Annotated in this window: 63 protein-coding genes (1 of these 63 only partly in view); 53 read left to right on the top strand and 10 right to left on the bottom strand. The window is 70.3% G+C overall.

What is annotated here, in order from left to right:
- The 32 genes from rpsC to AOJ26_RS04020 form a co-directional block, all read left to right on the top strand.
- Positions 1–516: the 3' portion of a 30S ribosomal protein S3 gene (rpsC, locus tag AOJ26_RS04175; protein ID WP_014674374.1), read on the top strand. Its footprint begins 306 nt before the window's first position; only the last 516 of its 822 coding nucleotides appear in the window; its start codon lies off the left edge, out of view; its stop codon occupies positions 514–516.
- 5 nt (positions 517–521) lie between these two features.
- On the top strand, positions 522–941 hold the full coding sequence (gene rplP, locus AOJ26_RS04170; protein WP_004927269.1) for a 50S ribosomal protein L16: 420 nt from the start codon (positions 522–524) through the stop codon (positions 939–941).
- Positions 941–1,165 carry a 50S ribosomal protein L29 gene (gene rpmC, locus AOJ26_RS04165; protein ID WP_010036720.1) on the top strand — a complete coding sequence of 75 codons (225 nt, stop codon included), beginning with the start codon at positions 941–943 and terminating at the stop codon, positions 1,163–1,165. The genes rplP and rpmC overlap by 1 nt, the downstream gene beginning before the upstream one ends.
- Entirely contained in the window at positions 1,165–1,452 is a 288-nt protein-coding gene (gene rpsQ, locus AOJ26_RS04160) for a 30S ribosomal protein S17 (RefSeq protein WP_007384073.1), read from the top strand. The genes rpmC and rpsQ overlap by 1 nt, the downstream gene beginning before the upstream one ends.
- Before the next feature lie 98 nt (positions 1,453–1,550).
- Positions 1,551–1,919, top strand: a complete 369-nt coding sequence (rplN, locus tag AOJ26_RS04155) for a 50S ribosomal protein L14 (RefSeq protein ID WP_003998823.1) — start codon at positions 1,551–1,553, stop codon at positions 1,917–1,919.
- A gap of 2 nt (positions 1,920–1,921) precedes the next feature.
- A complete protein-coding gene (gene rplX / locus AOJ26_RS04150; RefSeq protein WP_003992365.1) occupies positions 1,922–2,245 on the top strand; it encodes a 50S ribosomal protein L24 in 324 nt (107 codons plus the stop codon).
- Positions 2,245–2,802, top strand: coding sequence for a 50S ribosomal protein L5 (gene rplE / locus AOJ26_RS04145; RefSeq protein ID WP_020135807.1), 558 nt, complete (start codon positions 2,245–2,247; stop codon positions 2,800–2,802). The genes rplX and rplE overlap by 1 nt, the downstream gene beginning before the upstream one ends.
- 5 nt (positions 2,803–2,807) lie before the next feature.
- Positions 2,808–2,993, top strand: coding sequence for a type Z 30S ribosomal protein S14 (locus AOJ26_RS04140; protein WP_003948630.1), 186 nt, complete (start codon positions 2,808–2,810; stop codon positions 2,991–2,993).
- A 213-nt stretch (positions 2,994–3,206) separates the two neighbouring features.
- Positions 3,207–3,605, top strand: coding sequence for a 30S ribosomal protein S8 (rpsH, locus tag AOJ26_RS04135; RefSeq protein WP_007384075.1), 399 nt, complete (start codon positions 3,207–3,209; stop codon positions 3,603–3,605).
- Positions 3,606–3,629: 24 nt separating this feature from the next.
- Positions 3,630–4,169, top strand: a complete 540-nt coding sequence (rplF, locus tag AOJ26_RS04130; protein ID WP_053846786.1) for a 50S ribosomal protein L6 — start codon at positions 3,630–3,632, stop codon at positions 4,167–4,169.
- A 3-nt stretch (positions 4,170–4,172) separates the two neighbouring features.
- Complete coding sequence (gene rplR, locus AOJ26_RS04125) at positions 4,173–4,556, top strand: 50S ribosomal protein L18 (protein ID WP_030317315.1); 384 nt, start codon at positions 4,173–4,175, stop codon at positions 4,554–4,556.
- A 36-nt stretch (positions 4,557–4,592) separates the two neighbouring features.
- A complete protein-coding gene (gene rpsE / locus AOJ26_RS04120) occupies positions 4,593–5,201 on the top strand; it encodes a 30S ribosomal protein S5 (protein ID WP_030671799.1) in 609 nt (202 codons plus the stop codon).
- Positions 5,201–5,383 carry a 50S ribosomal protein L30 gene (gene rpmD / locus AOJ26_RS04115; protein WP_053846785.1) on the top strand — a complete coding sequence of 61 codons (183 nt, stop codon included), beginning with the start codon at positions 5,201–5,203 and terminating at the stop codon, positions 5,381–5,383. The genes rpsE and rpmD overlap by 1 nt, the downstream gene beginning before the upstream one ends.
- Positions 5,384–5,385: 2 nt before the next feature.
- Positions 5,386–5,841, top strand: coding sequence for a 50S ribosomal protein L15 (gene rplO / locus AOJ26_RS04110; RefSeq protein WP_053846784.1), 456 nt, complete (start codon positions 5,386–5,388; stop codon positions 5,839–5,841).
- 176 nt (positions 5,842–6,017) lie between these two features.
- A complete protein-coding gene (gene secY / locus AOJ26_RS04105; RefSeq protein WP_053846783.1) occupies positions 6,018–7,331 on the top strand; it encodes a preprotein translocase subunit SecY in 1,314 nt (437 codons plus the stop codon).
- Positions 7,331–7,993, top strand: coding sequence for an adenylate kinase (locus AOJ26_RS04100; RefSeq protein WP_053846782.1), 663 nt, complete (start codon positions 7,331–7,333; stop codon positions 7,991–7,993). The genes secY and AOJ26_RS04100 overlap by 1 nt, the downstream gene beginning before the upstream one ends.
- A 115-nt stretch (positions 7,994–8,108) precedes the next feature.
- Positions 8,109–8,945 carry a type I methionyl aminopeptidase gene (gene map, locus AOJ26_RS04095; RefSeq protein WP_053846781.1) on the top strand — a complete coding sequence of 279 codons (837 nt, stop codon included), beginning with the start codon at positions 8,109–8,111 and terminating at the stop codon, positions 8,943–8,945.
- 162 nt (positions 8,946–9,107) lie between these two features.
- Complete coding sequence (gene infA / locus AOJ26_RS04090; RefSeq protein ID WP_003948620.1) at positions 9,108–9,329, top strand: translation initiation factor IF-1; 222 nt, start codon at positions 9,108–9,110, stop codon at positions 9,327–9,329.
- A 58-nt stretch (positions 9,330–9,387) separates the two neighbouring features.
- Complete coding sequence (gene rpmJ / locus AOJ26_RS04085) at positions 9,388–9,501, top strand: 50S ribosomal protein L36 (protein WP_003998809.1); 114 nt, start codon at positions 9,388–9,390, stop codon at positions 9,499–9,501.
- 186 nt (positions 9,502–9,687) lie between these two features.
- Entirely contained in the window at positions 9,688–10,068 is a 381-nt protein-coding gene (gene rpsM / locus AOJ26_RS04080) for a 30S ribosomal protein S13 (RefSeq protein ID WP_053846780.1), read from the top strand.
- Positions 10,069–10,138: 70 nt separating this feature from the next.
- The gene (gene rpsK / locus AOJ26_RS04075; protein ID WP_003956432.1) at positions 10,139–10,543 is read left to right on the top strand and encodes a 30S ribosomal protein S11; all 405 of its coding nucleotides are present in this window, start codon (positions 10,139–10,141) and stop codon (positions 10,541–10,543) included.
- 152 nt (positions 10,544–10,695) lie between these two features.
- The gene (locus AOJ26_RS04070; RefSeq protein WP_003966937.1) at positions 10,696–11,718 is read left to right on the top strand and encodes a DNA-directed RNA polymerase subunit alpha; all 1,023 of its coding nucleotides are present in this window, start codon (positions 10,696–10,698) and stop codon (positions 11,716–11,718) included.
- Between the two features lie 186 nt (positions 11,719–11,904).
- Positions 11,905–12,426, top strand: coding sequence for a 50S ribosomal protein L17 (rplQ, locus tag AOJ26_RS04065; protein ID WP_053846779.1), 522 nt, complete (start codon positions 11,905–11,907; stop codon positions 12,424–12,426).
- Between the two features lie 152 nt (positions 12,427–12,578).
- Positions 12,579–14,000, top strand: a complete 1,422-nt coding sequence (locus tag AOJ26_RS04060) for a hypothetical protein (protein WP_053846778.1) — start codon at positions 12,579–12,581, stop codon at positions 13,998–14,000.
- Positions 14,001–14,084: 84 nt separating this feature from the next.
- Positions 14,085–14,942 carry a tRNA pseudouridine(38-40) synthase TruA gene (truA, locus tag AOJ26_RS04055; RefSeq protein WP_053846777.1) on the top strand — a complete coding sequence of 286 codons (858 nt, stop codon included), beginning with the start codon at positions 14,085–14,087 and terminating at the stop codon, positions 14,940–14,942.
- 274 nt (positions 14,943–15,216) lie between these two features.
- The gene (locus tag AOJ26_RS04050) at positions 15,217–16,824 is read left to right on the top strand and encodes a glycosyltransferase family 2 protein (protein WP_234358437.1); all 1,608 of its coding nucleotides are present in this window, start codon (positions 15,217–15,219) and stop codon (positions 16,822–16,824) included.
- Positions 16,821–17,828: a glycoside hydrolase family 26 protein gene (locus AOJ26_RS04045; RefSeq protein ID WP_053846776.1), complete on the top strand. Its 1,008-nt coding sequence runs from the start codon at positions 16,821–16,823 to the stop codon at positions 17,826–17,828. The genes AOJ26_RS04050 and AOJ26_RS04045 overlap by 4 nt, the downstream gene beginning before the upstream one ends.
- Positions 17,825–19,492 carry a glycosyltransferase family 39 protein gene (locus AOJ26_RS04040; RefSeq protein WP_053846775.1) on the top strand — a complete coding sequence of 556 codons (1,668 nt, stop codon included), beginning with the start codon at positions 17,825–17,827 and terminating at the stop codon, positions 19,490–19,492. Before AOJ26_RS04045 ends, AOJ26_RS04040 begins: the two co-directional genes overlap by 4 nt.
- Complete coding sequence (locus AOJ26_RS04035) at positions 19,489–21,030, top strand: glycosyltransferase family 39 protein (RefSeq protein WP_053846774.1); 1,542 nt, start codon at positions 19,489–19,491, stop codon at positions 21,028–21,030. Before AOJ26_RS04040 ends, AOJ26_RS04035 begins: the two co-directional genes overlap by 4 nt.
- Positions 21,031–21,062: 32 nt before the next feature.
- A complete protein-coding gene (locus AOJ26_RS04030; RefSeq protein WP_053846773.1) occupies positions 21,063–22,403 on the top strand; it encodes a UDP-glucose dehydrogenase family protein in 1,341 nt (446 codons plus the stop codon).
- On the top strand, positions 22,400–23,161 hold the full coding sequence (locus AOJ26_RS04025) for a polyprenol monophosphomannose synthase (protein WP_053846772.1): 762 nt from the start codon (positions 22,400–22,402) through the stop codon (positions 23,159–23,161). Before AOJ26_RS04030 ends, AOJ26_RS04025 begins: the two co-directional genes overlap by 4 nt.
- Before the next feature lie 8 nt (positions 23,162–23,169).
- Positions 23,170–23,697: a GtrA family protein gene (locus AOJ26_RS04020; RefSeq protein WP_078959735.1), complete on the top strand. Its 528-nt coding sequence runs from the start codon at positions 23,170–23,172 to the stop codon at positions 23,695–23,697.
- 75 nt (positions 23,698–23,772) lie between these two features.
- Here AOJ26_RS04020 and AOJ26_RS04015 read toward each other — a convergent pair whose 3' ends face one another.
- Positions 23,773–24,660: a hypothetical protein gene (locus AOJ26_RS04015; RefSeq protein ID WP_053846771.1), complete on the bottom strand. Its 888-nt coding sequence runs from the start codon at positions 24,658–24,660 to the stop codon at positions 23,773–23,775.
- 513 nt (positions 24,661–25,173) lie between these two features.
- Between AOJ26_RS04015 and rplM the strand changes: the two genes are divergently transcribed.
- The 3 genes from rplM to glmM all read left to right on the top strand — a co-directional run bounded on the left by rplM (position 25,174) and on the right by glmM (position 27,693).
- Entirely contained in the window at positions 25,174–25,617 is a 444-nt protein-coding gene (rplM, locus tag AOJ26_RS04010) for a 50S ribosomal protein L13 (RefSeq protein ID WP_053846770.1), read from the top strand.
- A 41-nt stretch (positions 25,618–25,658) separates the two neighbouring features.
- Positions 25,659–26,180, top strand: a complete 522-nt coding sequence (rpsI, locus tag AOJ26_RS04005; protein ID WP_053846769.1) for a 30S ribosomal protein S9 — start codon at positions 25,659–25,661, stop codon at positions 26,178–26,180.
- A gap of 154 nt (positions 26,181–26,334) precedes the next feature.
- On the top strand, positions 26,335–27,693 hold the full coding sequence (gene glmM, locus AOJ26_RS04000) for a phosphoglucosamine mutase (RefSeq protein ID WP_053846768.1): 1,359 nt from the start codon (positions 26,335–26,337) through the stop codon (positions 27,691–27,693).
- A 105-nt stretch (positions 27,694–27,798) separates the two neighbouring features.
- Here glmM and AOJ26_RS03995 read toward each other — a convergent pair whose 3' ends face one another.
- The 3 genes from AOJ26_RS03995 to AOJ26_RS03985 form a co-directional block, all read right to left on the bottom strand.
- Positions 27,799–28,719 carry a DUF389 domain-containing protein gene (locus tag AOJ26_RS03995; RefSeq protein WP_053846767.1) on the bottom strand — a complete coding sequence of 307 codons (921 nt, stop codon included), beginning with the start codon at positions 28,717–28,719 and terminating at the stop codon, positions 27,799–27,801.
- A 26-nt stretch (positions 28,720–28,745) separates the two neighbouring features.
- Positions 28,746–29,714, bottom strand: coding sequence for a type I pantothenate kinase (gene coaA, locus AOJ26_RS03990; RefSeq protein ID WP_179200376.1), 969 nt, complete (start codon positions 29,712–29,714; stop codon positions 28,746–28,748).
- An 80-nt stretch (positions 29,715–29,794) separates the two neighbouring features.
- Positions 29,795–30,742 carry a CbrC family protein gene (locus AOJ26_RS03985; protein WP_234358436.1) on the bottom strand — a complete coding sequence of 316 codons (948 nt, stop codon included), beginning with the start codon at positions 30,740–30,742 and terminating at the stop codon, positions 29,795–29,797.
- 128 nt (positions 30,743–30,870) lie between these two features.
- Between AOJ26_RS03985 and glmS the strand changes: the two genes are divergently transcribed.
- On the top strand, positions 30,871–32,718 hold the full coding sequence (gene glmS, locus AOJ26_RS03980) for a glutamine--fructose-6-phosphate transaminase (isomerizing) (protein ID WP_078959734.1): 1,848 nt from the start codon (positions 30,871–30,873) through the stop codon (positions 32,716–32,718).
- On the opposite strand, the gene AOJ26_RS03975 is transcribed toward glmS, so the two are convergent.
- A complete protein-coding gene (locus AOJ26_RS03975; protein ID WP_234358435.1) occupies positions 32,679–32,894 on the bottom strand; it encodes a DUF397 domain-containing protein in 216 nt (71 codons plus the stop codon). The two genes, glmS and AOJ26_RS03975, sit on opposite strands and share 40 nt — an antisense overlap.
- A gap of 8 nt (positions 32,895–32,902) precedes the next feature.
- Positions 32,903–33,706 carry a helix-turn-helix domain-containing protein gene (locus AOJ26_RS03970; RefSeq protein WP_053846763.1) on the bottom strand — a complete coding sequence of 268 codons (804 nt, stop codon included), beginning with the start codon at positions 33,704–33,706 and terminating at the stop codon, positions 32,903–32,905.
- A 237-nt stretch (positions 33,707–33,943) separates the two neighbouring features.
- Between AOJ26_RS03970 and AOJ26_RS03965 the strand changes: the two genes are divergently transcribed.
- Both AOJ26_RS03965 and AOJ26_RS03960 read left to right on the top strand, forming a co-directional pair.
- A complete protein-coding gene (locus AOJ26_RS03965; RefSeq protein WP_053846762.1) occupies positions 33,944–34,351 on the top strand; it encodes an ATP-binding protein in 408 nt (135 codons plus the stop codon).
- Positions 34,352–34,380: 29 nt separating this feature from the next.
- Positions 34,381–34,752: a holo-ACP synthase gene (locus AOJ26_RS03960; protein WP_053846761.1), complete on the top strand. Its 372-nt coding sequence runs from the start codon at positions 34,381–34,383 to the stop codon at positions 34,750–34,752.
- A gap of 21 nt (positions 34,753–34,773) precedes the next feature.
- Here AOJ26_RS03960 and AOJ26_RS03955 read toward each other — a convergent pair whose 3' ends face one another.
- Positions 34,774–35,058: a hypothetical protein gene (locus tag AOJ26_RS03955; protein WP_053846760.1), complete on the bottom strand. Its 285-nt coding sequence runs from the start codon at positions 35,056–35,058 to the stop codon at positions 34,774–34,776.
- A 382-nt stretch (positions 35,059–35,440) separates the two neighbouring features.
- On the opposite strand from AOJ26_RS03955, the gene AOJ26_RS03950 reads away from it, so the two are divergent.
- The 6 genes from AOJ26_RS03950 to AOJ26_RS43750 all read left to right on the top strand — a co-directional run bounded on the left by AOJ26_RS03950 (position 35,441) and on the right by AOJ26_RS43750 (position 41,057).
- A complete protein-coding gene (locus tag AOJ26_RS03950; RefSeq protein WP_053846759.1) occupies positions 35,441–36,937 on the top strand; it encodes a bifunctional ADP-dependent NAD(P)H-hydrate dehydratase/NAD(P)H-hydrate epimerase in 1,497 nt (498 codons plus the stop codon).
- Positions 36,938–37,041: 104 nt separating this feature from the next.
- Entirely contained in the window at positions 37,042–37,671 is a 630-nt protein-coding gene (locus AOJ26_RS03945; RefSeq protein WP_053846758.1) for a M23 family metallopeptidase, read from the top strand.
- Between the two features lie 83 nt (positions 37,672–37,754).
- A complete protein-coding gene (alr, locus tag AOJ26_RS03940) occupies positions 37,755–38,924 on the top strand; it encodes an alanine racemase (RefSeq protein ID WP_053846757.1) in 1,170 nt (389 codons plus the stop codon).
- Between the two features lie 72 nt (positions 38,925–38,996).
- Positions 38,997–40,250: an alpha/beta fold hydrolase gene (locus AOJ26_RS03935; protein WP_053846756.1), complete on the top strand. Its 1,254-nt coding sequence runs from the start codon at positions 38,997–38,999 to the stop codon at positions 40,248–40,250.
- On the top strand, positions 40,222–40,728 hold the full coding sequence (gene tsaE / locus AOJ26_RS03930; RefSeq protein ID WP_053846755.1) for a tRNA (adenosine(37)-N6)-threonylcarbamoyltransferase complex ATPase subunit type 1 TsaE: 507 nt from the start codon (positions 40,222–40,224) through the stop codon (positions 40,726–40,728). Before AOJ26_RS03935 ends, tsaE begins: the two co-directional genes overlap by 29 nt.
- Before the next feature lie 155 nt (positions 40,729–40,883).
- A complete protein-coding gene (locus AOJ26_RS43750) occupies positions 40,884–41,057 on the top strand; it encodes a hypothetical protein (protein ID WP_179200377.1) in 174 nt (57 codons plus the stop codon).
- Positions 41,058–41,064: 7 nt separating this feature from the next.
- Here the strand turns inward: AOJ26_RS43750 and AOJ26_RS03925 are convergent, their stop codons facing one another.
- On the bottom strand, positions 41,065–41,613 hold the full coding sequence (locus tag AOJ26_RS03925) for a hypothetical protein (protein WP_053846754.1): 549 nt from the start codon (positions 41,611–41,613) through the stop codon (positions 41,065–41,067).
- Positions 41,614–41,804: 191 nt separating this feature from the next.
- On the opposite strand from AOJ26_RS03925, the gene tsaB reads away from it, so the two are divergent.
- From tsaB to AOJ26_RS03905, 4 genes are read left to right on the top strand one after another with little or no spacing between them, the layout of a single operon-like run.
- A complete protein-coding gene (gene tsaB, locus AOJ26_RS03920; RefSeq protein WP_053846753.1) occupies positions 41,805–42,458 on the top strand; it encodes a tRNA (adenosine(37)-N6)-threonylcarbamoyltransferase complex dimerization subunit type 1 TsaB in 654 nt (217 codons plus the stop codon).
- Positions 42,459–42,487: 29 nt separating this feature from the next.
- The gene (gene rimI, locus AOJ26_RS03915) at positions 42,488–42,985 is read left to right on the top strand and encodes a ribosomal protein S18-alanine N-acetyltransferase (RefSeq protein ID WP_053846810.1); all 498 of its coding nucleotides are present in this window, start codon (positions 42,488–42,490) and stop codon (positions 42,983–42,985) included.
- Positions 42,978–44,063, top strand: coding sequence for a tRNA (adenosine(37)-N6)-threonylcarbamoyltransferase complex transferase subunit TsaD (tsaD, locus tag AOJ26_RS03910; RefSeq protein ID WP_053846752.1), 1,086 nt, complete (start codon positions 42,978–42,980; stop codon positions 44,061–44,063). The genes rimI and tsaD overlap by 8 nt, the downstream gene beginning before the upstream one ends.
- Positions 44,060–44,317, top strand: coding sequence for a hypothetical protein (locus tag AOJ26_RS03905; protein ID WP_053846751.1), 258 nt, complete (start codon positions 44,060–44,062; stop codon positions 44,315–44,317). Before tsaD ends, AOJ26_RS03905 begins: the two co-directional genes overlap by 4 nt.
- Positions 44,318–44,545: 228 nt before the next feature.
- Here AOJ26_RS03905 and AOJ26_RS03900 read toward each other — a convergent pair whose 3' ends face one another.
- The gene (locus AOJ26_RS03900; protein ID WP_053846750.1) at positions 44,546–46,849 is read right to left on the bottom strand and encodes a glycoside hydrolase family 3 N-terminal domain-containing protein; all 2,304 of its coding nucleotides are present in this window, start codon (positions 46,847–46,849) and stop codon (positions 44,546–44,548) included.
- Positions 46,850–46,980: 131 nt separating this feature from the next.
- Here AOJ26_RS03900 and AOJ26_RS03895 point away from each other — a divergent pair, with 131 nt between their 5' ends.
- The 5 genes from AOJ26_RS03895 (at position 46,981) to AOJ26_RS03875 (ending at position 52,607) form a co-directional block, all read left to right on the top strand.
- A complete protein-coding gene (locus AOJ26_RS03895) occupies positions 46,981–48,048 on the top strand; it encodes a LacI family DNA-binding transcriptional regulator (protein ID WP_053846749.1) in 1,068 nt (355 codons plus the stop codon).
- 135 nt (positions 48,049–48,183) lie between these two features.
- Entirely contained in the window at positions 48,184–49,218 is a 1,035-nt protein-coding gene (locus AOJ26_RS03890) for an LCP family protein (RefSeq protein ID WP_373413207.1), read from the top strand.
- A gap of 153 nt (positions 49,219–49,371) precedes the next feature.
- A complete protein-coding gene (locus AOJ26_RS03885; RefSeq protein ID WP_053846747.1) occupies positions 49,372–50,784 on the top strand; it encodes an FG-GAP and VCBS repeat-containing protein in 1,413 nt (470 codons plus the stop codon).
- Between the two features lie 137 nt (positions 50,785–50,921).
- Positions 50,922–51,278 carry a YciI family protein gene (locus AOJ26_RS03880; protein ID WP_053846746.1) on the top strand — a complete coding sequence of 119 codons (357 nt, stop codon included), beginning with the start codon at positions 50,922–50,924 and terminating at the stop codon, positions 51,276–51,278.
- 60 nt (positions 51,279–51,338) lie between these two features.
- A complete protein-coding gene (locus AOJ26_RS03875; protein WP_053846745.1) occupies positions 51,339–52,607 on the top strand; it encodes an RNA polymerase sigma factor in 1,269 nt (422 codons plus the stop codon).
- 33 nt (positions 52,608–52,640) lie between these two features.
- Here AOJ26_RS03875 and AOJ26_RS03870 read toward each other — a convergent pair whose 3' ends face one another.
- A complete protein-coding gene (locus AOJ26_RS03870; RefSeq protein WP_053846744.1) occupies positions 52,641–53,834 on the bottom strand; it encodes a THUMP-like domain-containing protein in 1,194 nt (397 codons plus the stop codon).
- Positions 53,835–54,072 lie beyond the last annotated feature (238 nt).

Raw genomic sequence — 54,072 nt, 5'->3', positions numbered from 1 at the left:
CTCGAGGTCAAGAACCCCGAGACCGACGCTCAGCTGGTTGCCCAGGCCGTCGCCGAGCAGCTCTCCTCCCGCGTCTCCTTCCGTCGGGCCATGCGCAAGAGCATGCAGTCCGCCATGAAGGCCGGCGCCAAGGGCATCAAGATCCAGTGCGGTGGCCGCCTCGGTGGCGCCGAGATGTCCCGCTCGGAGTTCTACCGCGAGGGCCGCGTGCCCCTGCACACGCTCCGCGCGAACGTGGACTACGGCTTCTTCGAGGCCAAGACGACCTTCGGCCGCATCGGCGTGAAGGTCTGGATCTACAAGGGCGACGTCAAGAACATCGCCGAGGTCCGCGCCGAGAACGCCGCTGCCCGTGCGGGTAACCGCCCGGCCCGCGGTGGTGCCGACCGCCCGGCCCGTGGTGGCCGCGGTGGCGAGCGGCGCGGTCGCAAGCCGCAGCAGGCTGCCGGTGCCGAGGCCCCCAAGGCCGAGGCCCCCGCCGCCGCTCCGGCTGAGAGCACCGGAACGGAGGCCTGACCGACATGCTGATCCCCCGTAGGGTCAAGCACCGCAAGCAGCACCACCCGAAGCGCCGTGGTCAGGCCAAGGGCGGTACGACGGTCGCGTTCGGCGAGTACGGCATCCAGGCCCTCACGCCGGCGTACGTGACCAACCGCCAGATCGAGGCGGCCCGTATCGCGATGACCCGCCACATCAAGCGTGGCGGCAAGGTCTGGATCAACATCTACCCGGACCGTCCCCTCACCAAGAAGCCTGCCGAGACCCGCATGGGTTCCGGTAAGGGTTCTCCGGAGTGGTGGATCGCGAACGTGCACCCGGGCCGGGTCATGTTCGAGCTGTCGTACCCCAACGAGAAGATCGCCCGTGAGGCGCTGACTCGCGCAGCCCACAAGCTGCCGATGAAGTGCCGGATCGTCAAGCGCGAGGCAGGTGAAGCGTGATGTCGGCCGGTACCAAGGCGTCCGAGCTGCGCGAACTGGGCAACGAGGAGCTGCTGAACAAGCTCCGCGAGGCCAAGGAAGAGCTGTTCAACCTCCGCTTCCAGGCGGCGACCGGTCAGCTCGAGAACCACGGTCGGCTCAAGGCCGTCCGTAAGGACATCGCGCGGATCTACACCCTGATGCGTGAGCGCGAGCTGGGCATCGAGACGGTGGAGAGCGCCTGATGAGTGAGAGCAACGTGACTGAGCAGACTGCAGAGGCCCGCGGCTTCCGCAAGACCCGTGAGGGTCTCGTCGTCAGCGACAAGATGGACAAGACCGTCGTCGTCGCCGTCGAGGACCGCGTCAAGCACGCGCTGTACGGCAAGGTCATCCGCCGTACCAACAAGCTCAAGGCGCACGACGAGCAGAACGCTGCCGGCGTCGGCGACCGGGTCCTCCTCGCGGAGACCCGCCCGCTGTCGGCGACCAAGCGCTGGCGCGTCGTCGAGATCCTCGAGAAGGCCAAGTAATTCCTGCGGCCAACCCCGCAGGTCAGTTCCGCCAGGCTCGGCAGGGGTCCTCGTCCTGAGGCCCCTGCCGGGAACCGGCAGACAAACAGGAGATAGACGTGATCCAGCAGGAGTCGCGACTGCGTGTCGCCGACAACACTGGTGCGAAGGAGATCCTTTGCATCCGTGTGCTCGGTGGCTCCGGTCGCCGCTACGCGGGCATCGGTGACGTCATCGTCGCCACCGTCAAGGACGCGATCCCCGGTGGCAACGTGAAGAAGGGTGACGTCGTCAAGGCGGTCATCGTTCGCACCGTCAAGGAGCGCCGCCGTCCGGACGGCTCGTACATCCGCTTCGACGAGAACGCCGCCGTCATTCTGAAGAACGACGGCGACCCTCGCGGCACCCGTATCTTCGGCCCCGTCGGCCGTGAGCTGCGCGAGAAGAAGTTCATGAAGATCATCTCGCTCGCGCCGGAGGTGCTGTAAGCATGAAGATCAAGAAGGGCGACCTGGTCCAGGTCATCACCGGTAAGGACAAGGGCAAGCAGGGCAAGGTCATCGCGGCCTTCCCCCGCGAGGACCGCGTCCTGGTCGAGGGTGTCAACCGGGTCAAGAAGCACACCAAGGCCGGCCCGACCGCTCGCGGTTCGCAGGCCGGTGGCATCGTCACGACCGAGGCGCCGATCCACGTCTCCAACGTCCAGCTGGTCGTTGAGAAGGACGGCAACAAGGTCGTCACGCGTGTCGGTTACCGCTTCGACGACGAGGGCAACAAGATCCGCGTTGCCAAGCGGACGGGTGAGGACATCTGATGGCTACCACCACCACTCCGCGTCTCAAGACGAAGTACCGCGAGGAGATCGCGGGCAAGCTGCGTGACGAGTTCAAGTACGAGAACGTCATGCAGATCCCCGGCCTCGTCAAGATCGTGGTCAACATGGGTGTGGGCGACGCCGCCCGCGACTCCAAGCTGATCGAGGGCGCCATCCGCGACCTCACCACGATCACCGGTCAGAAGCCGGCCGTCACCAAGGCCCGCAAGTCCATCGCGCAGTTCAAGCTGCGTGAGGGCCAGCCGATCGGTGCCCACGTCACGCTTCGTGGCGACCGCATGTGGGAGTTCCTGGACCGCACCCTGTCGCTCGCGCTGCCGCGCATCCGCGACTTCCGCGGCCTGTCCCCCAAGCAGTTCGACGGCCGTGGCAACTACACCTTCGGTCTCACGGAGCAGGTCATGTTCCACGAGATCGACCAGGACAAGATCGACCGTACCCGGGGCATGGACATCACCGTGGTGACCACGGCGACCAACGACGCTGAGGGCCGCGCGCTCCTTCGTCACCTCGGCTTCCCGTTCAAGGAGGCGTGAGCGAGATGGCGAAGAAGGCTCTGATTGCCAAGGCTGCTCGCAAGCCCAAGTTCGGTGTGCGTGGCTACACCCGCTGCCAGCGCTGCGGCCGTCCGCACTCCGTGTACCGCAAGTTCGGCCTGTGCCGCGTGTGCCTTCGTGAGATGGCTCACCGTGGCGAGCTGCCGGGCGTGACCAAGAGCTCCTGGTAATCCCACCTTTTAGGGATTCTGGAAGCTCTCGGTAAGCAATGGGCGTGTCAGGCGCCCTCCCTTCCATGGCTTAGGCTTGGAGGGTTGGGCGCCTGACGGTCGCCCGTACGACTTACTACGCCGTAGGTCCACCGCACCGCACCCGCCTCGTCTCGGATCGAGGAGAGGGATGGGCACCTGGAAACCCCGGCGAGAGAGGCCGAAGGCCAATTCATGACCATGACTGATCCGATCGCAGACATGCTTACGCGTCTGCGGAACGCGAACTCGGCGTACCACGACTCCGTGACGATGCCGGCGTCCAAGATCAAGTCTCACATCGCGGAGATCCTCCAGCAGGAGGGCTTCATCACGGGCTGGAAGGTCGAGGACGCCGAGGTCGGCAAGAACCTCGTCCTCGAGCTGAAGTTCGGCCCGAACCGTGAGCGCTCCATCGCGGGCATCAAGCGGATCTCCAAGCCCGGTCTCCGGGTGTATGCGAAGTCCACCAACCTGCCCAAGGTCCTCGGTGGCCTCGGCGTGGCGATCATCTCCACGTCGCACGGTCTCCTGACCGACAAGCAGGCCGGCAAGAAGGGCGTGGGTGGGGAAGTCCTCGCCTACGTCTGGTAGCGGAAGGGAACGGAGGAAACAGCTATGTCGCGTATTGGCAAGCTCCCCATCACGGTTCCCGCCGGCGTGGACGTCACCATCGACGGCCGTACGGTCTCGGTCAAGGGCCCCAAGGGCGAACTGACCCACACCGTCGCTGCGCCGATCGACATCGCCAAGGGTGAGGACGGCGTTCTCAACGTCACCCGCCCCAACGACGAGCGTCAGAACAAGGCCCTGCACGGCCTGTCCCGCACGCTGGTGGCGAACATGATCACCGGCGTGACCCAGGGTTACGTGAAGAAGCTCGAGATCAGCGGTGTCGGTTACCGCGTGACGGCCAAGGGTTCGAACCTCGAGTTCGCTCTCGGCTACAGCCACCCGATCACCGTCGAGGCCCCCGAGGGCATCACCTTCAAGGTGGAGGCCCCCACCCGGTTCTCGGTCGAGGGCATCGACAAGCAGAAGGTCGGCGAGGTTGCGGCCAACATCCGCAAGCTGCGCAAGCCCGACCCGTACAAGGCCAAGGGCGTCAAGTACGAGGGCGAAGTCATCCGCCGCAAGGTCGGAAAGGCGGGTAAGTAAGCCATGGCATACGGACAGAAGATCCTGAAGGGCGACGCCTACAAGCGCGCCGCGATCAAGCGCCGTCACATCCGGATCCGCAAGCGGATCTCCGGTACGGCGGAGCGTCCCCGTCTGGTCGTTACCCGCTCGAACCGCCACATCGTGGCCCAGGTGATCGACGACATCAAGGGGCACACCCTGGCGTCGGCGTCCACCCTGGACACCACGGTCCGCGGTGGCGAGGGCGACAAGTCCGCGCAGGCCAAGCAGGTCGGCGCCCTGGTCGCCGAGCGCGCGAAGGCCGCCGGTGTCGAGGCTGTCGTATTCGACCGTGGTGGCAACCAGTACGCCGGGCGCATCGCCGCCCTGGCGGACGCCGCCCGCGAAGCCGGGCTCAAGTTCTGAGCCGCTCGTAGCTAGCGGAAAGAGAGAGGTAATCCAATGGCTGGACCCCAGCGCCGCGGTGGCGGTGCCGGTGGCGGCGAGCGGCGGGACCGTAAGGGTCGTGACGGTGGCGCAGCCGCCGCCGAGAAGACTGCTTACGTTGAGCGTGTCGTCGCGATCAACCGTGTCGCCAAGGTTGTGAAGGGTGGTCGTCGCTTCAGCTTCACCGCGCTGGTCGTGGTGGGCGACGGTGACGGCACCGTGGGTGTCGGTTACGGCAAGGCCAAGGAGGTGCCGGCCGCCATCGCCAAGGGTGTTGAGGAGGCCAAGAAGCACTTCTTCAAGGTCCCCCGTATCCAGGGCACCATCCCCCACCCGATCACGGGTGAGAAGGCTGCCGGCGTCGTTCTCCTCAAGCCGGCTTCGCCGGGTACCGGTGTTATCGCCGGTGGTCCCGTGCGTGCCGTCCTGGAGTGCGCCGGTATCCACGACGTGCTGTCGAAGTCGCTCGGCTCGTCGAACGCGATCAACATCGTGCACGCGACCGTGGAGGCCCTGAAGGGCCTGCAGCGTCCCGAGGAGATCGCGGCCCGCCGCGGTCTGCCCCTCGAGGACGTCGCTCCCGCGGCTCTGCTTCGTGCGCGTGCCGGGGCTGGTGCTGCGTAATGGCTCAGCTCAGGATCACGCAGACGAAGTCGTACATCGGCAGCAAGCAGAACCACCGTGACACCCTGCGTTCCCTTGGTCTCAAGGGCATCAACACGCAGGTCGTCAAGGAGGACCGCCCCGAGTTCCGCGGCATGGTGCACACCGTCCGCCACCTCGTGACGGTCGAGGAGGTCGACTGATCATGGCGGAGAACAACCCGCTCAAGATCCACAACCTCCGTCCCGCCCCGGGCGCCAAGACCGCCAAGACCCGTGTGGGTCGTGGTGAGGCGTCGAAGGGTAAGACGGCCGGTCGTGGTACCAAGGGTACGAAGGCCCGTTACCAGGTTCCGGAGCGCTTCGAGGGTGGCCAGATGCCCCTCCACATGCGTCTTCCGAAGCTGAAGGGCTTCAAGAACCCGTTCAAGACCGAGTACCAGGTCGTGAACCTCGACAAGCTGGCCTCCCTCTACCCCGAGGGTGGCGAGGTCACCGTCGAGGGTCTGGTGGCCAAGGGTGCCGTTCGCAAGAACAGCCTCGTCAAGGTCCTCGGCCAGGGCGAGATCTCGGTGGCGCTGCAGGTGACGGTCGACGCCGTCTCCGGCTCCGCCAAGGAGAAGATCACCGCCGCCGGCGGCACGGTCACCGAGCTCGTCTGAGCCCGATGACCTGAAGCAGTACCCACCGGGGATACCTCACAACGAGGTATCCCCGGTTGGTCGTTCCACGGCAGGCGGCCCCCCGGGTAAGGTGGCCTGCACTGCTTTCCCACATATTCGTCGAACCTCAAGACCGTCACCCTTGACGCAGTAGCGCGGGGGTCGCAGGAGGCACCGTGCTCACCGCGTTCGCCCGGGCGTTCAAGACGCCCGACCTGCGCAAGAAGCTGCTCTTCACGCTCGGCATCATCGTGGTGTACCGCGTGGGTACCCACATCCCGATCCCCGGCGTCGACTACAAGTCGGTCCAGGAGTGCGTGGACCAGGCGTCCGGCAACCAGGGACTCTTCGGTCTGGTCAACATGTTCAGCGGCGGCGCGCTGCTCCAGATCACGGTCTTCGCGCTCGGCATCATGCCGTACATCACCGCGAGCATCATTCTGCAGCTGCTCACCGTGGTCATCCCGCGCCTGGAAGCCCTCAAGAAGGAGGGCCAGGCCGGTACGGCGAAGATCACGCAGTACACCCGTTACCTCACGGTGGCCCTCGCCATCCTGCAGGGCACCGGCCTGGTGGCCACCGCCCGCAGCGGCGCCCTCTTCTCCGGGTGCACGGTCGCGTCGAGCATCGTCCCGGACCGCGCGATCTTCACCACGATCGTCATGGTCATCACGATGACCGCCGGTACGGCCGTCGTCATGTGGCTCGGTGAGCTCATCACCGACCGCGGCATCGGCAACGGCATGTCGATCCTGATGTTCATCTCGATCGCCGCCACCTTCCCGTCCGCGCTGTGGGCCATCAAGAAGCAGGGCACCCTGGCGGACGGCTGGATCGAGTTCGGCACGGTCATCGCGGTCGGCCTGGTCATGGTCGGTCTGGTGGTCTTCGTCGAGCAGGCCCAGCGCCGTATCCCGGTGCAGTACGCGAAGCGCATGATCGGCCGCCGTTCCTACGGCGGTACGTCGACGTACATCCCGCTGAAGGTCAACCAGGCGGGTGTGATCCCGGTCATCTTCGCGTCGTCGCTGCTCTACATCCCGGCGCTGATCGCGCAGTTCTCCAGCGGGACCTCGGGGTGGAAGACCTGGATCGAGGCCAACCTCGTCAAGGGCGACCACCCGATCTACATCACGCTGTACTTCTTGCTCATCGTTTTCTTCGCGTTCTTCTACGTGGCGATCTCCTTCAACCCCGAGGAAGTCGCCGACAACATGAAGAAGTATGGTGGCTTCATCCCGGGCATCCGGGCTGGCCGACCGACCGCTGAGTACCTCTCCTACGTACTCAACCGGATCACCTGGCCGGGTTCGCTGTACTTGGGTCTGATCGCTCTTGTGCCAACGATGGCGTTGGTCGGCTTCGGGGCAAGCCAGAACTTCCCGTTCGGCGGGACCAGCATCCTGATCATCGTGGGTGTGGGTCTCGAGACGGTGAAGCAGATCGAGAGCCAGCTCCAGCAGCGCAATTACGAAGGGTTCCTCCGCTGATGCGTATCGTCCTCGTCGGGCCGCCGGGTGCCGGCAAGGGAACGCAGGCCGCGTTCCTCGCCAAGAACCTGTCGATCCCGCACATCTCCACGGGCGACCTGTTCCGCGCCAACATCAGCCAGCAGACGGACCTCGGCAAACTCGCGAAGTCCTACATGGACGCGGGCAACCTGGTTCCGGACGAGGTCACCATCGGGATGGCCAAGGACCGCATGGAGCAGCCCGACGCCGAGAAGGGCTTCCTGCTCGACGGCTTCCCGCGCAACGTCTCGCAGGCCGAGTCGCTCGACGAGATGCTCCGTACCGAGGGCATGAAGCTGGACGCGGTGCTGGACCTGGAGGTCCCCGAGGAGGAGGTCGTCAAGCGCATCGCCGGCCGCCGCATCTGCCGCAACGACTCGGCGCACGTCTTCCACGTCTCGTACAAGGCGCCGAAGCAGGACGGCGTCTGTGACGTCTGCGGCGGCGAGCTGTACCAGCGGGACGACGACTCCGAGGAGACGGTCCGCAAGCGCCTCGAGGTCTACCACACCCAGACCGAGCCGATCATCGACTACTACAAGGCCCAGGGCCTGGTGGTCACGATCTCGGCGCTCGGCAAGGTGGAGGACGTCACCGGCCGTGCCATGGAGGCCCTCCAGCACGAGGACGACGCCGCGTAGCGGTTTTTCCGAGTACGACCAGCCGCGGTTCCCTTCCGAGGGGGCCGCGGCTGCTGTGTGGGTGCACGTATCGTTGAAGGCACCCGTCCCTCTCCCTTCGAAAGGCTCCCGCCGCATGGTGCAGATCAAGACCCCCGAGCAGATCGCCAAGATGCGTGAGGCGGGGCTGGTCGTCGCCGCCATCCACGCGGCGACCCGAGAGGCCGCGGTGCCCGGGGCCACGACCAGGGATCTCGACCAGGTCGCGCGCAAGGTCCTCGCGGAGCACGACGCGAAGCCGAACTTCCTGGGCTACGGCGGCTTCCCGGCGACGATCTGCACCTCGGTGAACGAGGTCGTCGTCCACGGCATCCCGTCCGACGAGGTCGTCCTCAAGGATGGCGACATCATCTCCATCGACTGCGGCGCGATCATCGACGGCTGGCACGGGGACGCGGCCTACACGGCGTTCGTGGGCTCGGGCCACGCCCCCGAACTGATCGAGCTCTCCCGGGTCACGGAGGAGTCGATGTGGGCCGGCATCGCGGCGATGAAGCAGGGCAACCGGCTCGTCGACGTCTCCCGGGCCATCGAGACGTACATCCGCCGCCAGCCGAAGCCCGGCGGCGGCCGCTACGGCATCATCGAGGACTACGGCGGCCACGGCATCGGCACCGAGATGCACATGGACCCGCACCTGCTGAACTACGTCGACCGGCGGCGCGGGAAGGGGCCGAAGCTGGTCCCCGGGTTCTGCCTGGCGATCGAGCCGATGGTGTCCCTGGGCACGCCCAGGACGGAGGTCCTGTCGGACGACTGGACGGTCATCACGACGGACGGCACCTGGTCGTCCCACTGGGAGCACTCGGTGGCGCTGACGGAGGAGGGGCCGCTCGTGCTCACCGCTCCCGACGGCGGCAAGGCGAAGCTCGCGGAGCACGGCGTGGTCGCGGCACCGGATCCGCTGGCCTAGGCGCTTAAGGATCTCTGTGTCGGGGCATCCTTCCTCGATTCGTCTTTCTGGGTGCGCTGACGTAGACTGACTCGTCGGCTCTCGTGCACCCGCATGTCCGCATGCGCCCTTGAAGGGAAACGCAGGAGAGTCGATCAAGGTAGTCGATTCGAAGGGCGAAGCGTGGCCAAGAAGCAAGGTGCCATCGAGATCGAGGGCACTGTCGTCGAGTCTCTTCCGAACGCCATGTTCAAGGTCGAGCTCCAGAACGGCCACCAGGTCCTGGCACACATCAGCGGCAAGATGCGTATGCACTACATCCGCATCCTCCCTGACGACCGGGTCGTGGTGGAGCTGTCTCCGTACGACCTGACGCGTGGCCGGATCGTCTACCGGTACAAGTAGATCTTGCCCGCGCCCCGGCCCCGCCGGGGTGATGGCACTGACCCGGAGAACCTCACTAATGAAGGTCAAGCCGAGCGTCAAGAAGATCTGCGACAAGTGCAGGGTGATCCGCCGTCACGGTCGGGTCATGGTCATTTGCGAGAACCCGCGCCACAAGCAGCGCCAGGGCTGACGCACGACCGAACCCTCTGCTCTCGCAGGGATTCGCGCGACGCAAGCTGAATTTGTTCATACGCAGAGCCCAGACGTCCTTCGTCTGACACCCCCGGTTCGGAGGCCGGGGACCCAGTTCGTACCTGGTACGGCGGCTGGGAACCGGTTCTGCGGAAGACCTCCGAAGATCACCAGGAGCCATTGAATGGCACGCGTTTCCGGTGTTGACATCCCGCGCGACAAGCGCGTGGAGGTCGCCCTGACCTACGTGTTCGGCATCGGCCGGACCCTTTCGCAGCAGACGCTGGCCGAGACCGGCGTCAACCCGAACACCCGCGTTCGCGACCTCTCCGAGGAGGAGCTCGTCGCGATTCGTGAGTACGTCGACAACAACCTCAAGACCGAGGGTGACCTCCGTCGCGAGATCCAGGCCGACATCCGCCGCAAGGTCGAGATCGGCTGCTACCAGGGTCTGCGTCACCGCCGTGGACTGCCCGTCCGTGGTCAGCGCACCAGCACGAACGCTCGTACCCGCAAGGGCCCGCGTCGCGCCATCGCCGGCAAGAAGAAGCCGGGCAAGAAGTAGTCCTCAGCGGACCACGCTTCATCAGCGGTCTTCGCTGTAGGACCGACCACCTCCCCGTAGGAGTTTGTAGATGCCCCCCAAGGGTCGTCAGGGCGCTGCCAAGAAGGTGCGCCGCAAGGAAAAGAAGAACGTCGCTCACGGGCACGCCCACATCAAGAGCACGTTCAACAACACGATCGTCTCGATCACGGACCCCTCGGGCAACGTGATCTCCTGGGCCTCCGCCGGCCACGTCGGCTTCAAGGGCTCGCGCAAGTCCACCCCCTTCGCCGCGCAGATGGCCGCCGAGTCGGCCGCCCGCCGCGCGCAGGAGCACGGCATGCGCAAGGTGGACGTGTTCGTCAAGGGTCCCGGCTCCGGCCGTGAGACCGCGATCCGCTCCCTCCAGGCCACCGGCCTCGAGGTCGGCTCGATCCAGGACGTCACGCCCACGCCGCACAACGGCTGCCGTCCGCCGAAGCGCCGTCGCGTCTGACGCACGGCTGCTGCACGCAGGGCTTGGTTCGGGCGGTACGGCTCTCATGGGCCGTATCGCCCGTACCCTTGCAGTACCCGTCCCTTTTGCCGGGGGCGGTTCCGTCGGGCGTCAAATAGCGGGCGTCCACGAAAGAAGGATCTGATCCACACATGCTGATCGCTCAGCGTCCCTCGTTGACCGAAGAGGTCGTCGACGAGTTCCGCTCCCGGTTCGTGATCGAGCCGCTGGAGCCGGGCTTCGGCTACACCCTCGGCAACTCCCTCCGCCGCACCCTCCTGTCGTCGATCCCCGGTGCCGCTGTCACCAGCATCCGCATCGACGGCGTCCTGCACGAGTTCACCACCGTGCCGGGCGTCAAGGAGGACGTCACCGACCTGATCCTCAACATCAAGCAGCTGGTCGTCTCCTCGGAGCACGACGAGCCGGTCGTGATGTACCTGCGCAAGCAGGGCCCGGGTCTGGTCACCGCCGCCGACATCGCGCCCCCGGCCGGTGTCGAGGTGCACAACCCCGACCTCGTCCTCGCCACGCTCAACGGCAAGGGCAAGCTGGAGATGGAGCTCACGGTCGAGCGTGGCCGCGGTTACGTCTCCGCCGTGCAGAACAAGCAGGTGGGCCAGGAGATCGGCCGTATCCCGGTCGACTCCATCTACAGCCCCGTGCTCAAGGTCACGTACAAGGTCGAGGCGACCCGTGTCGAGCAGCGCACCGACTTCGACAAGCTGATCGTCGACGTCGAGACGAAGCAGGCCATGCGTCCCCGTGACGCCATGGCGTCGGCCGGCAAGACCCTGGTCGAGCTGTTCGGTCTCGCCCGCGAGCTGAACATCGACGCCGAGGGCATCGACATGGGCCCGTCCCCCACGGACGCCGCCCTCGCCGCCGACCTGGCGCTGCCGATCGAGGAGCTGGAGCTCACGGTCCGCTCCTACAACTGCCTCAAGCGTGAGGGCATCCACTCCGTGGGTGAGCTCGTGGCGCGCTCCGAGGCCGACCTCCTGGACATCCGCAACTTCGGTGCGAAGTCCATCGACGAGGTCAAGGCGAAGCTGGCGGGTATGGGCCTGGCGCTCAAGGACTCGCCTCCCGGGTTCGACCCCACCGCTGCGGCGGACGCGTTTGGCGCCGACGACGACGCGGACGCGGGCTTCGTGGAGACCGAGCAGTACTAAGAGCTCGGGCCATATGGTCCGTACTCGGGTGCGGGTGCGCTGTGCTTGATCGCGCAGTTCCCCGCGCCCCTTCCGGACGACGCGCCCCTTCGGGGCTTGTCGTCCGGATCTCTGACAGGCGACCGCCTGCTCAGATACTGACCCCGGTACCTGATACGGCCGGGGCAGACACCTAGGAGAAACACCATGCCGAAGCCCACCAAGGGTGCCCGTCTGGGCGGCAGCGCCGCGCACGAGAAGCTGCTCCTCGCGAACCTCGCGAAGAGCCTCTTCGAGCACGGCCGTATCACCACCACCGAGGCGAAGGCGCGCAAGCTGCGTCCGTACGCCGAGCGTCTGGTCACCAAGGCGAAGAAGGGCGACCTTCACAACCGCCGTCAGGTGCTCCAGGTGATCACGGACAAGAGCGTCGTCCACACGCTCTTCACCGAGATCGGCCCGCGCTACGAGAACCGTCCCGGTGGCTACACCCGCATCACCAAGATCGGTAACCGCCGCGGCGACAACGCGCCCATGGCTGTCATCGAGCTGGTCGAGGCGCTGACGGTCGCGCAGCAGGCGACGGGTGAGGCCGAGGCCGCCACCAAGCGTGCCGCCAAGGACGCCGAGGCCGCTCCGGCCGCCGAGGAGACCAAGGTCGACACGACCAAGGCCGCCGACGCCGAGGACGGCGCCGAGGCTCCGGCCGAGGAGTCCAAGGACGCCTGACGCTTCCGCGTCGTGACGGGCCCGCCCCTTTTCGGGGCGGGCCCGTTCGCGTTGCCACGGGTAAAGAGCAGGGCAACCTCACGGCGGGCTCATGTGTCATGCATACGGCGACACCGATCCGGTGCGCACGATGTCCGACTTACGGGGGTCCCATGACGTCTCTCGCCGCTGTGCGGCGCACCATCTCCGCGTTCGCGCTGGCCGCCCTGGCCGGTGCGGCACTCGCTGTTCCCGCCAGTGCCGAGGAGGAGCCGCTGCCGGTGTCCGTCGAAGGCACCGACAGCGTGAACCTCTCGATGCACCCGGAGCCCGGTGAGCCGGGCGAGCCGGGTGAGCCGCAGATCGAGCTCGGACTGCGGGCGCCCGGTGAACCGGTGCCGGACGAGAACGGCGTCACCTACCCGATCCACCAGGGCGAGTACACGGTCACCGTGGACGCGAGCTCCCTGGCCGGGGTCGCCGCGGTGGACTTCTCCCGCCTCGGCGGCTGGCGGGGCTGCTCCGTCGAGGGACTGGTCGCCACCTGCCACGGCTACGAGATCTACGCCGGCCGGGACTACAACGACCTGGGCGGCATCCGTCTCGACGTGACCGACGAGAGCGCCGCGGGCGACTTCGGCACCATCGAGGTCACGGCCGCGGGGGAGGGCCTGGCCTTCACCGGGCACACCGTGGACGTCCTGGTCGGCGGCCCCGAGCTGCAGATGAAGCAGTTGGCCGAGCCCGAGGGCTTCAAGGCCGGCGACACCTTCCAGGCGCCGCTGAGCTTCCGCAACGTCGGCGGCCTGGGCGGCAAGGGCGTGGTGCTGCGGATGTACGGCAGCCGTGGCCTCTCCTTCCCCAGCACCTACGGGAACTGCTGGTACGACCCGCGCGACCCCGACGAACTGTTCGGGAGCTCCCAGGCCCTGTGCGTCTTCGACGAGGAGTTCGCGGCCGAGGCGGCCTACGGGCTCAGCGCTCCCTTCCCGGTCGAGACGGCCGGCTTCGCCCTCTACGACGTGATGTCCTACTCCTTCAGCGCGGTGCCCGCCGACCAGATGGCGGACCTGCTGGCGGAGGGCGACTACCGGGCCGGCACCGGTCCTGCGCTGGGGCTGGTACGGCTGCCGGACGCCGACCCGGCGGACTACGGCCGGTTCGCCGAGATGGACTTCCCGACGAAGAACACCTTCGACCTCGACCTGACCGGTGAGCGGCTGCGGGCCCGCAAGGGCGAGACCGTGTCGGTGGACGTCGGCTTCGCCAACCACGGCCCCGCCTGGCTGGCCCTGCTGCGCTCCGGCGGCGAGCCGATCGCCTTCTGGGTCGACCTTCCCCGGGGCACCACGGTCACCACGGTTCCCGAGGGCTGCCAGGCCGCCGACTGGGAGGGCGCCGAGGGCGACTACCTCTGCCGCATCAACACGCCGATCCTGGAGGACGCCTCCCGCACCTTCACCTTCGGCCTCCGCGTCGACGAGGTGATCCGCAACGCCACGGGCCGGGCGTTCTTCGCCTACACCATGCCGAACGAGGGCAACCCGGCGAACGACTCCGGGGACATCGTGCTCAACCCGCGGGGTCGGCACTGACCGACGGTGATCGCCGCTGATCCTCGGCTGTGCGGGCCCGCCCCTCGGGGCGGGCCCGTTCCGCGTTCCTGAGAGGATCGGGGGGTGAGCGACGAAGTACAGCCCGGTTACGTCCGTGTCCGCCTCGACCTCTCCTACGACGGGACCGACTTCTCCGGGTGGGCCAAGCAGGCCGGCGGCCGGCGGACCGTCCAGGGCGAGATCGAGGACGCGCTGCGCACGGTCACCCGGTCGAAGGACGTGACGTACGAACTGACCGTGGCCGGCCGCACCGACGCCGGCGTGCACGCCCGGGGCCAGGTGGCCCACGTGGACCTGCCCGCGGAGCTGTGGGAGGAGCACCGGGAGAAGCTCCTGAAGCGGCTGGCGGGACGGTTGCCGAAGGATGTGCGGGTGTGGGGGGTGGGGGAGGCGCCTGCGGGGTTCAATGCGCGGTTCTCCGCGATCTGGCGACGGTACGCCTACCGCGTCACCGACAACCCCGGGGGCGTCGACCCGCTGCTGCGCGGACACGTCTTGTGGCACGACTGGCCGTTGGACGTCGACGCCATGAACGAGGCGGCCGCCCGGCTGCTCGGGGAGCACGACTTCGCCGCGTACTGCAAGCGGCGTGAGGGGGCCACGACCATCCGCACGCTCCAGGAACTGAGCCTGGTGCGCGGTGACGACGGCATCATCACCGCGACGGTGCGCGCCGACGCCTTCTGCCACAACATGGTGCGCTCACTGATCGGGGCGCTGCTGTTCGTCGGGGACGGACACCGGGGCCCGGACTGGCCGGGAAAGGTGCTGGCCGCCGGCGTACGGGACTCGGCCGTCCATGTCGTACGACCGCACGGGCTGACGCTGGAGGAGGTCGGCTACCCGGCCGACGATTTGCTGGCCGCGCGGAACAAGGAGGCGCGCAACCGGCGGGTGCTGCCGGGGGCGGGGTGCTGCTGACCGACTGCTCGCGACTGTGACAAGAAGCGCACGACCGGAGCCATCTGCCCGGGTCGTCCCGATGTGAAACCTGTTAGTTACATCAGCCTTCAACAAAAATAAGGCACATAAACGGACTTGTCGGCCATAAGTCTCCGCAGTGCCCTTACGTCATTCACATCCCTCGGATAACCTTTCACATCTGGCCCCTTTGTTCGAAAGGGGCTCTTTGGGGTGGGGAACACGCGGGCCCATGGCCCGGAGGGTAGGAATGTCATCCATTGACTCTGCCCGCATGTCCGGAGCGACCGGTGCCGGGGGGCACCGTTCCGCGCGGCGTGGAGGAAAGCGCGGTGCCGAGCAGGCATCCCTGGGGCTTCTGCCCGCGCCGCCCTCGCATGCGGAGAAGTATTCGTACGTCAAGAGGCGCCTGTGGGTGCTGACGCTCGCCTCGATCGTCAGCTTCGGGTGTCTGACCGTCAGTCAAGTGGCGCTGGCCAAGGCCAGCCCGCTCATGTGGATCTTCGCGCCGCCGCTGTTCTTCACCGTCGTCTACTACCTCGTGTCGCTGCGGGTCAACGGCTTCACCCGGGACTTCGACTTCGAGTACCACCAGCAGCTCGTCCGTGGCTGGCGGCCGGCGGTCTACCCCAGCGTCGACGTCTTCCTGCCGGTGTGCGGTGAGCCCATCGAGGTGCTCCACAACACCTGGACGCATGTGCGGCAGTTGGCCGACCGGTACCCGGGCGTGTGCGTGCCCTTCGTCCTCGACGACGGAGCGAGCCCGGAACTCGCCGCCATGGCCCGCGATTTCGGCTTCCGTTACGGCACCCGGGAGAACCGCGGCTGGTTCAAGAAGGCCGGCAACCTGCACTTCGGGTTCGGTCAGTCCGACGGCAAGTACATCCTGATCCTCGATGCCGACTTCACGCCGCGCTCCGACCTCCTGGAGGAGCTGCTGCCGTACATGGAGACCGACGAGCGCATCGGGATCGTGCAGTCCCCGCAGTACTTCCGGGTGCTGGACTCGCAGAACTGGATCGAGCGCGGGGCCGGCGCGGTGCAGGAGCTGTTCTACCGCTCCGTGCAGGTGTCCCGGCAGAACAGCGACGGTGCCATCTGCGTCGGCTCCTGTGCCATCTACCGGCGGGCCGCGCTGGAGACCAACGGCGGTACGACCCTCATCGAGCACTCCGAGGATGTGCACACCGGGTTCGACCTGCGGGGTCTCGGCTGGGACCTGAAGTACGTGCCGGTCGCTCTGTCCACGGGCGTGTGCCCGGACACCGCCGGAGCCTTCTTCAACCAGCAGTACCGCTGGTGCTCCGGCTCCATGTCGCTGCTGGGCAGCAAGAAGTTCTGGGACGCGCCGATACGTTTCTCCAGTCGGCTCTGCTACATGTCCGGCTTCTTCTACTACATCCACACGGCGCTCTTCACCTTCTTCGCGCCTCTCGTGCCCGTCATGCTGCTGCTCACCAGCCCGGAGATGCTCCAGGTCAAGCACCTGGTCTGGGTGCTGCCCAGCATCGCCTACACGACACTGGTCTTCCCGATGTGGCACAAGGCGCCGTACCGGCTGGAGGCCTGGTCGGCACGGCTGATGTACGGCTGGGCGCACGTCTTCGCCATCTGGGACATCCTGCGCAAGCAGCGCATGGGCTGGCAGCCGACCGGCTCGAAGGGCGCGAAGAAGAACAAGACCCGCCGGTTCTGGCTCGGCATGTGGATCTGGAGCGGTGGCACGGCCGTGGTCTGGGTCGGCGCGGCCGTGTACCGCCTGTTCACCGGCTACCCCCCGGACTTCGCCCTCGTCCTGTCCTCCGGCCTGTTCTACGCGCTGGTCGTCGCGCGGGCGCTCATCCAGCCCAAGGACCACCACTCAGCAGGTGAGCCCGCATGATGCGCAAGACCGTCCTGCCGCTGTGCGCGGCGCTGATGTCCCTGACGGCGGTCGCCGGCTGCGGTGTGCTCGGCGGCGACGACCCGGCCGCGCAGGCCGCGAAGGAACCGGCCGCCGGCTCCGCCTCGAAGGCGTCCGGGGCGGAACTGCCGTACGACGTGAAACCGCTGCTGCACCCCGACAAGGAGTACTTCGGGGTGGCCCTGGACGGCGCGCCCAGCTCGCTGAAACCGGTGGACGCCTTCGCGAAGAGCGTCGGAAAGAAGCCCAACCTGGTCGGCTCGTACTCGTCGTGGGGCAACGGCTTCAACGCCGTGGGCGCCCAGAACGTCTTCGGCGACGGCGGCCTGCTCTACGTGTCGTGGGAGCCGTTCAAGCCCGGCCTCGACAAGATCGCCGACGGCTCGCAGGACGCGTACATCAAGAAGTACGCGGACAGCGTTCGCGAGACGAACGTGCCCGTGGCGATCAGCTTCGGCCACGAGATGAACGGCGGCTGGTACCCCTGGGGCACCAAGGACACGACCCCCGCGACCTTCGTGAAGGCGTGGCGGCACATCCACGACGTCTTCCAGGAGGTCGGTGCCACCAACGTCATCTGGGTGTGGAGCCCGAACGTCATCAACCCGGTCCCGTCCGTGAAGCTGAAGCCGTACTGGCCCGGTGACGCCTACGTCGACTGGGTCGGCATCGTCGGCTACTGGACCCAGACCGGCGCCCACACCTTCGAGACCCTGTACGGCCCGACCCGCAGCCAGATCGACGCGTTCACCGACAAGCCGGTGCTGATCAGCGAGACCTCCGCCGAGCCCGGGCAGCGACGGCGCGCCGACGTGCGCGCGCTGCTCTCGGGGGTGCAGGACGACAAGGACGTCATCGGCTTCCTGTGGTTCAACATCCCCAAGCGGGCCGACTGGCGCATCCAGAGCAGCCCGCTGGCCCTGGCCGAGTTCAAGCGCCTCATCGCCGACGACGACTTCGGATTCGAGGTGCCGCGTTCATGACGACGCAGCAGCAGGACGGCAGTTGGTCGGAGCCCGGCCCGCAGCAGGACTGGCAGCAGCACTACCCGTCCTACGCCGAGCAGCAGCAACAGCAGGTCTACGAGCAGCAACAGCAGCAGGTCCACGGCGACCAGCAGGCGTACGGCTATCAGCAGCCGTACGCCGGGCAGCCCTACATCCCGCAGCAGCCGACCGCCCAGCAGCACTACGCGCGCCCCTACGCGGGCGGCTCCGACGCCGAGTACTACGTCCCGGAGTACACCGTCCTCGACCCCGAGCCGGAACCGGATCCCGAGCCGGGCTATGTGCTGCCGGAAGTCCCGGTGTCGGCCTGGTCGGTCGACAACAGCCGCTCGGCGTGGATCAGCCGGGGAGTCCTGCTCCTCATCCTGCTCGTGCAGGCCGGACTGTCCTTCCGCCTCGACGGCAGCGCCTTCCCGCAGGAGGCGAAGTTCCTCGTGTCCGACGGCGAGCTGTCGGGGCTGGTCGCCCAGCTCGGCCTCGCCGGGGCCCGGGCAGTGAGCCTCGCGTGGGCGCTGGGGGCCACGGCCCTGCTGTTCGGCGCCACCCGGCTGCTGTTCAACGCGCGGGCCGGTCTCGCGGCCGCCGCCATGTACTCCGTGCTGGAGTCGACCGCCTTCACCGGCCGTTACGCCTCCCTGCACTCCCTGTCGCTGTTCCTGCTCGCCTCCGCCCTGTGGCTGCTGGCCCGGACCAGGCAGTCCAGTCCCGCGGCCGTGCTGCTCGCGGCGCCCTTCGCGGCCCTAGCACCGTTCGCCGCGTACTCGGCCGCCCTGTACCTGCCCACACTGACCGTCCTCGCCGTACTGACCGCCTACCGCTTCCGCGGCGCGGGCGCCTTCGTCCGGGGAGCGCTGTTCGCGGGGGCCACCGGTGCCCTGTGCTTCGCGGGTGTCCAGTTCGCCGGTACGCCGAGCGGTTGGAACGTTCAAGGCGCCGACAGCGCCGTCGAACTGCTCAAGGAGAGCGCTCAGTGGGGCGGGGTCGTCCTGCTCGTCGCGGTGATCGGTGCCGTCGGGTTCGTCCGGCGGGCCCGGATGGGCGAGATGCCGTGGGCCGAGGGCAGCGCACCGGGCGCGGTCCGGCGCTCCCTGCTGGGCCTGACGATGTGCGCCACCGCCCTGCTCGCCCCGCTCTACCAGGCCTGGCTGGGCAACGGCAGCTCGCTGTACGTCCACGTCGGCTTCGGACTGCTCTTCGCGGTGCCGATGGCGGGCCTCGGCGTCTCGCGGATGATGGGCGCCCACTTCCGGTATCCGCAGATCGGCATCATGATCTACGTCGCCGCCCTGGTCATCGGCATGGCCCAGACCCGGGAGCTGTACCGGCCGCCGGACTCGGCCGCCATGGTCGGTGCCCTGCGCGAGGTCGTGGACCCCAAGGGCAGGTACCTGACGGACGACCCGGAGATCTCCTCCTACTACCTCCGGGCGCACACCGAGCCCGCGCAGTGGTACCGGGCCGGCCGGGGCGCGGCCCTGTCGGCGGAGGTGAGGAAGGGCTCCTACGACGCGATCGTGCTGCGGGCCTCGTCCGTTCCCGAGGCGCTGCGCGGCAACGCCGACTACCGGCTGCTGGCCGTGCTGCGGCCCTCCGACAAGGACGGCGGACAGGAGCCGTACCGGATCTGGGTGAAGCGATGACGGCGTACACACCATCGGTCGACGAGACGTCCGCCCGGGAACCCGAGGAAGGCGCGCCCGCTGACCGCCGCCGGTCCGCCGAAGGCGCCGGCCGGGGCTCCGCGTGGCTCGTCTTCGTGCTGCCCGCGCTGGTCGCGGCCGCCTGCGTGGTGCCGGGGCTCGGCGACCGCCAGCTCTGGCGCGACGAGCACGCCACCTGGTGGGCGTCCACGATCTCGTGGCACGACCTCGGACGGCTGATCGGCAGCATCGACGTCGTGATCGCGCCGTTCTACGCGGTCATGCACCTGTGGATCGACGTCGCCGGGGACTCGGCGGCCATGCTGCGGCTGCCGGAGGCGCTCGCCATGGCGGTCTCGGCCGGACTGGTCGGACTGCTGGGGCGCCGGATGTTCGCGGTGCGCACCGGGATGCTGGCCGGACTGCTGTTCGCGGTGGTGCCGATGATCACCCGGTACGGCCAGGAGGCCCGGCCCTACGCCTTCGCGACGATGTTCGCGCTGCTGGCCACCCTGTGGCTGCTGCGGGCGCTGGACCGGCCCAGCCTGCGCAACTGGACGCTGTACGGACTCGCCATCGCGGCCACGGGATTCAGCCACCTGGTGGCCATGGCGGTGCTCGCCGGGCACGTCTGGCTCGTCTTCCTGGCCAAGAAGCACGGCGACCGCATCGCCCACTACGCCTTCGCCGGCGCGGCCATGCTGGGACTGTCCATCACCTTCCCGATGGTGGCGCAGGGCACCGGGCAGAGCGGCCAGATCGCCTGGAACGTCACCACGGCCAAGGACTTGACCGAGTTCCCGGAGACCCTGTTCGGGTCGTGGATCACCGGCGGGGCCGTGATGGCCGTCGGCGTGGTCGGCCTGCTGTTGGCCGGGCGGTACTCGGTGCTGCTCGCCGCCTGGGCCGTGCTGCCGCCGGTGCTCACCTTCGTGACGGCCAACCAACTGCACCTCTTCCTGCCGCGGTATCTGCTGTTCACCATCCCGGCCTGGACGCTGCTGGTGGCCGCCGCGCTCACCCGGCTCGTCGGCAGGTTCGATCCCGACGCCCGCCGGGGCACCGGCGTCCAGGTACTGAGCGGGCTGCTGGTCGCGGTCGTGGCGGCGGGGTACGCCTTCGTGGCATGGCCGGCGATCGGCGACGCCAAGAAGGACCTGCCGATGGAACCGGACTTCCGGGGCGCGGCGAACGTCATCGCGTCGGGCGAGAGGTCCGGTGACGGGATGATCTTCAACGGCGGGATGTCGGAGCGCCGGGCCATGGCGTACGAACTGCGGGACCGCGAGGCCCCCAAGGACGTGCTCATGGAGTTCACGCCCCAGCAGAACGGGTCCTACGGCGCCACCGAGTGCCGCAAGCCGGCGAGCTGCCTCAAGGGCACCGACCGGTTGTGGCTGGTCTCCACCGTCAGCGACGGGCGTCCGCCGCTGACCGGCATGAACGAGAAGACCGCGGCGGCGATAGAGAAGTCCTTCAAGGCCGGTCGCACGGTGAGGCTGAACCACATCGTGGTGCAGGTTCTCGAGCGCAAGTAACGGCTGACACGGAGTTGTAAGGAGGCCGCTGAATGCGGCTCACAGTCATCGGCACCGGCTACCTGGGTGCCACCCATGCCGCCTGTATGGCGGAGCTCGGCCACGAAGTGCTCGGGGTCGACGTGGACCCCGAGAAGGTCGCCGCGCTGCAAGGCGGACAGGTGCCGTTCCACGAGCCCGGCCTGCCCGAGCTGATCCGGAAACACACGGCGACCGGGCGACTCCGCTTCAGTACCGACTACGCGGAGGCCGGGGCATTCGGTGAGGTGCACTTCGTGTGCGTCGGCACCCCGCAGCGCAAGGGGTCCGAGGGCGCCGACCTGACCTATGTCGACGCGGCCTTCGCGGCGATCGCCGAACACGCCGCGGACGGCTCGCTGCTGGTCGGCAAGTCCACCGTGCCGGTGGGCACGGCCGAGCGGCTCGACCGGACGCTCGACGCCGAGGTCGCCTGGAACCCGGAGTTCCTGCGCGAGGGCTTCGCCGTCGACGACACGCTGCGCCCGGACCGGCTGGTGTTCGGCGTGCGGTCCTCGCGCGCGGAAGGGATCCTCCGCCAGGTGTACGCGCCCGTCCTCGACGCCGGTACCCCGCTGGTCACCGCCGACTTTCCGACCGCCGAACTGGTCAAGACAGCCGCCAACGCCTTCCTCGCCACCAAGATCTCCTTCATCAACGCCATGGCCGAGGTCTGCGAGGCCGCCGGCGGGGACGTCGGCGTCCTCGCCGAGGCGATCGGGTACGACGACCGGATCGGCAGGAAGTTCCTGCGCGCCGGCGTCGGCTTCGGCGGCGGCTGCCTGCCCAAGGACATCCGCGCCTTCGCCCACCGCGCCGACGAGCTGGGGGTCTCGCTCGCGTTCCTGCGCGAGGTCGACGCGATCAACATGCGCCGGCGCGACAAGGTCGTAGGGCTGGCGCGCGAGCTGTGCGGCGGATCGGTGCTGGGGGCCCGTATCGCCGTGCTCGGAGCGGCTTTCAAGCCCGACTCCGACGACATCCGTGACTCTCCGGCGCTCAATGTGGCCGCACGACTGCGTCTCGACGGCGCCGACGTCACGGTGTACGACCCCGAGGCGCTGGACAACGCCCGCAAGGCGTTCCCGCTCCTCGGCTACGCGATGTCGGCCGAGGAGGCGCTCGGGGGCGCCGATCTGGTGCTGCATCTGACCGAGTGGCCGCAGTTCCGGGAGATCGACCCGGAATCGGCCGCACAACTTGTGTCCCGTCCGCGGATCGTGGACGGCCGGGGGACGCTCGACGCGGGCAAATGGAGCGCGGCGGGCTGGCACTTCCGGGCGCTGGGCAGACCCGCGCCCGTCGGGGAGGGCACCCTTCGGGGCCTTCAGGGGAGGGAAAGAGAAAGACAATGACGGCCTACGACAGACACCCCGGCGTACCGGTCACCATCGTGATGCCGACGTACAACGAAGCGGGGAACCTGCCCCGCATGGCGGAGCTCGTGCTCGGTCTGCCCATCGACGGGCTGCACCTGAAGATCGTCGACGACTCCAGCCCGGACGGCACCGGACGGATCGCCGAGGAGCTCGCCGAGAAGTACAACTGGGACGGGCGGCGCCGGATGAGCGTGCTGCACCGGACCGAGAAGGACGGGCTCGGGCGCGCCTACGTGGCCGGCATGAGTGCCGCGCTGGACGAGGGCGCCGCCTACGTCGTGCAGATGGACGCCGATGGCAGCCACCCTGTGGAAGCGGTACCACGCATGCTCGGTACGGCCGTCGCGTCCGGGGTGGGCCTGGTCGTGGGCAGCCGGTACGTGGAGGGCGGCTCGCTGGACGAGGAGTGGGGCAGGCACCGCGTGCTGCTGTCCCGCTTCGCCAACCGCTACGCCCGCACCGTGCTCGGCACCAAGATCCGGGACATCACCGCCGGCTTCAACCTGTGGTCGGCCGCCACCCTGCGGGACATCGACCTCGCGACCCTGGACAGTGCCGGCTACAGCTTCCAGGTCGAGCTGAAGTTCAAGGCGGTCCGGGCCGGACACAGCGCCGTCGAGATCCCGATCCGATTCGAGGAGCGCACCGAGGGAGTCTCGAAGATGAACCTCTCGACGCAGATCGAGTCGGCAGTGATGCCGGTCCGGCTGCGCCTGCGCAACCGACGGGGCTGAACGCGACGGTGAGCAGCGGACGTCACGCGCTTCCCTCCAGATTCGGGAAGCTGTACCGCGAGATCGCGAAGTTCGGCATGGTCGGCGCGTCGGGCTTCGTGGTCAACCTCGCGGTCTTCAACCTCATCAGGACCGTCACCGAGTGGCAGACCGTCCGGGCGAGCGTCCTGGCCACGGTCGTCGCGATCCTCAGCAACTACCTCGGGCTGCGCTACTTCGCGTACCGCAACCGGGACCAGGAGGACCGCAACAGCCGCAGGAAGGAGCTGACCCTCTTCCTGCTCTTCAGCGCGATCGGACTGGTCATCGAGAACTCGGTCCTCTACGCGACGACCTACGGGCTCGGCTGGGACGGCACGCTCGCCACCAACGTCAGCAAGTTCCTCGGCATCGGGGTGGCGACCCTGTTCCGCTTCTGGTCCTACCGCACCTGGGTCTTCAGGACGGCCGGGAGCAGGCGTACGGCCGGCAGCATGCCGGAACCCGTCGCGCCGTACCCCGAGCCCGCCCTGAGCGGCTCCTGGGAACGGACCTGAACGGGGAGCGGGCCTGAACGGGCGAGCGGCCCCGGACGAGAACCGGACCCGGCGCGCCTGTCCAGGCGCGCCGGGTCACTCGCTCGCGGCCGCCGACGCCTGGGCCTCGCCGCGGCGGTGGATCTGGCGGAAGGTGAACTCGGCCAGGTTGTCGCCGATGCTGAAGACCGCGGTGTCCTTCTCCGTGACGTTCTTGCCGCTGGCGAAGCCGGCGATGGTGAAGTACGCGTAACGGCCGTAGGAGTTCGAGGTCGTGCGGCAGATCGCCGAATTGCAGAAGGCCTTGACCGCGCCGCCGGGCAGCGACTTGACGATGTCCTTCTTGGTGTTGACCTGCCCTTTCGCCTTCGTCGCCTGGGCCTCCGTGTCGAAGACGGCCACGCCGACGGTCACCGAGACGCCGTCCTTGGTGTAGCTGACCCGCATGAACTGGGTGCAGCCGTCGGCGGCGAGGATCTTGCCGAGGCTGGCCTGGACGCCGTCCGTCGCGGCGCAGTTCTTCGTGTCGGAGGTCGTGCCCTTCTTGTACACGGTCGAGCCCATGGTGAGCTGGGTGCCCGGGAAGAGGATCTTGGCGCTGAGCGGGGCCGAGTCCTTGGCCTTGCTGGCGATGAAGTCCTTCGGGTCCAGCGGCGGCGGGGCGCTGGTCGGCGCGAACGACGGGGCGGTGCCGCTCGCGCTGGGGATCGCCGCGGCCGGCAGCGAGGACGTCGGCTTGTTCGCCTCGTCACCGCCGTTCGCCGACACGACGGCCATCGCCACGGCGGTGCCGATCGCCACGGTGGCGAGCGCGCCGCCGACGATGAAGAACAGCCGGCGCCGTTTGTTGCGGATCTCGGAGGCCTCGGCGAGCGCGGCCCAGTCCGGAGTCTGCTCGCTCCCGCCGCTGCTCCACGGCTGCTGCGACTGCGGTTTCCAGGGATCCCACTGGGACGGGGGTCCCCCCTGCTGCCCAAAGCTCATGGGGCGCATCTTAGACGGGCACGCGGTCCACTGCTCCGCCCCCAACAAGCCCCTGAGTCCCCGGCGTTCGGGGAAGAAGCACGGGCAAACATGACATCTCCGGGTGATTGGTGTGGCGTTCTGCCTGGCCGCCACCTCCGACGCCGGTGGAGGACATCGGAACACCCACGGCACATGTGGCGCGGGCCACGTTCGGGCACGGCCACGGACAGCACGGTGACATGCCCACGCCCGTCGGGGCGCCCGCCGCGTCATGACCCCCGCAGAGGGTGCGCCCGGCGCGGCCGTACGCCTGCGGGCTCGTTTTGACCCGTCCGTGGGGCCGCGGGTATCCTGCTTCTTCGTTGTGTATCGGCCTCCTCATTCTCACCGAGTGGCCTTTACCTAGGTTCCCTGGAGCAGTTACCAGTGGGCGGCATACGGGCAGTGCCCGGCCATTGTCGTCCCCAGCTGCACGATCGCTTCAGTGATGCCATGTGTCAGCACCCATCCACTGAAGAAGAAGGCTGCGAAGTGCGTACGTACAGCCCCAAGCCCGGCGATGTGACTCGCCAGTGGCACGTCATTGACGCTCAGGACGTCGTCCTGGGCCGTCTCGCCACCACTGCCGCCTCCCTGCTGCGCGGCAAGCACAAGCCGATCTACGCCCCTCACGTCGACACCGGTGACTTCGTCATCATCATCAACGCCGACAAGGTGCACCTGTCCGGCAACAAGCGGACCCAGAAGATGGCGTACCGCCACTCCGGCTACCCGGGTGGTCTGCGCTCCGTCCGTTACGACGAGCTCCTCGACAAGAACCCCGAGAAGGCCATCGAGAAGGCCGTCAAGGGCATGCTCCCCAAGAACACCCTGGGCCGTCAGATGCTCTCGAAGCTGAAGGTCTACTCGGGCGACCAGCACCCGCACGCTGCCCAGCAGCCGGTGCCGTTCGAGATCACCCAGGTCGCGCAGTAAGTCCGGCCACCCCCTAAACAGAAGAGAATCTGAGGAGAATCGTGGCCGAGACCACCGTCGAGACGCCCGTCGAGGGCGAAGAGATCGTCGACATCGACAGCTACACCACCGAGTCCGAGGTCCCCGTCGAGGGCGAGTACACCTCGGAGTCGCTCGCGTCCCGCTTCGGCGACCCGCAGCCGGCCGCCGGCCTGGGCCGTCGCAAGAACGCCATCGCCCGCGTCCGGATCGTCCCGGGCACCGGCAAGTGGAAGATCAACGGTCGCACCCTCGAGGACTACTTCCCGAACAAGGTGCACCAGCAGGAAGTCAACGAGCCCTTCAAGGTGCTCGAGCTCGAGGGCCGCTACGACGTCATCGCCCGCATCTCGGGTGGCGGCGTCTCCGGTCAGGCCGGTGCCCTGCGCCTCGGCGTGGCCCGCGCGCTGAACGAGGCCGACGTGGACAACAACCGCGGCGCCCTCAAGAAGGCCGGCTTCCTCCGCCGCGACGACCGCGCGGTCGAGCGCAAGAAGGCCGGTCTCAAGAAGGCCCGCAAGGCTCCGCAGTACAGCAAGCGTTAATCGCAGCTGCCTGTACGTCCGAACGCCCCGGCGGCACGCCACAGTGCCGCCGGGGCGTTCGTTTATCACAGCCTTAGGCGTATAACGGCACAAGGCGCTCAAAGGCTCATGTGATCGGATGATCTCCGTTACTGACGCTTTCTCAGGAGGACAAGTGGGACGACTCTTCGGCACGGACGGCGTGCGCGGTGTCGCCAACGCGGATCTGACGGCCGAGATGGCGCTCGGTCTGTCGGTCGCGGCGGCGCACGTGCTGGCCGAGGCGGGTACGTTCCAGGGCCACCGGCCGACCGCGGTGGTCGGACGGGACCCGCGCGCGTCCGGGGAGTTCCTGGAGGCCGCCGTCGTCGCGGGCCTCGCGAGCGCCGGTGTGGACGTCCTGCGCGTCGGAGTGCTGCCCACGCCCGCGGTGGCGTATCTCACGGGCGTGCTCGGCGCCGACCTCGGCGTCATGCTCTCCGCCAGCCACAACGCCATGCCCGACAACGGCATCAAGTTCCTCGCCCGCGGCGGGCACAAGCTCGACGACGAGCTGGAGGAGCGCATCGAGGCGGTCTACGAGGAGCACAAGGGCGGTGAGCCCTGGGAGCGGCCGACCGGCGGCGGTGTCGGCCGGGTCCGCGAGTACACCGAGGGCTTCGACAAGTACGTGGCCCACCTGATCGCCGTACTGCCGAACCGGCTCGACGGGCTGAGGATCGTCCTCGACGAGGCGCACGGCGCCGCCGCCCGGGTGTCGCCGGAGGCGTTCTCACGGGCCGGCGCCGAGGTGATCACCATCGGTGCCCAGCCGGACGGGCTCAACATCAACGACGGCTGCGGCTCCACCCACCTCGACCTGCTCAAGGCCGCCGTCGTCGAGCACAGGGCGGACTTCGGCATCGCGCACGACGGGGACGCGGACCGGTGCCTGGCCGTCGACCACACCGGCGAGGAGGTGGACGGCGACCAGATCATGGCCGTCCTCGCGCTGGCGATGAAGGAGCGGGGCGCGCTGCGGTCCGACACCGTGGTCGCGACCGTCATGTCCAACCTCGGGTTCAAGCTGGCGCTGGAGCGGGAGGGGCTCCGTCTCGTCCAGACCGCGGTGGGCGACCGGTACGTGCTCGAGGAGATGAAGGAGCACGGGTACGCCCTCGGTGGCGAGCAGTCCGGGCACGTCATCATCCTCGATCACGCGACGACCGGGGACGGGACGCTGACCGGGCTGATGCTGGCGGCGCGGGTCGCGCAGAGCGGGCGCTCGCTGCGGGAGCTGGCCTCGGTGATGGAGCGGTTGCCGCAGGTTCTGATCAACGTGCCCGATGTGGACAGGTCGCGGGTGTCGACGTCCGCGGAGCTGGCTTCCGCCGTCGCCGAGGCGGAGCGGGAACTCGGTGAGACGGGACGGGTGTTGTTGCGGCCGTCGGGTACGGAGCCGCTGGTGCGGGTGATGGTCGAGGCCGCGGACATCGATCAGGCGCGGTCGGTGGCGGGGCGGTTGGCCGACGCGGTGAAGTCGGCGCTCGGCTGAACTGCCGGACAGGGGCGGGGGATTCTTGTGCGTCGCGGGCAGCGGGCCCGTCGTCGCTGGTCGCGCTCACGCGGCGGAGCCGCATATCGACGCAGCCCCGCGCCCCTAACGGCGTTTCCGCCAGGCCCACTTCTGGAGCAGCAGGGTCACCGTGCCCGCCAGGACGATGCCCAGGAGGTTCAGGAGGAGCTGTTCCGTCGAGCCCCAGGTCTGCTTGGTGTCGCCGTAGCTGAGGGCCACCGCGGCGTTGGCGGCTGCCGGGACCGTGGTGACCGAGATGGCCACACCCACCAGGGCGCCGGACTTCGCTGACGTCAGGGAGAGGGTGCCGGCGGCGCCCGCGAGGACGGCGACGATGAAGGAGAAGGCGTCCGGGGCGTAGACGAAGCCGGTCTGCGGCCGGTCGCCCTCCAGCTTGCCCTCGCTGAACAGGTTCAGCGCGTCCATGAAGAGACTGAAGCCCACCGTCACGGCCATCGCCACGGCGAAGCCGGCCAGCAGGGCGATCAGGGAGCGCAGGGCCAGGCGGGGCGCGCGCTGCACGATCGAGGTGGAGATGCCGGCGAGTGGGCCGAACTCCGGGCCCACCGCCATCGCGCCCACGATCAGCACCGCGTTGTCGAGCACCACACCGCAGGCCGCGATCATCGTGGCCAGGGTGATGAAGGCGAGGTAGGTGGCGGAGAGCGTCGACTCCTCGTGCGTGGCGTCGGTCAGGTGCTCCCACAGGACCGCGTCCGCGCCCTCCCCGGGTGCCTCCGCCTCGGCCTTGTCGGCGCGTTTCGACAGGGACAGGTCGATGTTCTCGACCGCGATGGAGCCGCTGGCGTCGAGGCCCAACTCCTGGAGTTCGCTGAGGAGTTCGTCGCCGGCCTCACGGGCGACGTCGCACAGGACGACGTCCCCCTCCGGGTTGCGGGCCGCGCCCGGCAGCACGACGAGATGGGTGGTGCCGACCGTCCCCTCGATCAGACGTACCACGTCGGCGGTCTGGTCGGACGGTGTGATCAGGCGCAGATGCAGCATGACGCCTTTCTAACAGGCGCCGGTGGTCACAGCTTGCGGAGGCTGAGCTTGCGCACCTTGTGGTCCTGGCCCTTGCGGATGACGAGGGTGGCGCGGCCGCGGGTCGGGGCGATGTTCTCCACCAGGTTGGGCTTGTTGATGGTGCGCCAGAGGGTGCGGGCGTAGTCGAGGGCCTCCTCCTCCGAGACCTGGGTGTACTTCCTGAAGTAGGAGTCGGGGTTCTGGAAGGCGGTCTGCCGGAGCTTCTTGAACCGGCTGAGGTACCAGCGCTCGATGTCCTCGGCGCTCGCGTCGACGTACACGCTGAAGTCGAAGTAGTCGGCGAGACCGACGCGGGTGCGGCCGTCCGTGCCGGGCAGGGCCGGCTGAAGGACGTTCAGTCCCTCGACGATCAGGATGTCGGGGCGGCGGACGGTGAGCCGCTGGTCCGGGACGATGTCGTAGATCAGGTGGGAGTAGACGGGGGCGGTGACCTCGTCCTTGCCCGCCTTGATGTCGGCCACGAAACGGGTCAGCGCGCGGCGGTCGTACGACTCCGGGAAGCCCTTGCGCGACATGAGCCCGCGGGCCTCCAGCTCCCGGGTGGGGAGAAGGAAGCCGTCGGTGGTGACCAGCTCGACGCGGGGGTGCTCGGGCCAGCGGGACAGCAGCGCCTGGAGGAGTCGGGCGACGGTCGACTTGCCCACCGCGACCGATCCCGCGACCCCTATGACGAACGGGGTGCCGGACTGGGAGCCCTGCTCGCCGAGGAAGGTGTTCAGGGCGCCTCGGAGGCCGTCCGTGGCGCCCACGTACAGGTTCAGCAGCCGGGACAGCGGGAGGTAGATGTCCCGCACCTCGTCGAGGTCGATGACGTCCCCGAGACCACGCAGCTTCTCGACCTCGTCGGCGGTGAGGGGGAGCGGCGTCTTGTCGCGCAGCGCACTCCACTCCGCTCGGGTGAGGTCGACGTAGGGAGTCGCCTCCGGCTTGTGCCGGTGGGCGCTCCGGGGCATCGGGGAGACCGGAGAGATCACAGTCCATTGTTAACGGAGTTTGAACGGGGTGGGGGGTGGGGTGCGTCACGCGGGGCCCGTCACGTGAAGTCCGCGTAGGCGAGGTGGGTCGCACAGACCCGGCAGCGGAAGAGGTACGCGGTGGGCCGGTCGTCCTTGTCGAGGGAGCCGAGGAATCCCTCGACCTCCTCCGGCGGCCAGGTCCACTCGGCGCACCGCCGGCGGAGGTCCGCCACGGCGTCCGGGTACCGCTGGAGTTCCTCCGCCCCGGCGCGGCCGAGGAACGCGGCACCGTCGCCGCAGTGGGTCAGCCAGGTCGACGACTGCCAGGCGGTGAAGCCGGGCGTGTGCCGCAGGACCGCGGTCACGACGTCTTCCGGTACGTCCCCCTCGATGCCGTCGGCGAAGGTGGCGCCGTAGCGCTCGGCGGCCTTGCCGAAGGCGATGCAGTGCGGGCAGATGCCGCTGTCCGGGGCGTCCGCGGTGTACACGGGTCCCGTGTACACCCAGCCGCGTTCCTGTCCGCAGCACACGCACCGGTCGTCGGAGGCGGTGACGGAACCGGTGGCGACGGGGCTCGGGTGGTAGGGGAACGAGGGAAGGGCCGGGCGTCGGCGGGGCTCCGGCTGCGGGGTGATCAGGAGCTGGATCGCCTGGCCGGTCAGGGCCTCGGGGGCCACGACGACCGCTTCCGCGCGCAGGCTCTCCGGGAGGTGTCCGCGGTCGGCCTCGCTCGTGATGATCATCGGGCAGTCGAGCGGCATGACGCCCGCGCCGGTTCTCCGGACGAGTGCGGCCACGTGATCGAGGATGCGGCCGGGGGAGAAGCGGTGGAACGTGAGGCCCAGAACGTCGCCGTAGACCTCCGACCCGCCGCCGTCCTCGGCTTCGAGATCCCAGGACTCCGGCAGACCGGTGGGGGGCATGCCGCCCACCGTGACGGGGCCGAGGGTGTCGCGTATCGCGGATTCGTCCATGGGGGCGGGTTCCTCGTCCACGAAACGCCAGACGTACATGCTGTAGCTCACGTGGCTCCTGCGACCAGTGGGGATCAGGACCGAACGCCCATGATCGCAGTGTGCCCCGGGGCGGCGATATCCGAATCCGGGCACGAAGTGCCGTGATCCGGTGCGCTGCGCCCCCTAGGCTGCCGCGCATGTGCGGAATCGTGGGATACGTGGGGTCGCAGTCGGCGCTCGATGTCGTGATGGCCGGGCTGAAGCGGCTGGAGTACCGGGGATACGACTCGGCAGGGGTCGCCGTGCTGGCGGACGGCGGGCTGGCGGCGGCGAAGAAGGCCGGGAAGCTGGTCAATCTGGAGAAGGAGCTGGTGGACCGGCCGTTGCCGACCGGGCTCACCGGTATCGGGCACACGCGCTGGGCCACGCACGGCGGGCCGACGGACGCCAACGCGCATCCGCATCTGGACAACGCCGGGCGGGTCGCCGTCGTCCACAACGGGATCATCGAGAACTTCGCCGCGCTGCGCAGCGAGCTGGAGGAGCGGGGGCACGAGTTGGCCTCCGAGACCGACACCGAGGTCGTGGCGCACCTGCTCACCGAGGAGTTCTCGGCGACGGCCGACCTCGCGGAGGCCATGCGGCTGGTGTGCCGGCGGCTGGAGGGGGCGTTCACGCTGGTCGCGGTGCACGCCGACGAGCCGGACGTGGTCGTGGGCGCCCGCCGGAACTCGCCGCTCGTGGTGGGCGTGGGGGAGGGGGAGGCGTTCCTGGCGTCGGACGTGGCCGCCTTCATCGCCCACACCCGCTCCGCGATCGAACTCGGACAGGACCAGGTCGTGGAGGTGCGGCGCGACGGCGTGACCGTCACCGGGTTCGACGGCCGGCCCGCCGACGTCCGTTCCTTCCGCATCGACTGGGACGCCTCCGCCGCCGAGAAGGGCGGCTACGACTACTTCATGCTCAAGGAGATCGCCGAGCAGCCGAAGGCGGTCGCCGACACCCTGCTCGGCCGTATCGACGCGGCCGGTTCCCTGACGCTGGACGAGGTCCGCATCTCCGACGCCGAACTGCGGGAGGTGGACAAGGTCGTCATCGTGGCGTGCGGTACGGCCTTCCACGCGGGGATGATCGCCAAGTACGCCATCGAGCACTGGACCCGGATTCCGTGCGAGGTGGAGCTGGCGAGCGAGTTCCGCTACCGGGACCCGATTCTCGGACCGCGCTCCCTCGTCATCGCCATCTCCCAGTCCGGGGAGACCATGGACACCCTCATGGCGCTGCGGCACGCCCGCGAGCAGGGCTCCAAGGTGCTGGCGATCTGCAACACCAACGGCTCGACGATCCCCCGGGAGTCGGACGCCGTGCTGTACACACACGCGGGACCCGAGGTCGCGGTCGCGTCGACGAAGGCGTTCCTCACGCAGCTCGTGGCGTGCTACCTGGTCGCGCTGTACCTGGGGCAGGTACGCGGGACCAAGTGGGGCGACGAGATCACCGCCGTCATCCGGGACCTGTCGCACATCTCCGGCGAGGTCGAGCGGGTGCTGGAGACGATGGAGCCGGTGCGGGCGCTGGCGCGGTCGCTGGCCGGCAAGGACACCGTGCTGTTCCTCGGCCGCCATGTCGGCTACCCGGTCGCGCTGGAGGGCGCGCTGAAGCTCAAGGAACTCGCCTACATGCACGCCGAGGGCTTCGCGGCAGGGGAGTTGAAGCACGGGCCGATCGCGCTGATCGAGGAGGACCTGCCCGTGGTCGTGGTCGTACCCTCGCCCCGGGGACGGTCCGTGATCCACGACAAGATCGTGTCCAACATCCAGGAGATCCGGGCCCGGGGCGCGCGCACGATCGTGATCGCGGAGGAGGGCGACGAGACGGTGGTGCCGTACGCCGACCATCTGATCCGGATCCCGGCCACCCCGACGCTGCTCCAGCCGCTGGTGGCGACCGTGCCGTTGCAGGTGTTCGCGTGTGAGCTGGCGACCGCCCGGGGCAACGAGGTGGATCAGCCGAGGAACCTGGCGAAGTCCGTCACGGTGGAGTGAGGTTCCTTCAGTTCGCTGAGGAAGGCGGCGAAGGCTTCGGTCGGGAGGGTGAGGACGGCGCCGGCCGGGGCCTTGGAGTCGCGGATGGATATGTGGGTGGGGTGGGTGGCGATCTCGACGCAGTTGTTGCCGTCGCCGCCGCCTGAGTAGGACGACTTCCGCCAGTTCTCGGTCACGGGGTGCCTCACAGTTCCTTGCCCAGCCTGTGGATGAAGTCACGGGACCGTTCAGGGTCCAGTGACGCGTCCTTCACTCTATGGAAGAGCGTTCGAAAGACGCCGAGCTGGGCTTCGGAATCGACGAAGGCGGTGCCGTGGGGTGCATCACGAACGGCGGTGTCCAGCCGGGGCACGGGGCCACCGGCGAGCATCATGGTGCTCCACGTTCCTCCGAATCCGTCCAGGTCGAAGGGGATCACGCGCACGGTGATGTGATCCGCTTCGGAGCGTGCGAGGACGTGGGCGAGCTGGGCACGTGAGGCGGCGCGGTCCCCGAGTCGGATGCGCAGCGCCGCCTCATGGATGACCGCCTCGTACGGGACCGTGATCCGCTGGCGCTCCATGCGGTGACGTACACGCAGTTCGCGCTCCTCGTCGGGGAGTTCTGGGACCCTGGACGAGAAAGCGGCGCGGGCGTAGTCCGGCGTCTGGAGCAGGCCGGGGATGAACAGGAACTCCACGTCGTGCCGGTACGTGGAGTGGTGCTCCAACTCCGCGATGTCCAGGAACGGCGTGGGGAGCAGGCCCCGGTACTCCTCCCACCAGCCTCGGGTGCGATCGGTGGCCATCGAGACCAAGGCGTCGATGAACTCCTCGTCCGTGCAGGCGTAATGGGCCGCGAGGCGGCGTAGTCGCTTCTCGCTCACCCCTGCGAGGGCGGACTCGATGTGAGTGATCTGGGCGGGGCTCACACCCAGCAGCGCTGCCGCCTGGCGGGCGGTGAGGTCCGCGGCCTCTCGGAGTCTGCGCAGCTCAGTGGCCAGTCGCATCTGGCGTGCCGTCGGTTCGCGCCTCAAAGCTCTCGAACGCTCCTAGGTCCAACGCGCCTGGGGGCGCGACTCGTTCGGGGTCAGATTACGCGATCCGCTTGCTCTATCTCTATGTATAGATCTACCGTCGGTGATGAGAGGAACGCGCTGTGGAAGCGCACCGCCCCGTCCTGCCAGGACGGCCGTGGCGGCACTGCCACCGCAGCCAACCCCACGCCACCTGACCGGAGTTGCCGCATGCCCGAAAGCGCACCCTGGGAGTACACCCTGTACATCCCGAACGACCTCCGAGCCGTCACCGTCGCCCGCCGCACCCTGCGCCTGATCCTCACCCTGCACGGTCTGATCCGTCTGACGGACACCGCGGAGCTCCTCGCGGCGGAGTTGGTCTCGAACGCCGTACGCCATACGAAGGGGCCGGCCGCGCTGCGGGTGTGCCGGTCGGCCGGGGTGCTGCGGATCGGTGCCTGGGACGCGGACCCCGAACCGCCCGAGCCGCCGGGCGACGTGGATCTGTTGCGAGAGGCGGAGGAGGGGAGGGGGCTGGCGTTGGTGAAGGCGTGCGCCGACCTGTGGGGGTGGCAGCCGTTGGCCAGGCACGGGAACCGGGGGAAGTACGTGTGGTGCGAGCTGGCCGCGGCCTGAGGGCGCCGGGAGGATCGTAGAGTGCCCGGATGAGCATCATCGGGGTCGGTATCGACGTCGCCGAGATCGAGCGGTTCGCGGCGTCGCTGGAGCGTACGCCGGGGATGGCCCGGCGGCTGTTCCTGGACAGTGAGCTGACGTTGCCCAGCGGGGAGCGGCGCGGAGTCGCCTCGCTGGCCGCCCGGTTTGCCGCGAAGGAGGCCCTGGCCAAGGCGCTCGGGGCGCCGGCCGGGCTGCACTGGACCGATGCCGAGGTGTACGTCGAGGACAGCGGGCAGCCCCGGCTGCGGGTCACCGGGACCGTCGCCGCGCGGGCCGCCGCGCTCGGGGTGCGGTCGTGGCACGTCTCGCTCAGCCATGACGCCGGGGTCGCGTCGGCCGTGGTGATCGCGGAGGGGTGACCGGAGCCGCCGTCCGGACTCTCAGGCGGCCTGGTCCCAATCCGTGCGGACGTCGGTCTCGGTCTGCGGCTCGCGGCCGTCGCGGGCCGCCTTCTCGCGAGCGCGCAGCACGGCCCAGGCGGCGGCGCAGGCGCAGGTGAGGTACCAGGGCAGCGGCCAGAGGGTGTTCCACCAGCCGGCGCCCGGAGAGACGGTGACGTCGACCGCGGCCGCGGTCCAGGCGGTGGCCAGGCTCCAGCACAGCAGGCGCCCGGCCCGGCGGACGGTCGGGGCGAGGGACGAGACGGGTCTGTCCGGGGCGGTCATCGCGCGAACGTCCTCCACGGGATGGGCGACCGCCGCGGGTGCGGCTGCGCTCGCCGAAACGCCCTCAGTGTGCGTTTTGTTGAGCGTTTCGCCCAGGGGTGGGAGGGGGCGGACGTGACGTCTGAGACGGCCTCAGGTCCGGGCATATGCCCACAAGTGCGTGATGGTGCCTGGTGAGCGCTTTCGTTTTGGGAGAGGAACAGGAGTGAATCTGGCCGGAAGTGATCGCTCCGGACTGCGTTATTCCGCCTGACCTGCTGGAGAACGCGCTTTCAGGCCCCCCTCCCGTCGTCGTCGGCGTCCGGAACTGATCGTTCCAGGCCCATCGCCGCGCCGGGCCCGGCTTGTTCGTCTGCGGCCGGGACGGGGGAGACTCGGACCCATGCGTACTGCGTACAACGTGGAGACGGTCAGGGCCGCCGAGCGGGAGTTGATGGCAAGGCTTCCGGAGGGCGCGCTGATGCAGCGGGCGGCAGCGGGTCTGGCCGCGGCCTGCGCGGACCTGCTGGGGCGGGTGTACGGCCGTAGGGTCGTGCTGCTCGTCGGCAGCGGGGACAACGGCGGGGACGCCCTCTACGGGGGGGCGCGCCTGGCGCGGCGCGGCGCCGGGGTGGCAGCCGTACTGCTCGCGCCCGAACGTGCCCACTCCGCGGGCCTGGCAGCGCTGCGGAGGGCCGGAGGGCGGGCCGTGGGGGTCGACGGACGGTCCGTGGACGGTGAAGGACGCGCGGCGGCGACCGGGGGACCTGCCACGGAGACCCACGGTGCCGAGCGGCTGATCGAGGAGGCCGATCTCCTCCTCGACGGGATCGTGGGGATCGGCGGCAAGGGCGGACTGCGCCCCGACGCGGCCCGGCTGGCCGAGGTGGCCGAGCGGTCCCGGGCCGCCGTCGTCGCCGTCGACCTGCCGAGCGGCGTCGACGCCGACACGGGGGAGGTGCGCGGGGCGGCCGTACGGGCCGACCTGACCGTCACGTTCGGCACGCACAAGCCGGGGCTGCTGATCGATCCCGCGCGGGACTACGCCGGATCGGTGCGGCTCGTCGACATCGGGCTGTCGCTTCCCCCGCAGGCCGAACTGGAGGCGCTCCAACACGCCGACGTACGGCGGCTGTTGCCCGTGCCGACCGGGGAGAGCGACAAGTACCGGCGCGGAGTCGTCGGGATCGCCGCCGGGTCCGCGCGGTATCCGGGAGCCGCCGTGCTCGCCGTGTACGGGGCGCTGCGGGGCGGCGCCGGGGCCGTGCGGTACGTCGGGCCGGCCGCGGACGCCGTGATCGCCCGCTTCCCCGAGACGCTCGTCTCCGACCGGGGGCCGAAGCAGGCGGGGCGGGTGCAGGCGTGGGTCGTCGGACCGGGGGCCGGGGACGACGCCTCGGCCGTGGGCGAGGTGCTGGCCTCGGACGTGCCGGTGCTCATCGACGCGGACGGGCTGCGGCTCGCCGACCGGGACGCCGTACGCGCGCGTACCGCGCCGACCCTCATGACCCCGCACGCCGGGGAGGCCGCCGCGCTCCTCGGGGTGGCGCGCGAGGAGGTCGAGGGGGCCCGGCTGGCCTCGGCACGCGAACTCGCCGGGCGCTACGACGCGACCGTGCTGCTCAAGGGCTCGACCACGCTGGTCGCCGACGCGAGCGGCGGGGCGGTGCGGGTGAACCCGACCGGCACGGCGTGGCTGGCCACCGCCGGCAGCGGTGACGTGCTGTCCGGCCTCGCGGGATCCCTGCTCGCCTCCGGACTCGGTGCCCTGGACGCCGGCAGCGCGGCGGCGTACCTGCACGGCCTCGCCGGCCGGTTCGCGGCGGACGGGGCCCCGGTGGGAGCGCACGACGTGGCCGAGGCGGTGCCGGCGGCCTGGAGGGACGTGACGGGCGCCTGAGCGCGGACCGGCAGACGGGTGCATGGGCGCGAACTAGTACCTGATGGGACCAATACCGGTCGGTCGAATATGCGGAGCCGAAAGGGCGATGTTTCGCTGGCCGCATGGATGAGCCAAATATACGCGGCACCACCCGGCGGGAACTGCTGGGAGGAGCTGCAGTCGTTCTGGGGAGTCCCGTTCTCGGTTTCCGCGGGGACAATCCGGAACCCTTAGAGGAAGAGCACGACGGGAACTGCGGCAGCGACTTCGACCCGGAATTCGAGGAACTGCTGGCGGCCGCCGAGGACGTCGACGTCGAGGTCGGTGACCGCTCCCTGGCGGCGGCCAAGTGGTGTCGCCCCATCCGGAAACGGGCCAGGGTGACCATGCGCTACCGGGTGCGGGGGAACTGGCTGGCCGGCTACCACACCGGAGTGGATCTTGCGGTGGCGAAGGGGACCCCGGTTTACGCCGTGGGCACCGGCGTCGTCGTCCTGGCGAGCTGGTCGGGATCGTACGGAAAGGCCGTGACGATCAAGTTGAGCGATTCCCGGTACGTCGTCTACGCCCACCTCTCGCGCATCTCGGTCGCCCGGGGCGCCAAGGTGAAAGCCGGCACCAGGATCGGCAGCAGCGGCGCCACCGGACGCGCCACCGGCCCGCACCTGCACTTCGAGGTGCGCGCCCGGCGCCCGTACGGCTCCGACATCGACCCGGTGAAGTACCTGGCCCGGCACGGTCTGACCCTGTGACACCCGCGCGGCACGCGCGCGTGGGGGCGCCCCGGGACGCGCTCATCGGCGGTGCCGGGCGCCTCTGAGACACTGGGGGCGCCATGAACGAGACAGCGACCGCCCCGACCGCACCCCTGCGCGCCCGCGCCGAGATCGACCTGGCCGCGCTGCGGGCCAACGTGCGGGCCCTGCGCGCCCGCGCGTCGGGCGCCGCCGTCATGGCCGTGGTCAAGTCCGACGCGTACGGCCACGGCGCGGTGCCCTGTGCCCGCGCCGCGGTCGAGGCGGGCGCGCGCTGGCTCGGCACCGCCACGCCGGAGGAGGCTCTGGCGCTGCGGAAGGCCGGGCTGCCGGGGCGGATCATGTGCTGGCTGTGGACGCCCGGCGGCCCCTGGCGGGAGGCGATCGAGGCCGACCTCGACGTGTCCGTCAGCGGGATGTGGGCGCTGCGCGAGCTCGTCGCGGCGGCCCGCGCGGCCGGCGTCCCCGCGCGCGTGCAGCTCAAGGCCGACACCGGCCTCGGGCGGGGCGGCTGCCAGCCCGGCGAGGACTGGGCCGAGCTGGTCGCCGAGGCGCTGCGCGCCCAGGCCGAAGGACTCCTCACCGTGACCGGCCTCTGGTCGCACTTCGCCTGCGCCGACGAGCCGGGGCACCCCTCCATCGCCGCCCAGCTCACCCTCTTCCGGGAGATGCTGGCGTACGCCGAGGGCCGGGGCGTGCGCCCCGAGGTGCGTCACATCGCCAACTCGCCCGCCACGCTGACCCTTCCGGAGAGCCACTTCGACCTCGTCCGGACCGGCATCGCGACCTACGGCATCTCGCCCAGCCCCGAGCTGGGCGTCCCCGCCGACTTCGGCCTGCGCCCGGTGATGACGCTGTCGGCGTCGCTCGCGCTCGTCAAGCGCGTGCCCGGCGGCCATGGCGTCAGCTACGGCCACCACTACGTCACCCGCGGCGAGACGACCCTCGGCCTGGTGCCCGTCGGCTACGCGGACGGCATCCCGCGGCACGCCTCCGGCGCCGGACCGGTGCTGGTCGACGGCAAGTGGCGCACGGTCGCCGGGCGGGTCGCCATGGACCAGTTCGTGGTGGACCTCGGCGGCGACGAACCCCCCACCGGCACCCGGGCCGTGCTCTTCGGCCCCGGCGACCGGGGCGAGCCCACCGCCGAGGACTGGGCGCAGGCCGCGGGCACCATCGCGTACGAGATCGTGACCCGCATCGGAACGCGCGTTCCCCGCGTCTATGTGAACGAGGAACAAGCGGGGTAAGCGCACAGTGCGCGTCAGTGCGGCCAGGCCCGCGACACCGGTATCACCCGACCCAGTGAACAGGAGCGGTACGTGAGCGAGAGCAGTGCGGAGGCCGTCGTCGACGCCGCCGCGTCGGTGGCCCTCGCCTCCGCGGCGGGGGCGGGCGCGGGCTGGCGCCGGGCGACCGGGATCGCCGGCGCCGCGATAGGCGTGATCGCCGCGGGCGCCGCGGCGGGCGTGGCCCTCGAACGGCTCACCGTCGGACGCGGGATGCGGCAGCGGGCGCGGCTCGCCCTCGACTCGACCGGGCCGTACGGCGCACTGCGGGGCACCCCGGGCAAGGCGTACGCCGAGGACGGCACCGAGCTGTACTACGAGGTCGACGACCTCGACCCGGAGGCCGGGCCCGCGCTGTCGCCGCGCCGGCGCCGGCTGTTCGGACGCAAGACCCCGGCCCCCGTCACCGTCGTCTTCAGCCACGGCTACTGCCTCAGCCAGGACTCCTGGCACTTCCAGCGCGCGGCGCTCCGGGGTGTCGTACGGACCGTGCACTGGGACCAGCGCAGCCACGGGCGGTCCGGGCGGGGGGTGCGGCAGGTGCAGGACGGGGTGCCGGTCGACATCGACCAGCTCGGGCAGGACCTGAAGGCCGTCATCGACGCGGCCGTGCCGCAGGGGCCGATCGTGCTCGTCGGGCACTCCATGGGCGGGATGACCGTCATGGCACTGGCCGACCGGTACCCCGAGCTGATCCGTGACCGGGTGGTCGCGGTGGCCCTGGTCGGGACGTCGTCCGGGCGGCTCGGCGAGGTCAACTTCGGGCTTCCGGTGGCCGGCGTCAACGCCGTGCGGCGGGTGCTGCCGGGCGTTCTCAAGGCGCTGGGGCAGCGGGCCGACCTGGTGGAGAAGGGGCGGCGGGCCACCGCCGACCTGTTCGCCGGGATCATCAAGCGGTACTCCTTCGCCTCCCGGGACGTCGACCCGGCCATCGTCCGCTTCGCCGAGCGGATGATCGAGAGCACCCCGATCGACGTGGTCGCCGAGTACTACCCGGCGTTCGACAACCACGACAAGACCGCCGCCCTCGCCCACTTCGCGGACAAGCCGGTGCTCGTCCTCGCCGGGGTGGGCGACATGGTGACGCCCAGCGAGCACAGCGAGGCGATCGCCTCCCTGCTGCCGGAGGCGGAGCTGGTGCTGGTCCCGGACGCCGGGCACCTCGTCATGCTGGAGCACCCGGAAGTGGTCACCGACCGCCTCGCCGACCTCCTCACCCGCGCGGGAGCGGTGCCCGCAGGGGCTACCGTTGGCGGTTATGGAAGCAGTACCGCGCAACCCGGTTGAGACCGAGCTGACCGTCACCTCCCCCGAGCAGATGCGCGAGCTGGGCCTGAAGCTCGCCAAGCTGCTGCGCGCCGGGGACCTCGTGATGCTCAGCGGGGAGCTCGGCGCGGGCAAGACGACGCTGACCCGCGGACTCGGTGAGGGGCTCGGGGTGCGGGGGGCCGTCACCTCGCCGACCTTCGTGATCGCCCGCGTGCACCCGTCCCTGGGGGACGGACCGCCCCTCGTCCACGTGGATGCGTACCGCCTGGGCGGCGGGCTCGACGAGATGGAGGACCTCGATCTCGACGTCTCGCTGCCGGAGTCGGTGATCGTCGTGGAGTGGGGCGAGGGCAAGGTCGAGGAACTGACCGACGACCGGCTCCAGGTGCGGATCCACCGGGCGGTCGGGGACACGACCGACGAGGTGCGGCACGTGACGCTGACTCCGCTCGGGGAGCGGTGGGCCGCGGCCGACCTCAGCGTGCTCACGGCCTGAGGGGTCCGGCGCGTCCTCCCGGGGGCGTTTTCGGTGAACGTTCCGACAATCAGTCGGCAAGATATTGCATTGGATGTCCTGTGCGTGGTCACATGGTACCCAGCTCGTAGTTAGGTGTACCTAACTACGCCGCCCCCGAACTTCAGGAGGCGTCCATGTCGGCCACCGAGAACCGGCCCCAGCCGCAGCCGTACGCGCTCGTCGGCGGTGTGTCCATGCGTGATCTGCTGGCGTCCTGCGCGGCGGCGGAAGCCGTCTCCACACCGCCGCGGGTGCCCGATCCGGGGACCGCGCGGGCGGCCGGCGCCGAGCGCCCGAAGGCGGCCTGAGCCGGCCTCAGTGGATCACCGCGACCTTCGCCCCGATCGTCGCGAAGTCCCACATCGCGTCGCCGTCCTCCCGGGACTCCCGGATGCCGCCCGTCGGCACCGTGGTCATGGGGGCGGCGGACCCCGCCTTCTCCACGGCCGCGCTGAAGCCGATCGCCACACCGTCCACGCTGGTGAAGCGGACCACGTGCTCGATGGGCGTGCCGTCGGTGCCGGTCACGGAGTTCGAGCGGGAGGTGACCGCGTAGACGCCCGGGGCGGGGTCGATGGTGCCGGGGACGACCGCGAAGGTGCGGATCACCCTCTCGCCGGCGCCGACCAGCCAGACCCGGTTGTCGTCCAGGGAGTACACCACTCGTTCGCCCGCGCCCGAGCCCGCCGGCAGGGCGGTGGGGTCCCGCTCGTCGCGGGGGGCCTTCGAGGCGACGGCCGCCGGGGCGCCGCCTGCGTGGGGCCTGGCGGGAACCGTCGCGGAGGCCTGGTAGGCGAGGAAGCCGACCGTCGCGAGGGCCGCCGCGGTGAGGGCGGTCACGAACGCCGCGTTGCTGGTTGCCACCGGTCACCCCTGGAGTGCTTGGTCCTGATTTGTGGCGACCGTAGCAGCTCGCCGGGCGCGTTCCGCGCCGTCGCGCCCGGCAGTGCCCCGCAGCGCCCGAGCGGCGGAGCCGGGTGCCGCAGCGGTACACCCGCGAGTGCCTCTGGCGGCCTGCGGCCACCCAGGTCCTCCCGGAGCCGTAGGCTGTTTGCGTGCTCTTGCTCGCTCTGGATACCGCCACCCCCGCCGTCACCGTCGCCCTGCACGACGGGCGGGACGTCGCCGCCTCGTTCAGCCAGGTGGACGCCCGACGGCACGGGGAGCTCTTGTTGCCGGCCGTCGACCGGGTGCTCGCGGACGCGGGGGTGAAGCTGGACGCGGTCACCGGGATCGTCGTGGGAATCGGCCCCGGGCCCTACACCGGGCTGCGCGTCGGGCTCATGACCGCCGACACCTTCGGACTCGCGCTCGGCATCCCCGTGCACGGCGTGTGCACCCTGGACGGACTCGCCTACTCGGCCGACGTCGAGGGCCCCTTCGTCGTGGCCACCGACGCGCGGCGCAAGGAGGTCTACTGGGCCGCCTACTCCGACCCCCGCACCCGCGTGGGCGATCCCGCGGTCGACCGGCCCGCCGACATCGCCGAGCGGGTCCAGGGGATGCCCGCGGTCGGAGCCGGGGCGCTGCTCTACCCGGACACCTTCCCCGACGCCCGCGCACCCGAGCACGTGTCGGCCGCCGCGCTCGCCGCGCTCGCCGCCGAGCGGATCGGGGCCGGGGAGGAACTGCCCGCCCCGCGCCCGCTGTACCTGCGGCGGCCCGACGCGCAGGTCCCCAAGAACTACAAGGTGGTCACCCCCAAGTGACCACACCCCGGATTCCTGTGCTGCGCGAGATGCGGTGGTGGGACATCGACCCCGTCCTGGAGCTGGAGAAGGACCTCTTCCCGGAGGACGCCTGGTCCCGGGGCATGTTCTGGTCCGAACTCGCGCACTCCCGGGGGCCCGAGGCCACCCGGCGGTACGTGGTGGCCGAGGACGGCGGGCGGATCGTCGGCTACGCCGGGCTCGCCTCCGCCGGCGAGCTGGCCGACGTCCAGACCATCGCCGTCGCCCGCGACCACTGGGGGACCGGACTCGGGGCGACGCTGCTGACCGAGCTGCTGCGGGCCGCGACCGCCTTCGAGTGCGCCGAAGTGATGCTGGAGTGCCGGATCGACAACATCCGCGCCCAGAAGCTCTACGAGCGCTTCGGCTTCGAGGCCATCGGCTTCCGGCGCGGCTACTACCAGCCGGGCAACGTGGACGCCCTGGTCATGCGACTGACCACTGCATCCGACAGCGGCTCCGCCGCGGGTTCGGCATCCGAACGAGGAACTGAGATCAATGGCTGATGAACCGCTTGTCCTGGGTATCGAGACCTCCTGTGACGAGACCGGCGTCGGCATCGTCCGGGGGACCACCCTGCTGGCCGACGCCATCGCGTCCAGCGTCGACGAGCACGCCCGGTTCGGCGGTGTGGTGCCGGAGGTCGCGAGCCGGGCGCACCTGGAGGCCATGGTCCCCACCATCGACCGCGCGCTGAAGGAGGCCGGGGTCAGCGCCCGTGACCTCGACGGCATCGCCGTCACCGCCGGTCCCGGACTCGCCGGTGCCCTCCTCGTCGGGGTGTCCGCCGCGAAGGCGTACGCCTACGCCCTCGGCAAGCCCCTCTACGGCGTCAACCACCTCGCCTCCCACATCTGCGTCGACCAGCTGGAGCACGGGGCGCTGCCCGAGCCGACGATGGCGCTGCTGGTGTCCGGCGGCCACTCCTCGCTGCTGCTGTCCTCGGACATCACCTCCGACGTCCGTCCCATGGGCGCGACCATCGACGACGCGGCCGGCGAGGCCTTCGACAAGATCGCCCGGGTGCTGAACCTCGGCTTCCCGGGCGGCCCGGTCATCGACCGGTACGCGCGCGAGGGCGACCCGGACGCGATCTCCTTCCCGCGCGGCCTGACCGGGCCGCGCGACCCGGCGTACGACTTCTCCTTCTCCGGTCTGAAGACGGCGGTCGCCCGCTGGATCGAGGCCAAGCGGGCCGCGGGGGAGGAGGTGCCGGTGCGGGACGTGGCGGCCTCCTTCCAGGAGGCGGTCGTGGACGTGCTGACCCGCAAGGCCGTGCGGGCCTGCAAGGACGAGGGCGTCGACCACCTGATGATCGGCGGCGGTGTGGCCGCCAACTCCCGGCTGCGGGCCCTGGCCCAGGAGCGCTGCGAGGCCGCCGGGATCCGGCTGCGGGTCCCGCGGCCCAAGCTGTGCACCGACAACGGCGCGATGGTGGCCGCCCTCGGCGCGGAGATGGTGGCCCGAGGCCGCCCCGCCTCCGCCTGGGACCTCTCCGCCGACTCCTCCCTGCCGGTGACCGACCCGCACGTGCCGGGCCACGACCACGTGCACGAGGTCAGCAAGGAGAACCTCTACTCGTGACGGTCGCGCTGATGTGGGAGGCCCGGGCGACCGAGGGCCGCGGCGAGGAACTGCTCGCCTGGGCCCGTCGGCAGGAGCTTCCGGTACGGCCGCTGCGGCGGGAGACGCTCCGGGCGCCGCAGGACCGCGTCCTCGTCATCACGTGGTGGGACGCGGCCTACGACGCCGACCTGCCCGAACTGCCGGAGCCGGGCGACGACTTGGTCGCCCGCGCGGTGCACCGCTGGCGCTTCGAGTCGGTCACGACGGACTGATCCGCCGACGGCCCGGGCTCAATCCGGCACCCTCGTCTCGCCGCGCGGGCGGTGCGAGGCGGTGGCGGAGGTGAGCCGGAGCGGATCGGGCTCGCCCCGGCATCCGGGGGGACATCGCGGTCCCCCCGGTCCTTCAGGCGCTGCGCACCGGACTCCCTGATGCCGAGGCGGAATTCACCGAGGGCTTCGAGGAGTCGGTGCGAGGTCCGAGCCGGGTGTGGACCCGGCTCAGTCCGACACCTCCGTCTCGCAGCGCAGGCGGCGGTTCGGGCCCGGCTCCCGCGCCGGGCCCGTCAGCCGCAGCCGTGCCGTGTGCCGGACCTCCGCGCTCGACGCCGACAACCGCAGCTCCAGGTCGCCCGGTTCGACGACGCGGCGGCCCCTGCGGTCGGTGAAGGCCGACAGTTCGGCGTGGAAGCGGAAGGTCGCCCGGCGGGACTCGCCCGGCTCCAGCTCCAGCCGCCGGTAGCCGATCAGCCGGACGTCCGGGCGGGTCACCGAGGCCACCGGGTCGTGCAGATACAGCTGCACGACCTCGGCGCCCGCCCGGCCCCCCGCGTTGCGCACGGTCACCGACACGTCGTACGTGCCGTCCGTGCCGATCTCCGCCGGCGCGCCGTCCGTGAAGTCCTCCCACACGAACTCCGTGTAGGAGCGCCCGTGTCCGAAGGCGTACAGCGGGGTCGGGTCCAGGTTGCTGACCTCGCCCGCGAGACCGAGCGGCGGCTGGAGGTACGTCCACGGCTGGCCGCCGGGCACCCGGGGCACGCTCACCGGGAGGCGGCCCGAGGGGTTGACCCGGCCCGACAGCACTCCCGCGACCGCGGGGCCGCCCTCCTCGCCGGGGAAGAACGCCTGGACGACCGCGCCGAGCCGGCCGTCCCAGCGGCCGAGCGCGTAGGGGCGGCCGGTCAGCAGGACCAGCACCACCGGGACGCCGGTCGCGACCAGCGAGTCCAGCAACTCCGCCTGCACACCGGGCAGTCGGAGGTCCGTCACATCGCAGCCCTCGCCCGAGGTGCCCCGGCCGAACAGGCCCGCCCGGTCGCCGAGCACCGCCACGCAGACGTCCGCCTCGGCCGTCCGGGCCACCGCCTCCTCGAAGCCCGCGGTGTCCGGGTCGTCGACCCCGCAGCCCTCGGTGAACGTCACCTTGGCGTCGGGGAGTTCGGTGCGCAGCGCCTCCAGGACCGTGGGGATCTCGATGCCCATCGGGATGTCGGGGTGGTGGGTGAGGACGTGGGAGGGGAAGGAGTAGCAGCCCAGCATGGCGAGGGCGTCGGCGGCGCGGGGGCCGACGACCGCGATCCGGGTGTCCGGGGCCAGCGGGAGCAGGCCGTCCGGGTTGTCGAGGAGGACCACGGACTCCTCGGCGAGGCGGCGGGCCAGGGCGCGGTTCGCCGTCGAGTCGAGGTCGATCCGCCCGGTGGGCTCCGGGTCCCAGTCCTCGTCCAGGAGGCCCAGCTCGCACTTCTGGAGCAGGACCCGGCGGGCCGCCCGGTCGATCAGGGACTCGGGGATCTCGCCCGCGCGGACGGCGTCGATCAGGGGGGTGCCGTAGCACTTGAGGGTGGGCAGTTCGACGTCGAGGCCCGCCGCGAGGGCCGCGTGCGCCGCGCCCGCCTCGGTGCCGGCGATCCGGTGCTGGCTCTGGAGGAAGCCGATGCCGAAGTAGTCGGCGACCACCGTGCCGGTGAACCCCCACTCCTCGCGCAGCAGTTCGGTCAGCAGGCCGGGATCGGCGGAGGCCGGGACGCCGTCGGTGTCGGTGTACGCGGCCATCACCGAGCGGGCCCCGCCCTCGCGCAGGGCGAACTCGAAGGGCGGCAGGGTGATGTCGGCGAACTCCCGCACCCCCGCCCGCACCGGCGCGAGGTTGCGGGCGCCGGCCGAGGAGGCGTACCCGGCGAAGTGCTTGAGCGTGGCGACGATCCCGGCCGACTCCAGACCGCGGACGTAGGCCGCGCCGATCGTGCCCACCAGGTACGGGTCCTCGCCGATGGTCTCCTCGACCCGTCCCCAGCGCGGGTCGCGGACGACGTCCAGGACGGGGGCCAGTCCCTGGTGGACGCCGACCGCGCGCAGGTCGCGGCCGATGGCGCCGGCCATCTCCTCGACGAGCTCGGCGTCCCAGCTCGCGCCCCAGGCGAGCGGTACCGGATAGGCGGTGGCCCGCCAGGTGGTGAAGCCGGCCAGGCACTCCTCGTGGGCGAGCGCCGGAATGCCGAACCGGCCGGCCTCGGCGATACGGCGCTGGGCGCGGGCCAGTGCCTGCGCGCCCAGCGCCGGGTCCACGGGGGCGGTGCCGAAGGGGCGGGTGAGCTGGCCCAGGCCCCGGGTGATCAGCTCGTCCCAGTCGTAGTCGGCGGTCATCTCGCGCTGGAGGGGGGCGACTCCGTCCCCGTCCGTGCTGGCGCCCACCCACACGCCGTAGAGCTGGGCGGTCTTCTCCTCCAGGGTCATCCGGGAGAGGAGGTCGTCGACGCGGGCGGAGGCGGTCAGGGCGGGGTCACGCCAGGGCGCGGTGGTCATGTAACTCCTGTCGGGCTCGACTGTCAGGTCGACGACCTCGCGAATGTTTCGATATATCATCCGAATGTTTTGGGAACCTAGGGCCGCCAGAAGGGTTCGTCAAGAGGTCGCGCAGGGATACGATCGCCGCCATGACACCCCCGGAGCCCGCTGAAACCCGGACGACATCCCCTGCGGTGGGACGGTCGCAGCAGACCGCGACCCTCGCCGAGATCGCCCGGGAGGCCGGCGTCTCGGCGCCGACAGTTTCGAAGGTCCTCAACGGCCGGGCCGATGTCGCGCCCGCGACCCGCGCCCGCGTCGAGGACCTGCTGCGTGCGCACGGCTACCGGCGCCGGCGTGCCGAGGCGAGCCGTTCGCCCCTGATCGACCTGGTCTTCCACGAGCTGGAGAGCGCGTGGGCGATGGAGGTCATCCGGGGCGTGGAGAACGTGGCCCGCGATGCCGGGCTGAGCGTCGTCCTGAGCGAGAGCGCGGGACGGCTCACCCCCGGGCGGACCTGGGCCGACCAGGTCGCCGCCCGGCGCCCGTACGGCGTGGTCCTCGTGCTGTCCGGGCTCGACGAGTCCCAGCGCGCGCTGCTCAACAGCAGGTCGATCCCGTTCGTGGTGATGGACCCGGCTGGCGATCCGGGCGCCGACGTGCCCTCCATCGGCGCGACCAACTGGCAGGGCGGGCTCGCCGCGACCCGCCACCTGGTCGAACTGGGGCACCGCAGGATCGGCGCGATCAGCGGGCCCTCCCGCATGATGTGCAGCCGCGCCCGCGTGGACGGCTACCGGGCCGCGCTGGAGACCGCCGGGCTGCCCGTCGACCCCGAACTGATCATGCCCGGCGACTTCCACCACGAGACCGGCTACCGCCAGGGCCTGGAACTGCTGCGCCGCCCGGACCGGCCCACGGCCGTCTTCGCGGGCAACGACCTCCAGGCGCTCGGCGTCTACGAGGCCGCGCGCGAGCTGGGACTGCGCATCCCCGAGGACCTGAGCGTGGTCGGCTTCGACGACCTTCCGGTGGCGCCCTGGGTGGGGCCGCCGCTGACGACCGTACGGCAGCCGCTGACCGAGATGGCCGAGGCCGCGGCCAAGCTGGTGCTCGACCTGGGCCGGGACGGCGGCAACCCGGCGGCGACCCGGGTGGAGCTGGCGACGAGCCTGGTGGTGCGGAGCAGCTGCGCTGAGCTGCACGGGGACGCCTAGGGGCGCCCCACGCCTCCGAGCCAATCGGTTGCACGGCCGAAACTTTCGGAGAGCCCCGACGGGAAGTCTGAGATTTTCCGAAGAAAGCCGTCCGCGAGGCGTTCCTCGTAATAATTCGGACTTACGTTCCTCCCTGTGAGCGGAGACGGCGAGGACAGACGAGCGGGTCGGCGGCCGAGCGTGCTGAAGGCCGTCGGCCTCGCACTCGCGGGCACCCTGGTCGCGGGATGCGCCGCGGCGGGCTGGGCGTACTGGCACCTCAACAGCAACATCAAGAGCGTCGACATCAACAGCGCGCTCGGCGACGACCGTCCCGCCAAGGCGACCCCGACCCCTTCGGCCTCCGACGCGGCACCGCTGCCCACCGAGTCCGTCAACATCCTGGTCCTGGGCTCCGACTCACGCAGCGGCAGGGAGAACCAGGCGCTCGGCGGCGGCAGCAGCACCGGCGCCCGGTCCGACACCGCGATGGTCGTGCACATCGACGCGGGCCGCACGACGGCCACCGTCGTCAGCATCCCGCGCGACACCCTCGTCACCCGCCCGTCCTGCCCGCTGGAGAGCGGCGGCGACACGGCGGTCTCGTACGGCGCCATGTTCAACAGCGCCTACGCGGTGGGCGGTCCGGTGTGCGCGGTCAAGACCGTCGAGTCGATCACGGACGTCCGCATGGACCACTACATCGAGATCGACTTCTCGGGCTTCGCCCGACTGGTGAACGCCCTCGGCGGGGTCACGGTGACCACGGACGAGGACATCGACGACGCCGACAGCCACCTCACCCTGAAGGCGGGCACCCACCACCTCGACGGCAAGCAGGCCCTCGCGCTCGCCCGCACCCGGCACGGCATAGGCGACGGCAGCGACCTGGGCCGCATCGGCCTCCAGCAGCGACTGGTGAAGGCCCTGCTGGAGCAGATCTCCTCGACGAGCCTCCTGACCAGCCCCGCCAAGCTGTACTCGGTCGCCGACGCCGTCACCGGCAGCCTCACCACCGACACCGGTCTCGACTCCCTGACCGAGCTGACGACCCTCGGCGAGAGTCTGAAGGGCCTGGCGGCGGACGACGTGAAGACCGTGACCATGCCGGTCGTCACCGCCCCCTCGGACCCCAACCGGGTGGTGGCGGAGGAACCGGCGGCGAGCGAGCTGTGGGAGTCGCTCCGCTGAGGTCCCCGCTGAGGTCTCCGCTGAGGTCCCCGCGAGGTCCTCGCCGAGGTTTTCGCTGACGTGTGCACCGAAAAAACGGGCGACGCTGCAACCAATGAGCGACCAGTGGTGTCTGTTGCGGTGACCACATTGCAGTAACCAGGGGGAACACCGATGTCCAACTCGCGTTCGTACAAAGCCTGGTCCGTGCCGCTGATCGCCGGAGTGCTCGCGCTCGGCGGGATTCCCGCCCTCGCCGGCAGCGCCACGGCGGCCGAATCCAAGGCCGTCCAGGACGACTTCAACGGGGACGGCTACAAGGACCTCGCCGTCGGCGCCCCGATCGCCACGATCGGCGGCAAGAAGGGGGCGGGCTACGTCACCGTCATGTACGGCGGCCCGCACGGCCTGACCAAGGACAGCCGCACCGTCATCAGCCGCTCCACCAGCGGAATCCCCGGCGATCCCGCCGCGGGCGAGAACTTCGGCTACCAGCTGTCCACGGGGGACCTGGACGGCGACGGCCGCACCGACCTGATCATCGGACAGGCTGACCCGAACCGGGACGCGGTCGTCGTCTGGGGCTCCAAGGAGGGCCTGTCCGGCGCGGTGTCCGTGCCCGCGTCGACCACCCAGGCGGGCGACTTCGACGGTGACAGCTGGCCGGACCTGGTCCTGTTCCGCGGCGGCCGCTCCCCGGGCGACGACCCGCTCGGCACCGAGGTCACCGTCTGGCAGGGCCCGATCTCCCGGGACGGGAAGCCGACCGCCACGCGGGACTTCGGCTCGCCCAGGCTGGAGCCCTACGACCTGATGCACGTGGCCGCCGGGGACGTCAACGGCGACGGCCGCGACGACCTCGCGACGACCGTCTACCTCGGCGACGGCGGCATCGGCTCCCAGCTCTACCTGGCCAACGCCTCCGGGGGCGCCTTCACCTATGTCGCCTCCTCCCCCGACGGGACCGGCCCGGCGGCCTTCGGCGACGTCAACGGCGACGGCTACGACGACGTCGTCCGGGGCGTCCCGAACGACTCCACGGTCACCGTGGCCCTCGGCTCGGCCTCCGGTCTGAAGCCGGAGTCGACCTGGAAGTCGTACAGCCAGGACACCGCGGACGTCCCCGGCGCCAAGGAGGAGGAGGACCGCTTCGGCGACGCGGTGGCGGTCGGCGACGTCAACAACGACGGCTACGCCGACGTGGCCGTGGGCTCGCCCGGCGAGAAGCTCGGCGACAAGGCCGGGGCGGGCATGGTCAACGTCCTCTACGGCAGCCGCGACGGCCTGACCGGCACGGGCTCCCAGGGCTTCACCCAGGACACCGACGGCGTCCCCGGCGCCGCCGAGTCGAGTGACAACTTCGGCGACTCGGTCAGCATCCACGACATCAACGGCAACGGCTACGCGGACCTCGCGGCGGCGGCCTCCCGCGAGAACATGGTCGAGGGCGGGAACACCGGTGAAGGCGCGGTCTGGTCGCTGCGCGGCCGTCCGACCGGCATCGTGACGGACGCGGCGTTCACCTTCGGCCCCCGCACGGTCGGGGCGCCGATCGAGCGGGCGACGTTCGGCGGCTCGCTGTCGTAGCAGGTCAGGCGCATGCTTGAGGGCCCGGGAAACATTCTCCGAAGAAATCCGCGGAGTCTGTCGATCCCGGGCCCTTCCGATCGACGCACTGGTGAGAGGCCGGGAAGGACCGGCCCCGCACCGACCGAGGAGTCACCATGCCGCGTTACCTGTCGATGGTCCGGATCGACGAGCAGAACGCCCCCGCCGAGGGCCCCAGCGACGCGCTGATGCAGCGCATGGGCGAGCTGATCGAGGAGATGACGAAGGCCGGGGTGCTGCTCGACACCGCCGGGCTCACGCCGACCGCGCAGGGCACCCGGGTGCGGTGGGAGAAGGGCGAGCTGTCGGTGACCGACGGGCCCTTCACCGAGGCCAAGGAGGTCGTCGGCGGCTACGCGATCGTGCAGGCCAAGGACATGGCCGAGGCGGTCGAGTGGACCAAGCGCTTCCTGAAGGTCCACGAGGAGCACTGGACGGTCACCTGCGAGGTGCGGGAGATCGTGGAGGGCTGAGCCCCGGGGGCGGTCCGTCCTCCTTGGCTGTACGGCCGTGACGGTGTCGAATGGGGGGCTGTGACCACCTCACAGCCCTCCCGCACCGACGCCCGGTCCTCCGTCGAGACCGTCTTCCGCATGGAGTCGCCGCGCATCATCGCCGGTGTCACCCGGGTCGTCCGGGACGTCGGCATCGCCGAGGAAATCGCGCAGGACGCACTCGTCGCCGCGCTGGAGCAGTGGCCGCGCGACGGCGTCCCCGACAACCCGGGCGCCTGGCTCATGGCCATCGCCCGGCGCAAGGCCGTCGACCTGGTCCGCCGCCGGGAGAACTACGCCCGCAAGCTGGCCGAGATCGGCCGGGACCTGTCGGAGTCCGCCCCGCCTGAGGAGCCCGCCGATCCCGAGGACATCGACGACGACCTGCTCAGGCTCGTCTTCACCACCTGTCACCCGGTGCTGTCCGCGGAGGCCCGCACCGCCCTCACCCTGCGCCTGCTCGGCGGTCTCACCACCCCGGAGATCGCCCGCGCCTTCCTCGTCCCGGAGGCCACGGTCGCCCAGCGGATCGTGCGCGCCAAACGGACCCTCGCCACGAAGAACATCGCCTTCGAGGTCCCCTACGGCCCCGACCGCGAGGCCCGCCTCGGCTCGGTCCTGGACGTCATCTACCTGATCTTCAACGAGGGGTACGCGGCCACCGCCGGCGACGACTGGCTGCGCCCCTCCCTGTGCGAGGACGCCCTGCGGCTGGCCCGCCTGCTGTCCGCGCTCATGCCCAAGGAACCCGAAGTGCACGGCCTGGCCGCCCTGTTGGAGTTCCAGGCCTCCCGCACGGCCGCCCGCACCGGCCCGCACGGCGAGCCCGTCCTCCTCAAGGACCAGAACCGCAGCCGCTGGAACCGCATGCTCATCGCCCGCGGCATCAAAGCCCTGGGCCGCGCCGAGGCCACAACCACCGGCGCCCCCGGCCCTTACGCTCTCCAGGCCACCATCGCCGCCTGCCACGCGCACGCGTACTCCTACGAGGAGACCGACTGGCGGTCCATCGCCACCCTCTACGCCCTGCTCGCCGCCCGCGCCCCCTCCCCGGTCGTCGAACTCAACCGCGCGGTCGCCGTCTCCATGGCGGAGGGCCCGGCCCCGGCCCTGGAGATCGTCGACGCCCTAACCGACGAACCCGCCCTGCTCGACTATCACTTGCTGCCGAGCGTGCGCGGCGACCTCCTGTGCCGCCTCGGCCGCACGACGGAGGCCCGCGCCGAGTTCGAACGCGCGGCCGCCCTGACCCGCAACGAACGCGAGCGGGAGCTGCTGCTGGACAGGGCGCGGGAGTGCGGCGGGTGAACGGTTCCCGCGCGGTCGCACACAGGGAGTTGCTCAGGACGGCCCGGCGCCGGTGACGGCCCGCGCGGGAGCGCCGATCAGCATCGTCGGTGCCCCCGCCACCCGGGTGAGGAAGACCGTCACCGCGTTCGTCCCCTGCGGCTTCGGGAGCGCCTTGCGTCGTAGTTCCTCCGGCTCGACCGCCGAGCCCCGCTTCTTCACCGTCAGGATGCCGACCTCCCGCTCGCGCAGCAGCGCCTTCAGCTTCTTCACGTTGAAGGGGAGCCGGTCGGTGATCTCGTAGGCGGTGGCGTACGGCGTCGCCAGCAGGGCGTCCGAGGTCACGTACGCGATGGTGGGGTCGACGAGTCCGCCCTCGACCTCCTGCGCCACCTCGGCGACCAGATGGGCGCGGATGACGGCACCGTCCGGCTCGTACAGGTACCGCCCCACGGAACGGACTTCGGGGTCGGGCAGCCCGCGGCCGAGCAGGGTCCGCGGTCCCGGCAGCAGTGTCGCCCGGACCGCCCCCGGTGCGGTGCCGAACCACAGCACCGCCTCCTTCACGTCCCCGCCGTCGGAGATCCACTCCGCCTCGGCCTCGGCCGGGACCGCCTCGTGCGGGATGCCCGGCGCGACCTTCAGTGCCGCGTGCGGGGCCTTGAGAGCGGCCCGGACCGCCCATGACAGGGGCGGCGAGTAGGCCTCCGGGTCGAAGATGCGGCCCCGCCCGCCGCGCCGCGCCGGATCCACGAACACGGCGTCGTAGGGGGCCGTGTCGACCTCCGTGACGTCCGCCTCCCGTACGTCGATCAGGCCGGCGAGCCCGAGGGCCTCCGCGTTGGCCCGGGCGGCCGCCGCCGTCAGCGGGTCCCGGTCCACCGCGAGGACCCGGATCCCGGCCCGGGCCAGCGCGATGGCGTCGCCGCCGATCCCGCAGCACAGGTCCGCCACGGAGGTGACGCCCATGGAGCTCAGCCTGAGGGCCCGGTAGGCGGCCACGCTCGCCCGCGTCGACTGCTCGACCCCGTTCGGCGTGAAGAACATCCGCCCCGCGTCCCCGGCTCCGAACTTCGCCTCCGCCCGCTGCCGCAGCCGGGCCTGGCCGAGCGCCGCGGAGACCAGTTCGGCGGGGTGCTCGCGGCGCAGCCGGGTGGCGACGGCGAGTTCGTCGGCGGGGGCGGTGCCGCGCACTTCGTCGAGGAGGGCACGGCCCTCGGGGGTGAGGAGGGGGGCGAGGTCGTTCACCGGGTCATTGTGGGCCAGTCGGTGGACGGTCCGCTGCCGGGCGGCGGTGTCGGCCCGGCGGCGACGCCGTGACCTGCGAGGATCCGGCGCCATGGGAACAGTAGGACAAACCTATAAAAATGGTGCATGGGGGGTGTCGATCCGCGGCGGACTCGTCCTCCTGGCCGCGGCCGCCCTGGCCTCCGGCTGCGCCCGCCCGAACGGCACCGACGTACGGCGGCAGCAGCCCCTCCCGGCG

The sequence above is a fragment of the Streptomyces sp. NRRL B-24085 genome (assembly GCF_001282115.1).
Taxonomy (GTDB): Bacteria; Actinomycetota; Actinomycetes; order Streptomycetales; family Streptomycetaceae; genus Streptomyces.
The sequence above is the reverse complement of the archived record's forward strand: the minus strand, read 5'-3'. Positions and strand labels throughout refer to the sequence as shown.

Coding starts and splice junctions, on each gene's coding strand:
- tsaD (WP_053846752.1), top strand. CDS start 42,978: ATGGCTGATGAACCGCTTGTCCTGGGTATCGAGACCTCCTGTGACGAG.
- AOJ26_RS04025 (WP_053846772.1), top strand. CDS start 22,400: ATGACGGCCTACGACAGACACCCCGGCGTACCGGTCACCATCGTGATG.
- rpsK (WP_003956432.1), top strand. CDS start 10,139: ATGCCCCCCAAGGGTCGTCAGGGCGCTGCCAAGAAGGTGCGCCGCAAG.
- AOJ26_RS03895 (WP_053846749.1), top strand. CDS start 46,981: ATGACACCCCCGGAGCCCGCTGAAACCCGGACGACATCCCCTGCGGTG.
- glmS (WP_078959734.1), top strand. CDS start 30,871: ATGTGCGGAATCGTGGGATACGTGGGGTCGCAGTCGGCGCTCGATGTC.
- AOJ26_RS04070 (WP_003966937.1), top strand. CDS start 10,696: ATGCTGATCGCTCAGCGTCCCTCGTTGACCGAAGAGGTCGTCGACGAG.
- map (WP_053846781.1), top strand. CDS start 8,109: ATGGTGCAGATCAAGACCCCCGAGCAGATCGCCAAGATGCGTGAGGCG.
- AOJ26_RS03995 (WP_053846767.1), bottom strand. CDS start 28,719: ATGCTGCATCTGCGCCTGATCACACCGTCCGACCAGACCGCCGACGTG.
- AOJ26_RS04060 (WP_053846778.1), top strand. CDS start 12,579: ATGACGTCTCTCGCCGCTGTGCGGCGCACCATCTCCGCGTTCGCGCTG.
- AOJ26_RS04050 (WP_234358437.1), top strand. CDS start 15,217: ATGTCCGGAGCGACCGGTGCCGGGGGGCACCGTTCCGCGCGGCGTGGA.
- rpsH (WP_007384075.1), top strand. CDS start 3,207: ATGACCATGACTGATCCGATCGCAGACATGCTTACGCGTCTGCGGAAC.
- AOJ26_RS04045 (WP_053846776.1), top strand. CDS start 16,821: ATGATGCGCAAGACCGTCCTGCCGCTGTGCGCGGCGCTGATGTCCCTG.
- AOJ26_RS04100 (WP_053846782.1), top strand. CDS start 7,331: ATGCGTATCGTCCTCGTCGGGCCGCCGGGTGCCGGCAAGGGAACGCAG.
- AOJ26_RS04140 (WP_003948630.1), top strand. CDS start 2,808: ATGGCGAAGAAGGCTCTGATTGCCAAGGCTGCTCGCAAGCCCAAGTTC.
- rpmJ (WP_003998809.1), top strand. CDS start 9,388: ATGAAGGTCAAGCCGAGCGTCAAGAAGATCTGCGACAAGTGCAGGGTG.
- AOJ26_RS03945 (WP_053846758.1), top strand. CDS start 37,042: ATGGATGAGCCAAATATACGCGGCACCACCCGGCGGGAACTGCTGGGA.
- tsaE (WP_053846755.1), top strand. CDS start 40,222: ATGGAAGCAGTACCGCGCAACCCGGTTGAGACCGAGCTGACCGTCACC.
- rplE (WP_020135807.1), top strand. CDS start 2,245: ATGGCTACCACCACCACTCCGCGTCTCAAGACGAAGTACCGCGAGGAG.
- rpmC (WP_010036720.1), top strand. CDS start 941: ATGTCGGCCGGTACCAAGGCGTCCGAGCTGCGCGAACTGGGCAACGAG.
- AOJ26_RS03900 (WP_053846750.1), bottom strand. CDS start 46,849: ATGACCACCGCGCCCTGGCGTGACCCCGCCCTGACCGCCTCCGCCCGC.
- alr (WP_053846757.1), top strand. CDS start 37,755: ATGAACGAGACAGCGACCGCCCCGACCGCACCCCTGCGCGCCCGCGCC.
- AOJ26_RS04035 (WP_053846774.1), top strand. CDS start 19,489: ATGACGGCGTACACACCATCGGTCGACGAGACGTCCGCCCGGGAACCC.
- rpsE (WP_030671799.1), top strand. CDS start 4,593: ATGGCTGGACCCCAGCGCCGCGGTGGCGGTGCCGGTGGCGGCGAGCGG.
- AOJ26_RS03885 (WP_053846747.1), top strand. CDS start 49,372: ATGTCCAACTCGCGTTCGTACAAAGCCTGGTCCGTGCCGCTGATCGCC.
- rpmD (WP_053846785.1), top strand. CDS start 5,201: ATGGCTCAGCTCAGGATCACGCAGACGAAGTCGTACATCGGCAGCAAG.
- AOJ26_RS04015 (WP_053846771.1), bottom strand. CDS start 24,660: ATGAGCTTTGGGCAGCAGGGGGGACCCCCGTCCCAGTGGGATCCCTGG.
- coaA (WP_179200376.1), bottom strand. CDS start 29,714: ATGCCCCGGAGCGCCCACCGGCACAAGCCGGAGGCGACTCCCTACGTC.
- rplP (WP_004927269.1), top strand. CDS start 522: ATGCTGATCCCCCGTAGGGTCAAGCACCGCAAGCAGCACCACCCGAAG.
- rplR (WP_030317315.1), top strand. CDS start 4,173: ATGGCATACGGACAGAAGATCCTGAAGGGCGACGCCTACAAGCGCGCC.
- AOJ26_RS04040 (WP_053846775.1), top strand. CDS start 17,825: ATGACGACGCAGCAGCAGGACGGCAGTTGGTCGGAGCCCGGCCCGCAG.
- rplX (WP_003992365.1), top strand. CDS start 1,922: ATGAAGATCAAGAAGGGCGACCTGGTCCAGGTCATCACCGGTAAGGAC.
- AOJ26_RS03955 (WP_053846760.1), bottom strand. CDS start 35,058: ATGACCGCCCCGGACAGACCCGTCTCGTCCCTCGCCCCGACCGTCCGC.
- rplQ (WP_053846779.1), top strand. CDS start 11,905: ATGCCGAAGCCCACCAAGGGTGCCCGTCTGGGCGGCAGCGCCGCGCAC.
- AOJ26_RS04030 (WP_053846773.1), top strand. CDS start 21,063: ATGCGGCTCACAGTCATCGGCACCGGCTACCTGGGTGCCACCCATGCC.
- AOJ26_RS03880 (WP_053846746.1), top strand. CDS start 50,922: ATGCCGCGTTACCTGTCGATGGTCCGGATCGACGAGCAGAACGCCCCC.
- rplO (WP_053846784.1), top strand. CDS start 5,386: ATGGCGGAGAACAACCCGCTCAAGATCCACAACCTCCGTCCCGCCCCG.
- AOJ26_RS43750 (WP_179200377.1), top strand. CDS start 40,884: ATGTCGGCCACCGAGAACCGGCCCCAGCCGCAGCCGTACGCGCTCGTC.
- AOJ26_RS03950 (WP_053846759.1), top strand. CDS start 35,441: ATGCGTACTGCGTACAACGTGGAGACGGTCAGGGCCGCCGAGCGGGAG.
- AOJ26_RS03960 (WP_053846761.1), top strand. CDS start 34,381: ATGAGCATCATCGGGGTCGGTATCGACGTCGCCGAGATCGAGCGGTTC.
- AOJ26_RS03970 (WP_053846763.1), bottom strand. CDS start 33,706: ATGCGACTGGCCACTGAGCTGCGCAGACTCCGAGAGGCCGCGGACCTC.
- AOJ26_RS03965 (WP_053846762.1), top strand. CDS start 33,944: ATGCCCGAAAGCGCACCCTGGGAGTACACCCTGTACATCCCGAACGAC.
- rpsM (WP_053846780.1), top strand. CDS start 9,688: ATGGCACGCGTTTCCGGTGTTGACATCCCGCGCGACAAGCGCGTGGAG.
- rpsQ (WP_007384073.1), top strand. CDS start 1,165: ATGAGTGAGAGCAACGTGACTGAGCAGACTGCAGAGGCCCGCGGCTTC.
- rplF (WP_053846786.1), top strand. CDS start 3,630: ATGTCGCGTATTGGCAAGCTCCCCATCACGGTTCCCGCCGGCGTGGAC.
- rimI (WP_053846810.1), top strand. CDS start 42,488: ATGCGGTGGTGGGACATCGACCCCGTCCTGGAGCTGGAGAAGGACCTC.